The 55032-nt window shown below is 63.8% G+C and carries 56 protein-coding genes and 1 tRNA gene; 26 read left to right on the top strand and 31 right to left on the bottom strand.

The features are described from left to right. The 4 genes from VKR55_RS26370 to VKR55_RS26355 form a co-directional block, all read right to left on the bottom strand. A complete protein-coding gene (locus VKR55_RS26370; RefSeq protein WP_324407991.1) occupies window positions 1-759 on the bottom strand; it encodes a proteasome-type protease in 759 nt (252 codons plus the stop codon). A gap of 300 nt (window positions 760-1059) precedes the next feature. Beyond that, window positions 1060-1902 (bottom strand): transglutaminase family protein, encoded by an 843-nt coding sequence (locus VKR55_RS26365; RefSeq protein WP_324407989.1) that lies wholly within the window; start codon window positions 1900-1902, stop codon window positions 1060-1062. A gap of 124 nt (window positions 1903-2026) precedes the next feature. Beyond that, window positions 2027-2971, bottom strand: a complete 945-nt coding sequence (locus tag VKR55_RS26360) for an alpha-E domain-containing protein (protein WP_324407988.1) — start codon at window positions 2969-2971, stop codon at window positions 2027-2029. A gap of 7 nt (window positions 2972-2978) precedes the next feature. Beyond that, entirely contained in the window at window positions 2979-4397 is a 1419-nt protein-coding gene (locus VKR55_RS26355; protein WP_324407985.1) for a circularly permuted type 2 ATP-grasp protein, read from the bottom strand. A 239-nt stretch (window positions 4398-4636) separates the two neighbouring features. On the opposite strand from VKR55_RS26355, the gene VKR55_RS26350 reads away from it, so the two are divergent. The 3 genes from VKR55_RS26350 to VKR55_RS26340 all read left to right on the top strand — a co-directional run bounded on the left by VKR55_RS26350 (window position 4637) and on the right by VKR55_RS26340 (window position 6692). Next, window positions 4637-5374: a competence/damage-inducible protein A gene (locus VKR55_RS26350; RefSeq protein WP_324407983.1), complete on the top strand. Its 738-nt coding sequence runs from the start codon at window positions 4637-4639 to the stop codon at window positions 5372-5374. A gap of 30 nt (window positions 5375-5404) precedes the next feature. After that, complete coding sequence (gpt, locus tag VKR55_RS26345) at window positions 5405-5920, top strand: xanthine phosphoribosyltransferase (protein ID WP_324407981.1); 516 nt, start codon at window positions 5405-5407, stop codon at window positions 5918-5920. Window positions 5921-6077: 157 nt separating this feature from the next. Further along, window positions 6078-6692, top strand: a complete 615-nt coding sequence (locus VKR55_RS26340; protein WP_324407979.1) for a hypothetical protein — start codon at window positions 6078-6080, stop codon at window positions 6690-6692. Between the two features lie 89 nt (window positions 6693-6781). Here VKR55_RS26340 and VKR55_RS26335 read toward each other — a convergent pair whose 3' ends face one another. Both VKR55_RS26335 and VKR55_RS26330 read right to left on the bottom strand, forming a co-directional pair. Then, window positions 6782-7036: a hypothetical protein gene (locus tag VKR55_RS26335; protein WP_324407978.1), complete on the bottom strand. Its 255-nt coding sequence runs from the start codon at window positions 7034-7036 to the stop codon at window positions 6782-6784. Continuing rightward, on the bottom strand, window positions 7033-8055 hold the full coding sequence (locus VKR55_RS26330) for a methionine synthase (RefSeq protein ID WP_324407976.1): 1023 nt from the start codon (window positions 8053-8055) through the stop codon (window positions 7033-7035). Before VKR55_RS26330 ends, VKR55_RS26335 begins: the two co-directional genes overlap by 4 nt. Before the next feature lie 310 nt (window positions 8056-8365). Here VKR55_RS26330 and VKR55_RS26325 point away from each other — a divergent pair, with 310 nt between their 5' ends. Together VKR55_RS26325 and VKR55_RS26320 are read left to right on the top strand one after the other, a co-directional pair. Further along, on the top strand, window positions 8366-8974 hold the full coding sequence (locus tag VKR55_RS26325) for a 2-hydroxychromene-2-carboxylate isomerase (RefSeq protein ID WP_324407974.1): 609 nt from the start codon (window positions 8366-8368) through the stop codon (window positions 8972-8974). Further along, complete coding sequence (locus VKR55_RS26320) at window positions 8974-9948, top strand: NADPH:quinone oxidoreductase family protein (protein ID WP_324407973.1); 975 nt, start codon at window positions 8974-8976, stop codon at window positions 9946-9948. Before VKR55_RS26325 ends, VKR55_RS26320 begins: the two co-directional genes overlap by 1 nt. Window positions 9949-10042: 94 nt before the next feature. Here the strand turns inward: VKR55_RS26320 and VKR55_RS26315 are convergent, their stop codons facing one another. The 9 genes from VKR55_RS26315 to VKR55_RS26275 all read right to left on the bottom strand — a co-directional run bounded on the left by VKR55_RS26315 (window position 10043) and on the right by VKR55_RS26275 (window position 20907). After that, the gene (locus tag VKR55_RS26315) at window positions 10043-10933 is read right to left on the bottom strand and encodes a crotonase/enoyl-CoA hydratase family protein (protein ID WP_324407972.1); all 891 of its coding nucleotides are present in this window, start codon (window positions 10931-10933) and stop codon (window positions 10043-10045) included. A 119-nt stretch (window positions 10934-11052) separates the two neighbouring features. Continuing rightward, window positions 11053-12480 carry an amidase gene (locus VKR55_RS26310; protein ID WP_324407970.1) on the bottom strand — a complete coding sequence of 476 codons (1428 nt, stop codon included), beginning with the start codon at window positions 12478-12480 and terminating at the stop codon, window positions 11053-11055. Further along, complete coding sequence (locus VKR55_RS26305) at window positions 12473-13645, bottom strand: M20 aminoacylase family protein (RefSeq protein ID WP_324407968.1); 1173 nt, start codon at window positions 13643-13645, stop codon at window positions 12473-12475. Before VKR55_RS26305 ends, VKR55_RS26310 begins: the two co-directional genes overlap by 8 nt. 6 nt (window positions 13646-13651) lie before the next feature. Beyond that, the gene (locus VKR55_RS26300; protein ID WP_324407966.1) at window positions 13652-15175 is read right to left on the bottom strand and encodes a M81 family metallopeptidase; all 1524 of its coding nucleotides are present in this window, start codon (window positions 15173-15175) and stop codon (window positions 13652-13654) included. A 178-nt stretch (window positions 15176-15353) separates the two neighbouring features. Continuing rightward, window positions 15354-16991, bottom strand: coding sequence for an ABC transporter ATP-binding protein (locus VKR55_RS26295; RefSeq protein ID WP_324407964.1), 1638 nt, complete (start codon window positions 16989-16991; stop codon window positions 15354-15356). A gap of 108 nt (window positions 16992-17099) precedes the next feature. Next, complete coding sequence (locus VKR55_RS26290; RefSeq protein WP_324407963.1) at window positions 17100-17990, bottom strand: ABC transporter permease; 891 nt, start codon at window positions 17988-17990, stop codon at window positions 17100-17102. After that, a complete protein-coding gene (locus VKR55_RS26285; protein ID WP_324407961.1) occupies window positions 17990-18931 on the bottom strand; it encodes an ABC transporter permease in 942 nt (313 codons plus the stop codon). Before VKR55_RS26285 ends, VKR55_RS26290 begins: the two co-directional genes overlap by 1 nt. Window positions 18932-19066: 135 nt before the next feature. Beyond that, window positions 19067-19771 carry a DNA-3-methyladenine glycosylase I gene (locus tag VKR55_RS26280; RefSeq protein ID WP_324407959.1) on the bottom strand — a complete coding sequence of 235 codons (705 nt, stop codon included), beginning with the start codon at window positions 19769-19771 and terminating at the stop codon, window positions 19067-19069. A 5-nt stretch (window positions 19772-19776) separates the two neighbouring features. Further along, window positions 19777-20907 carry a M20/M25/M40 family metallo-hydrolase gene (locus VKR55_RS26275; protein ID WP_324407958.1) on the bottom strand — a complete coding sequence of 377 codons (1131 nt, stop codon included), beginning with the start codon at window positions 20905-20907 and terminating at the stop codon, window positions 19777-19779. A gap of 237 nt (window positions 20908-21144) precedes the next feature. Here VKR55_RS26275 and VKR55_RS26270 point away from each other — a divergent pair, with 237 nt between their 5' ends. From VKR55_RS26270 to VKR55_RS26245, 6 genes are all read left to right on the top strand, one after another. Next, window positions 21145-22755: an ABC transporter substrate-binding protein gene (locus VKR55_RS26270; RefSeq protein ID WP_414642458.1), complete on the top strand. Its 1611-nt coding sequence runs from the start codon at window positions 21145-21147 to the stop codon at window positions 22753-22755. A 140-nt stretch (window positions 22756-22895) separates the two neighbouring features. After that, window positions 22896-24035 carry an amidohydrolase/deacetylase family metallohydrolase gene (locus VKR55_RS26265; protein ID WP_324407956.1) on the top strand — a complete coding sequence of 380 codons (1140 nt, stop codon included), beginning with the start codon at window positions 22896-22898 and terminating at the stop codon, window positions 24033-24035. An 81-nt stretch (window positions 24036-24116) separates the two neighbouring features. Further along, a complete protein-coding gene (locus VKR55_RS26260) occupies window positions 24117-25730 on the top strand; it encodes an ABC transporter substrate-binding protein (RefSeq protein WP_414642457.1) in 1614 nt (537 codons plus the stop codon). 237 nt (window positions 25731-25967) lie between these two features. Next, window positions 25968-26291, top strand: coding sequence for an ArsR/SmtB family transcription factor (locus VKR55_RS26255; protein ID WP_324407954.1), 324 nt, complete (start codon window positions 25968-25970; stop codon window positions 26289-26291). Further along, window positions 26288-26761, top strand: a complete 474-nt coding sequence (locus tag VKR55_RS26250; protein WP_324407953.1) for an SRPBCC family protein — start codon at window positions 26288-26290, stop codon at window positions 26759-26761. The genes VKR55_RS26255 and VKR55_RS26250 overlap by 4 nt, the downstream gene beginning before the upstream one ends. A 35-nt stretch (window positions 26762-26796) precedes the next feature. Beyond that, window positions 26797-27453, top strand: coding sequence for a glutathione S-transferase family protein (locus VKR55_RS26245; RefSeq protein WP_324407951.1), 657 nt, complete (start codon window positions 26797-26799; stop codon window positions 27451-27453). 63 nt (window positions 27454-27516) lie between these two features. On the opposite strand, the gene VKR55_RS26240 is transcribed toward VKR55_RS26245, so the two are convergent. The 4 genes from VKR55_RS26240 to VKR55_RS26225 form a co-directional block, all read right to left on the bottom strand. Continuing rightward, window positions 27517-28377 carry an alpha/beta fold hydrolase gene (locus VKR55_RS26240; protein ID WP_324407949.1) on the bottom strand — a complete coding sequence of 287 codons (861 nt, stop codon included), beginning with the start codon at window positions 28375-28377 and terminating at the stop codon, window positions 27517-27519. 64 nt (window positions 28378-28441) lie between these two features. Next, window positions 28442-29260 (bottom strand): hypothetical protein, encoded by an 819-nt coding sequence (locus VKR55_RS26235; RefSeq protein WP_324407948.1) that lies wholly within the window; start codon window positions 29258-29260, stop codon window positions 28442-28444. 202 nt (window positions 29261-29462) lie between these two features. Further along, entirely contained in the window at window positions 29463-29726 is a 264-nt protein-coding gene (locus VKR55_RS26230) for a hypothetical protein (RefSeq protein ID WP_324407947.1), read from the bottom strand. A gap of 291 nt (window positions 29727-30017) precedes the next feature. After that, window positions 30018-30104, bottom strand: a tRNA-Leu gene (locus VKR55_RS26225). A gap of 172 nt (window positions 30105-30276) precedes the next feature. On the opposite strand from VKR55_RS26225, the gene VKR55_RS26220 reads away from it, so the two are divergent. Beyond that, entirely contained in the window at window positions 30277-30711 is a 435-nt protein-coding gene (locus VKR55_RS26220; protein ID WP_324407946.1) for a twin-arginine translocation pathway signal, read from the top strand. Between the two features lie 92 nt (window positions 30712-30803). Here the strand turns inward: VKR55_RS26220 and VKR55_RS26215 are convergent, their stop codons facing one another. Both VKR55_RS26215 and VKR55_RS26210 read right to left on the bottom strand, forming a co-directional pair. Next, window positions 30804-32006, bottom strand: a complete 1203-nt coding sequence (locus VKR55_RS26215; protein ID WP_324407945.1) for an FAD-dependent monooxygenase — start codon at window positions 32004-32006, stop codon at window positions 30804-30806. Window positions 32007-32097: 91 nt separating this feature from the next. Next, entirely contained in the window at window positions 32098-32340 is a 243-nt protein-coding gene (locus VKR55_RS26210; protein ID WP_324407943.1) for a zinc-finger domain-containing protein, read from the bottom strand. 233 nt (window positions 32341-32573) lie between these two features. Here VKR55_RS26210 and VKR55_RS26205 point away from each other — a divergent pair, with 233 nt between their 5' ends. Then, a complete protein-coding gene (locus VKR55_RS26205) occupies window positions 32574-33677 on the top strand; it encodes a hypothetical protein (RefSeq protein WP_324407942.1) in 1104 nt (367 codons plus the stop codon). A gap of 48 nt (window positions 33678-33725) precedes the next feature. Next, window positions 33726-34478: an alpha/beta fold hydrolase gene (locus VKR55_RS26200; protein ID WP_324407940.1), complete on the top strand. Its 753-nt coding sequence runs from the start codon at window positions 33726-33728 to the stop codon at window positions 34476-34478. On the opposite strand, the gene VKR55_RS26195 is transcribed toward VKR55_RS26200, so the two are convergent. Then, the gene (locus VKR55_RS26195) at window positions 34464-35903 is read right to left on the bottom strand and encodes a hypothetical protein (RefSeq protein WP_414642456.1); all 1440 of its coding nucleotides are present in this window, start codon (window positions 35901-35903) and stop codon (window positions 34464-34466) included. The genes VKR55_RS26200 and VKR55_RS26195 overlap by 15 nt on opposite strands. A gap of 264 nt (window positions 35904-36167) precedes the next feature. Between VKR55_RS26195 and cysE the strand changes: the two genes are divergently transcribed. Together cysE and VKR55_RS26185 are read left to right on the top strand one after the other, a co-directional pair. Next, the gene (gene cysE / locus VKR55_RS26190) at window positions 36168-36992 is read left to right on the top strand and encodes a serine O-acetyltransferase (protein ID WP_324407938.1); all 825 of its coding nucleotides are present in this window, start codon (window positions 36168-36170) and stop codon (window positions 36990-36992) included. Between the two features lie 240 nt (window positions 36993-37232). Continuing rightward, window positions 37233-37451, top strand: coding sequence for a DUF3126 family protein (locus VKR55_RS26185; protein ID WP_324407936.1), 219 nt, complete (start codon window positions 37233-37235; stop codon window positions 37449-37451). A gap of 51 nt (window positions 37452-37502) precedes the next feature. Here VKR55_RS26185 and VKR55_RS26180 read toward each other — a convergent pair whose 3' ends face one another. After that, complete coding sequence (locus tag VKR55_RS26180; RefSeq protein ID WP_324407934.1) at window positions 37503-38201, bottom strand: hypothetical protein; 699 nt, start codon at window positions 38199-38201, stop codon at window positions 37503-37505. Window positions 38202-38422: 221 nt separating this feature from the next. Between VKR55_RS26180 and VKR55_RS26175 the strand changes: the two genes are divergently transcribed. From VKR55_RS26175 to VKR55_RS26155, 5 genes are all read left to right on the top strand, one after another. Next, on the top strand, window positions 38423-38752 hold the full coding sequence (locus VKR55_RS26175; RefSeq protein WP_324407932.1) for a DUF6949 family protein: 330 nt from the start codon (window positions 38423-38425) through the stop codon (window positions 38750-38752). Between the two features lie 42 nt (window positions 38753-38794). Further along, window positions 38795-39319, top strand: coding sequence for a gamma carbonic anhydrase family protein (locus VKR55_RS26170; RefSeq protein WP_324407931.1), 525 nt, complete (start codon window positions 38795-38797; stop codon window positions 39317-39319). Between the two features lie 257 nt (window positions 39320-39576). Further along, the gene (locus tag VKR55_RS26165) at window positions 39577-39894 is read left to right on the top strand and encodes a hypothetical protein (RefSeq protein ID WP_324407930.1); all 318 of its coding nucleotides are present in this window, start codon (window positions 39577-39579) and stop codon (window positions 39892-39894) included. Window positions 39895-39984: 90 nt separating this feature from the next. Continuing rightward, complete coding sequence (locus VKR55_RS26160) at window positions 39985-40941, top strand: MvdC/MvdD family ATP grasp protein (protein WP_324407929.1); 957 nt, start codon at window positions 39985-39987, stop codon at window positions 40939-40941. A 94-nt stretch (window positions 40942-41035) separates the two neighbouring features. After that, window positions 41036-41203 (top strand): hypothetical protein, encoded by a 168-nt coding sequence (locus VKR55_RS26155; RefSeq protein ID WP_324407927.1) that lies wholly within the window; start codon window positions 41036-41038, stop codon window positions 41201-41203. 154 nt (window positions 41204-41357) lie between these two features. Here the strand turns inward: VKR55_RS26155 and VKR55_RS26150 are convergent, their stop codons facing one another. The 8 genes from VKR55_RS26150 to VKR55_RS26115 all read right to left on the bottom strand — a co-directional run bounded on the left by VKR55_RS26150 (window position 41358) and on the right by VKR55_RS26115 (window position 49534). Next, window positions 41358-42602, bottom strand: a complete 1245-nt coding sequence (locus VKR55_RS26150; RefSeq protein ID WP_324407925.1) for a CaiB/BaiF CoA transferase family protein — start codon at window positions 42600-42602, stop codon at window positions 41358-41360. A gap of 61 nt (window positions 42603-42663) precedes the next feature. After that, entirely contained in the window at window positions 42664-44322 is a 1659-nt protein-coding gene (locus VKR55_RS26145) for a thiamine pyrophosphate-binding protein (RefSeq protein WP_324407923.1), read from the bottom strand. Window positions 44323-44630: 308 nt separating this feature from the next. Beyond that, window positions 44631-44855, bottom strand: a complete 225-nt coding sequence (locus VKR55_RS26140; protein ID WP_324407921.1) for a hypothetical protein — start codon at window positions 44853-44855, stop codon at window positions 44631-44633. A 248-nt stretch (window positions 44856-45103) separates the two neighbouring features. Further along, window positions 45104-45616: a hypothetical protein gene (locus tag VKR55_RS26135; protein ID WP_324408010.1), complete on the bottom strand. Its 513-nt coding sequence runs from the start codon at window positions 45614-45616 to the stop codon at window positions 45104-45106. Between the two features lie 388 nt (window positions 45617-46004). Continuing rightward, window positions 46005-46619 carry a transglutaminase-like cysteine peptidase gene (locus VKR55_RS26130; protein ID WP_324407919.1) on the bottom strand — a complete coding sequence of 205 codons (615 nt, stop codon included), beginning with the start codon at window positions 46617-46619 and terminating at the stop codon, window positions 46005-46007. A gap of 486 nt (window positions 46620-47105) precedes the next feature. After that, window positions 47106-47720 (bottom strand): PilZ domain-containing protein, encoded by a 615-nt coding sequence (locus VKR55_RS26125; protein WP_324407917.1) that lies wholly within the window; start codon window positions 47718-47720, stop codon window positions 47106-47108. Between the two features lie 107 nt (window positions 47721-47827). Then, window positions 47828-48310: a hypothetical protein gene (locus tag VKR55_RS26120; protein ID WP_324407915.1), complete on the bottom strand. Its 483-nt coding sequence runs from the start codon at window positions 48308-48310 to the stop codon at window positions 47828-47830. Window positions 48311-48361: 51 nt separating this feature from the next. Continuing rightward, window positions 48362-49534, bottom strand: a complete 1173-nt coding sequence (locus tag VKR55_RS26115; RefSeq protein WP_324407914.1) for an MFS transporter — start codon at window positions 49532-49534, stop codon at window positions 48362-48364. A 149-nt stretch (window positions 49535-49683) separates the two neighbouring features. Between VKR55_RS26115 and VKR55_RS26110 the strand changes: the two genes are divergently transcribed. From VKR55_RS26110 to VKR55_RS26090, 5 genes are all read left to right on the top strand, one after another. Continuing rightward, window positions 49684-50835: a zinc-binding dehydrogenase gene (locus tag VKR55_RS26110; protein ID WP_324407913.1), complete on the top strand. Its 1152-nt coding sequence runs from the start codon at window positions 49684-49686 to the stop codon at window positions 50833-50835. Then, window positions 50835-51986, top strand: coding sequence for an aminotransferase class V-fold PLP-dependent enzyme (locus VKR55_RS26105; protein WP_324408009.1), 1152 nt, complete (start codon window positions 50835-50837; stop codon window positions 51984-51986). Before VKR55_RS26110 ends, VKR55_RS26105 begins: the two co-directional genes overlap by 1 nt. Before the next feature lie 236 nt (window positions 51987-52222). Beyond that, window positions 52223-53083: an FAD binding domain-containing protein gene (locus tag VKR55_RS26100; protein WP_324408008.1), complete on the top strand. Its 861-nt coding sequence runs from the start codon at window positions 52223-52225 to the stop codon at window positions 53081-53083. Window positions 53084-53087: 4 nt separating this feature from the next. Further along, complete coding sequence (locus VKR55_RS26095; protein WP_324407912.1) at window positions 53088-53570, top strand: (2Fe-2S)-binding protein; 483 nt, start codon at window positions 53088-53090, stop codon at window positions 53568-53570. Then, window positions 53567-55032, top strand: a 1466-nt coding sequence (locus VKR55_RS26090; RefSeq protein ID WP_324407910.1) for a xanthine dehydrogenase family protein molybdopterin-binding subunit, incomplete at its 3' end; no start/stop codon positions are given. The genes VKR55_RS26095 and VKR55_RS26090, both read left to right, overlap by 4 nt.

Below are 55032 nucleotides of genomic sequence, written 5' to 3'. Positions count from 1 at the left end.
TTACTTTTTTGCTTCCGCTTCGGATTTGTAGGGCGGACGGGGAATGTTCTGATGCGCCGCGCGCAGCGCCGCCGACCAGCGCGAGCGGAGATCGTGGAAATAGGGCTCGCCGGCCTCGATGCGGTGATTGAGATCGGCCTCGCAGGTGTCTGCGCGCACCACCAGCACGTCGATCGGAAGTCCAACGCCGAGATTGGAACGCATGGTCGAGTCCATCGAGATCAGGCCGGTCTTCAGCGCGTCGTAAAGCTCGACGTCGTAATGCATGGCGCGGTCGAGCACCGGCTTGCCATATTTGTGCTCGCCGATCTGCAAATAGGGCGTGTCGGTGGTGCATTCGATGAAGTTGCCGGCGGTATAGACCATGAAGAGCCGCATTCGCGCGCCCTTGATCTGACCACCGAACAGAAAGGAGACGTCGAAGCTCACATCTTCGGATTTCAGCGCCGGTCCCTCGGTCGCATGCACGGCGCGGATGGCGCGGCCGATGCGCTGCGCGGCCTGGAACATTGTCGGCGCGTTCATCAGCGTCTCGACATCGCCGGTGTCGGGATCTTCCATGCCTTCGGTCAGGATCGACAGCACCGATTGGCTGATCGCGAGATTGCCGGCGCTCGCGATCGCCATGATGCGATCCCCGGGCTTACTGAAGATATGGAGCTTGCGGAAGGTCGAGATGTTGTCGAGGCCGGCATTGGTGCGGGTGTCGGCGATCATGACGAGCCCGTCCCGTACCAGAATCCCGCAACAATAGGTCATTTCAGCGATCCCCAACGCAACGCCGTGCGCGGGATTTCTAGCCAATTTCAGCGCACGGTCCAACCCCAATTCCCGTATGGCGGCGGCGCTGCGAAGCGCGTACCCACCACTGCCATCACGCACGATCACGGTGGGCACGGCGCGAAGAGCGCTTGGACAAATACCTTCCGTCGTCATTCCGGGGCGCGACGAAGTCGCGAGCCCGGAATCCATAACCCCAGTCCGTGGTTATGGATTCCGGGGTCTGCGTGCTTCGCACGCATTCCGGAATGACGATGCCGATAGAGTCTTACGACCAGGCTACGACTGGCTCTGCCACTGCGACTGCCCGGGCCGCCCGGCCTGATCGACCCTGACCGACACCGTCAGCGTCTCCGCGCCACCGCCATAGCGCGTGCCGCGCACGGGGGCGGCGCCGAGATAGTCGAGGCCGATAGCGACGCGGGCGTGGGCCTCCGTGGTGCAGATGCAGTTCGCCGGATCGAAGCCGACCCAGCCGAGATCGGGCACACAGGCTTCCGCCCAGGCATGTCCCGCGGCCTGGTTGATAGTGCCGTCGGAGCGCAGGAAGTGACCGGAGACGAAGCGCGCCGGCACGCCGCCGGAGCGGGCGCAGGCGATGAAGATGTGGGCGTAGTCCTGGCACACGCCGCGCTTGAGGCCGAAGGCTTCGACCGCCGACGTGCCGCTGTTGGTCGGGTCCTCGTCGAAGGTCATGTGCTCGTTGACCTGCGTCATCAGCGTATGCAGGAAGCCCAGCGTGTCTTCCTCGGATTCGGCGCGGAGCTGGCGCGCAAACGCCGCCATCGCCGGATTGACCGTGGTCAGCGGCGTCGGTCGCAGAAACAGGCTCGGCGGGAAGCGCTCGTCGGTGCCGCGCAGCACGCCGCCAGTGTCGTGCGTCTCGATCAGCCCGCCGACCGTGATGGTGAGGTCCTCGATCGCTCCGTGCGTCATCACGTGCGTGACGTTGCCAAAGGCGTCCTCATGCATGGCCAGACGCGAGTCGGCCGAGACGTCGATCTGCCATTCGGCGACATATTGGCCGTCGTGACTGCCCGGCGTCATCCGCAGGATCTGGATGACACCAGTCGCCGCCGGCTCGTAGCAGTAGGTGGTGGAGTGAGAAATTCGCAGGCGCATGGCGTGTCAACTCGTCGTCATTCCGGGGCGATGCGAAGCATCGAACCCGGAATCTCGAGATTCCGGGTCTGGCGCTCACGCGCCATCCCGGAATGACGGCATTTAATGGTCCGGCACCTCTCCATCAAATCAAATACTGCCTCGTGATGATTTCGCCGAGCCGCGAATTATCCGCGATGAACTCCTGGATGAACTCGTGCACGCCGTGCTGGAAGATGTCGTTCATGTTCGAATGCTCGAGCCGGTTGCGGATGCCGCGGGCGTGGCGCTGCGCCGGGCCCTGGCGGCCATAGGCGACGCCGATCTGGTCGAGGTTGCGCACGAGATTACCGTAGCAGCTTGCAAGCGAGCGCGGCAGCGAATCGTTGAGGATGAGCAGATCCGCGATCAGCCAGGGTTTCAGCGTTTCGCGGTAGACCCAGTGATAGGCCGTCTGCGCCGAGACCGAGCGCAGGATCGAGCTCCACTGGTAGAAATCGAGCGGGCCGCCGACGTGCTCCTCTTCGGGCAGCAGCACGTGATATTTGACGTCAAGGATGCGCGCGGTGTTGTCCGCGCGCTCCAGATGCACGCCCAGCCGCGAGAACCAGTAGGCATCGTTGCGCAGCATGGTCCGGTAGGCCGAGCCGTCGAAGCGGAGCGAAGCCTCCTGCACGAAGCGCAGGAAATTTGCCAGCTCCTCGCGGGTCGACGCCCCCTTGCTCCAGACCTCCTGCAGCTCCAGCCAGGCGCCGTTGATGGTGTCCCACATCTCGCTGGTCAGTGCGGTGCGCACCGAGCGGGAGTTGAGCCGCGCGGCCTCGATGCAGTTGCGGATCGAGGAGGAGTTTTCGTGCGAGAACGACAGATATTCGACGACGTTCTGCTCGTTGGCTTCTTTGTAGGCCGCAAAGAAGCTGTCGCTGACGCCTGCGGTGAGCAACGCCGATTCCCACTCGTTGGTCTTGCCGATATAGGCGGCGGGTAGCGCCGTGACGCGCAAGGTCGCATCGATCGTGCGCGCGATATATTCGGCCCGCTCGACATAGCGGGCGAGCCAATAGAGGTTTTCGGCGGTGCGCGACAGCATGCGGGGCTTACTCGTCCAAAATCCAGGTGTCCTTGGTGCCGCCGCCTTGGCTCGAATTGACCACGAGCGAGCCTTCCTTCAGCGCCACGCGCGTCAGCCCGCCCGGCACGATGGTGGTGAGTTTGCTCCCCGTCAGCACGAAGGGGCGCAGATCGACGTGCCGCGGGGCGAGGCCCGACGCGGTGCAGGTCGGACAGGTCGAGAGCGCGAGCGTCGGCTGCGCAATGAAACCCTCGGGCTCGCGCTTCAGCTTGTCGCGGAACGCCTCGATCGTCGCCTTCGTCGCCGCAGGGCCGATCAGCATGCCGTAGCCGCCCGAGCCGTGCACCTCCTTGACCACGAGGTCCGAGAGATTGTCGAGCACATAGGAGAGATCTTTCGGTTCCCGGCAACGCCAGGTCGGCACGTTCTTCAGGATCGGCTCCTCGCCGAGATAGAATTTCACGACGTCCGGCATGTAGGAATAGATCGCCTTGTCGTCGGCAATGCCGGTGCCGACGGCGTTTGCAAGCGTGATGTTACCGGCCGCATAGGCCGACATCAGGCCGGGGACGCCCAGCACGGAATCCGGGCGGAAGGTGAGGGGATCGAGGAAGTCGTCGTCTACGCGGCGGTAGATGACGTCGACCCGCTTCAGCCCCTCGGTGGTGCGCATGAACACCTCTTCGTTCTTGACGATGAGGTCTCTCCCTTCGACGAGCTCGATGCCGAGCTTGTCGGCGAGGAAGGAATGCTCGTAATAGGCGGAGTTGTACACGCCGGGGGTGAGGAGGGCCACCGTCGGCTCGGCCGAGGCGCCGCCAGGTGCCACCGATCGAAGGGCCGCGAGCAATTCATCCGGATAACGCTCGACCGGCGCGACGCGGTGGCGGGCGAACAGGTCCGGAAACAGCCGCATCATGATCTCGCGGTTTTCCAGCATGTAGGATACGCCGGACGGCGTTCGCGCATTGTCCTCCAGCACGATGAAGTCGTTGGCGTCGACCCGGACGATGTCGATCCCGGCGATGTGGACATAGACGTCGTGCGGCACGCTCTGGCCGTTCATCTCCGGCCGGAACACCGGGTTCTGGAAGATCAGATCTTCCGGCACTATTCCGGCGCGGAGAATGTCGCGGCCATGGTAGATGTCGCGCAGGAACATGTTGAGCGCTCTCACGCGCTGGCGCAGGCCCTTTTCCAGGATGCCCCATTCCCTGCCGGAGAGGATGCGGGGGATGACATCGAACGGGATCAGCCGTTCCTGGGCCTCGGCGTCGCCATAGACGGCGAAGGTGATGCCGATCCGGCGGAACAAGAGCTCGGCTTCCTGGCGGCGATAGTCGAGGGCCTCCGGAGGCGTCTCCTTGAGCCAGCGGGAGAGCTCGGAATAGGCCGCGCGGAGGTCGCCCCCGGGACCGTTCATCTCATCGAACGCAACTGCCATAGAACCCGATGCTTGTTGGGGTCACGCGCAACACTGCATGACCTGACGGGGTGGTAGCAAGGCCCGGGCCAGCACGATATGCAACGTCAAGCGGCATTTGGTCTTGATGGCGGCGGGCTTGCCTGAAAAAATGGCTGCAAGGTGCTTATTTCGGCAGCAAACCCCCGTGACTTCAAGAGGTTGCCCCGGCAAGTTCGAGAACGTCGGCAGGGGAAAACGGGAAGGCTTAGGGAGTGGTCATGAGCGAGATCGTCACCGCGGGGATATTGGTGATCGGCGACGAGATCCTGTCCGGGCGGACCAAGGACAAGAATATCGGCTTCATCGCGGAATACCTCACCAATATCGGGATCGACCTGAAGGAGGTCAGGATCGTCGCCGATGAGGAAGCGGACATCATCGCCGCGCTGGACGCGCTGCGCAGCCGCTACACCTACGTCTTCACCACCGGCGGCATCGGCCCAACCCATGACGACATCACGGCCGACAGCGTGGCCAAGGCGTTTGGGGTTGGCATCGACCACCATCCGGAAGTCGTGGCGCGATTCAGGGAGCGCTGGAGCGGGCAGGATCTGAATGAGGCGCGGCTGCGCATGGCGCGCATCCCCGACGGAGCCGAGCTGATCCAGAGCGCGACCATTCTGGCGCCCGGCTTCAAGATCGGCAATGTGATCGTGATGGCGGGCGTGCCGGCGATCATGCAGGCGATGATGGACATCGTGGCGCCGAAGCTGAAATCGGGCGTCAAGATGCTGTCGGAATCGGTCCGGGCCAATGCCAGGGAAGGCGACATCGGCGGACCCTTGCGGACCATCGCCAACTCCCATCCCGACACCATCATCGGCAGCTATCCCTTTCTCGACGAGAACCAGAAGCCGAACACCAATCTCGTGGTGCGCTCGCGCGACCCGGACAAGCTCACCGCCGCCATGAACGCGGTGAAGGAGATGCTGGCGGGATTGAATGTAGCGCGCTAGCGATTGGCTTGGCGAACAAACGGAAGCGACATGGACAAGAATGCAGACCTGATCGCGCAGGAGCGGGCCGGAAAGGCATTTCCGGTCTCCTGGGATCAGTTTCATCGGGATTGCCGGGCGCTGACCTGGCGGCTCAACGAGGTCGGCCCGTTCCGGGCGGTCATTGCCATTACCCGCGGCGGGCTGGTGCCGGCGGCGATCGTGGCGCGCGAGCTCGGTATCCGCACCATCGATACCGTCTGCATCGCGAGCTACGACCACACCAAGCAGGGCGAGTTGAGTGTGCTGAAGGGTGTTTCGGAGGAGGTGGCAAAGCTCGGCGGCGGCACCGGCAAGGGATTGCTGATTGTCGATGACCTCGTCGACACCGGCAAGACCGGGCGGCTGGTGCGGAAACTGCTGCCGGACGCCCATTTCGCCACCGTCTACGCCAAGCCGAAGGGCCGGCCGCTGGTCGATACCTTCATCACCGAAGTGTCGCAGGACACCTGGATCCATTTCCCCTGGGACACCGCGCTGTCCTTTGCGCCGCCGCTGCGGGAGTGATCGTTCTTCACCTCGCCCCGCTTGCGGGGAGAGGTCGACTTGCGAAGCAAGTCGGGTGAGGGGACTCTCCACGAGTCCGTCTCTCACCGAGTTTGCCGAAGCAGCCCCTCACCCCAACCCTCTCCGCGCAAGGGCGGGGAGAGGGGGAAGGAAAGCGATGCCCCTGCAAAACCGCGTCACGCCGACGGGAAACATCATCGCCACGCCGCATCGCGGCCTGTTCACTGGCAACCGCGGCATCATCCATGACCCCGCCACCAGGACGCTCCTGAAAAAGCGCTGGTCGACGCCGGCTTGGCTCACCTGCGTGCTGGAATTTCGCGGGCAGCGGCGCAAGGTGATGGGCGGGCGGAGCTGGACCGAGCTGTTCTTTCTCGATGAAGCGACAGCCTTCGCCGCCGGCCATCGCCCCTGCTTCTTCTGCCGCCGTGACGACGCCAACCGCTTTCGCGCGGCATGGGAAGCCGGCAACTGCCGCGGAGACGTGCTCGCGTCCGAGATAGATGCAGTGCTGCATCATGAGCGGCTCGCCAGCGGCAAGACGCTGCATCCGCTGCCGATGACAATCGAGAAGCTGCCCGACGGCGCCATGGTGCAGGACGGCGAGGACAGCTTCCTGATCACGCAGGGCAGAGCATTGAAATGGTCGCCGGCCGGCTATACCGCGGCTGAGCGCGCGCTCGATCACGCGATGCTGCTGACGCCGCCGTCCACGGTGCGCGCGTTTGCAGCCGGCTATCGGCCGGTGCTGCATCCAAGTGTTGGTCTGTAAGCTCGCCCACTGATGCCTCGTAGCCCGCGTGAGCGACAGCGATACGCGGGATAGTCCCGCATGGCGCTTCGCTTATGCGGGCTACGAGGTCACTTCATCGCGTGGCCGTTCTCATCCACGCTCATGCGGGAGTCACGCAGCGTCCATTCCTTGATGATCTGCCGGCATTTTTGCAGTTGGGCGTCGTCCGGCGCGGTTGAGCCCTTGCCTTGCGGCTGGGCGGTGCGATCCACCATGGCCTTGCAGGCATTGAGTTGGTCGCGCTCGCCCGGGCGCGCGACTGCCGCCGTCGTAGCTAGAACAAGCGCGATCGGCAGAACGCGCAACGCGTCAAATGACCTCATGCGAGCTTCTGCCGCGCGAGCTTGGCGCCTTCGCCGAGCGCCAGCAGTTTCGCTTCGGCGATCTCGCGCCGCATTGGCGCCATGCCGCAATTGGTGGTCGCGACGATATTGGCCTTCGGCACGAATTTCGCGACGTCCTCGATCACCTTGACGACGTCCTCCGCGGTCTCGACGGTGTCGCTTGCAACATCGATGACGCCGGCCTGCACCACCTTGTTCGGCAGAAGCCCGAGCAATTCCAGCGGTACCTTGGAATTGCGGCATTCGATCGCGACCTGCTGGATCGCGCTCTTGTCGATCGAGGGGAATGTCTCTTCATATTGCCGCCATTCGCCGCCCAGCGTCTTTTTCCAGTCCGTATTGGCCTTGATGCCGTAGCCGTAGCAGATGTGCACGGCGGTGGCGCAGAACAGCCCTTCGGCTGCGCGCTCGAGCGCCTTGATGCCCCAGTCGCGGACCTGATCCATGTAGACGTTGAAGGCGGGCTCGTCGAACTGGATCACGTCGACGCCGTCGGCCTGCAGCGCCTTGGCCTCTTCGTTGAGAAGCTCGGCGAAGGCGAACGCCATCTTGATGCGGTCGCCATAATACTTGTCGGCGATGGTATCGATGATGGTCATCGGGCCGGGCAGGGTGAACTTCACCTTCTTCGTCGTGTGGGTGCGGGCGACGCGAGCTTCATCGGCATGGACGCGGCCCTTGAGTTGCAACGGCGCCACCACCTGCGGCACCATCGCCTTGTAGCGGTCGGCGCGGATTCCCATCTCGACCTTGTGGGCGAAATCTATGCCCTCGATCTTCTCGAGGAAACCATGCACGAAATGCTGCCGCGCCTGCTCGCCTTCCGTGACGATGTCGATACCGGAATCCTCCTGCAGCTTGACCGCAAGCAGCGTCGCATCGCGCTTGGCGCGTGCCAGCTCCGCGCCGGAGGATTTCCACGGCGCCCACAGCGTATTGGGTTCGGCCAGCCATTCCGGCTTCGGCAGCGAGCCCGCGATGGTGGTTGGAAACAGCATGAGGGCCTCCCGGCTAGTTCTGATTGAGCGCCTGTCTGCCATGTCCTATGCTTGAGGTACAGAACAACAAAAGTCTTTGTGATGGGGAATAAGGGGCCGATGATTGGCCTTGTACCGGCGCGAACGGGCTGGGCCGGAGGGCCGGTCTCCGTCATTGCGAGCCAACGGGTCCGCGCGCAGCGCGGCCCGATGACAGGCTCCGCGAAGCAATCCAGGATGTTCCCGCGGAGATAGTCTGGATTGCTTCGTCGCTTCGCTCCTCGCAATGACGTAAAGCCACAAGCTAGAACACTGGAAACAAGGAAACGCCATGATCGAGTTTTTCTTCGACTGCTCCAGCCCCTGGACCTATCTCGCCTTTCATAACATCCAGCCGCTGGCGAAAGAGTTCGGCGAGGAGATCATCTGGCGGCCGATCCTGGTCGGCGGCATCTTCAACACCATCAACCCGAGCGTCTACGCCACGCGGGATAATCCGGTGCCCGCGAAACTCGCCTACCAGAAAAAGGACATGGCGGACTGGGCTCGCTCGGCCGGCCTTGCCATCAAGATGAGGCCCACCGTGTTTCCGGTGAACAGCGTGAAAGCGATGCGCGGCTGCATCTTGCTCGGCAAGGACATGGTTCCGTTCGCGCGCAGCGTGTTCGAGATCTACTGGGGCGAGGATCAGGACATCTCGCAGGACGCGGTGCTGACAGACGTCTGCAAGCGTGTCGGCGTCGATCCGCAAAAGTTCCTTGCCGGCATCACGCAGCAGTCGATCAAGGACCAGCTCAAGGCCAACACCGATGAGGTGATGGCGCGCGGCGGCTTCGGCTCGCCGACGATCTTCATCGACAAGACCGACATGTATTTTGGCAATGATCGCCTGCCGCTGGCGCGCGAAGCGTTGGCGCGGCGGAAGGAGGCTGCTGCCTGATGCCGCGCAAGGTCGTCTGCCGCGAACTCGGCCCGCCTGGCCGGTTGCGGCTGGAAGCGTTCGAACCGGCCGTGCTCGGGCCGGGGCAGGTGCGCGTTGCGATCCGCGCCGCCGGGATCAATTTCCCAGACGTGCTGATGGCGGCGGGCGAATATCAATTGAAGCCGGAGCTGCCGTTTACGCCGGGCATGGAAGCCGCCGGAGATGTCATCGAGGTGAACGTCGCACAAGGGATTGCGGTGGGCGACCGGGTGATCGTCAAGTTCAGGCATGGCGGTTACGCGGACGAGGTCGTGGTCGTGCCGTCGCAACTCGCGCCGCTGCCCTCGACCTTCGACTATGCGGAAGGCGCGACCTTCCTCGCGGCGCACGGCACCGCCTATCACGGGCTGATCGACCGCGGTCACCTGCAACCGGGCGAGGTGCTGCTCGTGCATGGCGCCGGCGGCGGCGTGGGGCTGGCAGCCGTCGAGATCGGCAAGCTCCTCGGCGCCATCGTGATCGCAGCCGCCTCGTCGGAGGAGAAGCTTGCGATCGCCAAGGCGCGGGGCGCCGACCATCTCGTGCTCTATAGCCGCGAGCCGTTTCGCGACGCGGTCAAGCGCATCACCGACGGTCGCGGTGTCGATGTGGTCTATGATCCCGTCGGCGGACAAGTCTTCGAGGAGAGCTTGCGCTGCATCGCCTGGGGGGCGCGGCTCCTGGTGATCGGCTTCACCGGCGGCATCGGGCTCGCGCGCACCAATCTGCTGCTGATCAAGGGCGCGAGCGTGCTCGGCGTTCGCGCCGGTGAAGCGGTGCGGAAGAACCCGGCGCTGGGCGAAGCGCGCATCAGGAAACTCATGGAATGGGCGGAGCAGGGCAGGATCCGCCCCAACGTCTCGCACCGACTGCCGCTGGAGGATTACGCAGCGGCGATGCAGCTTCTGATCGACCGCAAGGCGATCGGGCGCGTGGCGCTGGTGATGGGGTAACCCGTCATTGCGAGCGAAGCGAAGCAATCCATACCGCCTTCTCGGAAACTGTCTGGATCGCTTCGTCGCTTTGCTCCTCGCAATGACGGCGTCATCATTTATATTCCCGCTCCTGCCACCACGGAAAATAATCCGGCATGTCGCTCGAGACCCTGTTCTTGAATTGCGCGGGCCGCTTTTCCAGGAACGACACCACGCCTTCTTTCACGTCATCCGAGCGCCCGCGGGCATAGATGCCACGGCTGTCGATCTTGTGGGCTTCCATCGGATCGTCGGCGCCCATCATGCGCCACATCATCTGCCGGATCAGCGCAACCGACACCGGCGCGGTCTTGTCAGCGATCTCCTTCGCCAGCGCGCGAGCGGTCGGCAGGAGCTGGTCCGGCGGCATCACCTTGCTGACGAGGCGGCCGGCGAGGGCTTCCTGCGCGGGAAAGACGCGACCGGTGTAACACCACTCCAGCGCCTGCGAGATGCCGACGATGCGCGGCAAAAACCAGCTCGAGGCCGCCTCCGGCACGATACCGCGCTGGGAGAACACGAAGCCGAAGCGCGCGGCTTCGCTCGCGATGCGGATATCCATCGCAAGCTGCATGGTGACGCCGATGCCGACCGCAGGCCCGTTCACCGCCGCGATCACGGGCTTCAGGCATTTGAAGATGCGCAGCGTCACCTGCCCACCGCCATCGCGCACCTGCGGGTCGCCGTAATCGACCTTGCCGTTGGCGAGCCGCTTCACCGGCCCACGCCGTGCGTCGCGGTCGAAGGTGTCGGCACCCGAAGAGAGGTCTGCGCCGGCGCAGAAGCCGCGGCCGGCGCCGGTGACGATGATGGCGCGGATGTCGTCGTCCTTGTCGGCCGCATCGAATGCCGCGATCATCTCCCGCTGCATGGTCGCGGTGAAAGCGTTGAGCTTGTCGGGCCGGTTCAGCGTGATGGTGAGGATCTGGTCCTCGACCTCATATTTGATGGTCTCGTAGGCCATGGGCGTTTCCGGGTGATGCTTTTATTTGCTTGTCATTGCCGGGCTTGACCCGGCAATCCATCTTTTTGAGAAGATGGATGCGCGGGTCGAGTCCGCGCATGACGATCGAGGATGTTGCGCTAGTGTTGCTTCTTCGGCGGCGTCGGCCAGGGATGCTGCGCACCGCGCAGGCCTTCGAACGCCTTGGCCAACGCGAGCACGCCGTGATCGTCGAAGCGGCGGCCGATGATCTGTACGCCGATCGGGAAGCCTGCGCTGTCATAGCCGCCATTGATCGACACCGCCGGATTTTCCGACATGTTCCAGGGCACGGTGTAGCCGATGTGCTCGAACGGCTTGTCGGGGTCGTGGATGGGCGAGGCAAGCTCGGCGTTGAACTTCACCACCGGCGACACCGGCGAGATGACGTAGTCGAGGTCGCAGAACAGCTTTGCGGCGGCGGCGCGGATCGCCATGGTGACGTTGAAGCCGCGGATCACCTCGACGCCCGTGAGCTTTGCGCCTTTCTCCCCCCATTGGTGGATATAGGGCAGGACCTTGCCGCGATCGGCCGGCGAGAGTTTCGAAAGATCGTCCCACATCCGCGCGCGCCAGAAATTGTCGAGCCCGTCCAGCATCTCGCGGGTCAGAATGCTGTCGACTTCCGTGACGACGGCGCCCGCAGATTCGAAGGCTTTCGCGGCCTTGACCGTGGTCTCGCGCACCGGTTGCTCCGGCGCTTGTCCCGCGCCGATGTCGAGCATGAGGCCGATGCGGAGCTTGCGCGGCGACTTCTCCAGCGCCTTCCAGTGAATGTCGCTCGGCGGCAGGCTCATGCCGTCGCGACGATCGGGTTTGGAGAGCACGCTCATCATCAGCGCCGCGTCATCGACGGTGCGCGTCATCGGACCGGCGACGCGGCCGACATAGGGCGGATCGATCGGGATGCGCCCGAGGCTCGGCTTCAGCCCAACCAGGCCGCACCAGCATGAAGGCAACCGCACCGAGCCGCCGATATCGGTGCCGAGATGCAACGGACCATAGCCGGCCGCACCCGCTGCTCCTGCGCCGGCGCTGGAGCCGCCGGGATTCTTGGTGAGGTCCCAGGGATTGCGGGTGAGGGGATGGAAGGAGGACAGTCCCGACGACAGCATGCCGTAATCCGGCATCGTGGTCTTGGAGAAGATCACCGCGCCCGACTCGCGCAGCCGCGCCGCCGGCGGCGCATCCTTCTGAGCCGGCACCAGCGGCACGCTGGCCGCGCCGAGCGGCACGGGCTGGTCTTTGGTGGCGATGTTGTCCTTGATCGTCACCGGGACGCCGTCGAGCGCGCCTAACGGCTCGCCGTTCTGCCAGCGGTCGGTCGACGCTTTCGCGGCCTTCCGTGAGCCGACAGGATCGTAAAGGTACAACGCCTTGATGTGTGGCTCCCAGGCAGCGACGTGGGTGATCACATCCTCCAACACCTCCGACGGCGAGAATTGCTTGGCCTTGTAACCGGCGATCAGGTCCGTGGCGGAAAGGTCATGGAGCGAGGTGAGGGCCTCTTTTGTCGCTGTTTTATGCATGGGAACCTACCGGCATGCGGGTTTCGATGATACGGGCGAACATGCTGGCGCCGATCGGCAGGATCTTGTCGTCGAGCACGTAGCCCGGATTGTGCACGGGTACCGAGCCGTCATGGCCGACCCAGAAATAGGCGCCGGGAATGGACTGCATCATGTCGGCAAAGTCCTCGCTGCCCATCTTCGGCTGAGCGCGCGTCATGACCTTGGCCGGATCGACCACGGTCCGCGCGACCTGCTCGACAACGCGCGATTGCTCTTCCTGGTTCACCAGCACGCTGAAAGTATCGCGGATGTCGCATTCGATCTCGCAAGCATAGGCAGCAGCCATGCCGGCGCAGATCGCACGCATGCGCCCGCGGATCAGAGCGCGCACCTCGTCGGAGAAGGCGCGTACCGTGCCGCACAACCAGGCTTCGCCCGGGATCACGTTATAGGCCGAGCCCGAATGGATCTGGGTGATGGAGACGACCGCGGCCTGCAGGGGATCGACGTTGCGGCTGACAATGCTCTGCAGCGCCTGTCCCAACGTCATGGCGATGACGACGGCGTCCTTGGAGCGCTCCGGCATTGCACCATGCGCGCCGTAGCCGTGGATCCTGATGTCGAAGAAATCGGCGCCCGCCATGGCCGGTCCCGGCAGGATCGCGATCTCGCCATGATTGAGGTCCGGCGCGTTGTGCAGCCCGTAGACCTCGTCGCACGGGAATTTCTCGAACAGCCCGTCCTTGATCATGGCGCGCGCGCCGCCGAGGCCCTCTTCCGCGGGCTGGAAGATGAAATGCACCGTGCCGTCGAAGTCGCGGGTTTCCGCAAGGTAGCGCGCAGTGCCGAGCAGCATGGTGGTATGGCCGTCATGACCGCAGCCATGGAAGCGGCCGGGAATGGTCGAGCGCCATCTCAGGTTGGTGTTTTCTTCCATCGGCAGCGCATCCATGTCGGCGCGCAAGCCGATGCGCTTGGGCGAGGAGCCCTTGCCCTTGAGCACGCCGACCACGCCGGTGCCCCCGAGGCCACGATGCACCTCGATGCCCCATTGCGTCAGCTTGTCGGCGACGATGCCGGAGGTGCGGACTTCCTCAAAGCCGATCTCCGGATGCGCATGCAGGTCGCGCCGGATTGCGGTGAGTTCATCGGCAAAGGCCTCGATGCGGTCGATGCTGGGCATGTTTCCTTATCCGGTTGAGCGTGACTTGGTTTGGGGAATGAAGGCGGGGCCGTTCGGCTTGATGCGAATGCCCCGCTTCAGCCGCGTCCAGGGCAGTGAAGCAGTATCGGCTGGCATCGCGCCAGGCGCGGCGCAGATCAGAAGCTTTTCGGCCATCGGCTCGAAATCGGCGCGGAAATGCACCGAGCTCTTGTTGACGAGGATCGCCTGCTCGATCGGCTCGATGCCGACAAAGCGGTACATCGCCTGGTCCGCAAGCTGGGCCTTGTGGGAGGCGACGACCACGCGGACGTCGCCGATACGCAGGCAGGCGGACGGTCCCATTTGCATCGTCCGGCCGCCATAGTAGGGGCCAGGCGCGAGGAAATTTCCGTCGGACAGCCTTTCGACGACGAACGTCGCTTCATAAGGTGCGTCGCCGATGATGCCGGACTTGCCGCCGAGCTTGAGCCGCACGCTTGCGCCTTCGCCGGCTTCATGCGCGGCTTTCGCCGAGGCCGGATCATAGATCGCGCCGGTTGCGGCGCGCTTCGCGCCGTTGCGCACCAGCGCGCGCAGCATGCCTGTCGTGTCGGAATCGCCGCCGGCGCCGGGATTATCCTGGGTGTCGGCGATGACGACCGGCTTCTTCGCCGATTTAGCAAGCTCCATCGCCAAGCGTACGCCCTCATCGGGCGAATAGATCTTGCCGTCGAAATCGTCCTCGTGGCCTTCGATGATGGCCGTAATTGTGTCCGCCGCGGCGTCCGCGTCGGCCTGTGTCCGGCCATAGGCGAACACGCTCGGCGCGCAATGCTCGAAATCGGCCGCCGGAAAACCCGGCGCAAAGGACAAGGTCGGCAGGGCGTCGCCCTGCAGCGCGGCGAGCTTTTCGTAGATGCCCTTGCAAGGCTGGTCGAAAGTCGCTTGCCAACTGATCGGGATCAGGAACGGCAACTGCCGGAACGCTTTTGCGAGACGCTGCTTCGTCCTCAGGATCAGCGCGAGGTGTCTCGCGCAGGCGCGTCCCGTGTCGGCCATGTCGACATGCGGATAGGTGCGATAGGCGATCAGCGCATCGGCGTGCGCGACCATCTCTGGTGTGACATTGGCGTGCAGGTCGAGGCTCGCGACCAACGGCAAGTCCTTGCCGATCACTTTGCGAACGCGGGCAAGCAACTCGCCTTCGCCATCGTCGAAATGCTCCGTCACCATGGCGCCGTGCAAATCGAGATAGACACCGTCGATCGGCCCGGCTGCGGCGATGCCATCGACCAGCACCTTTGCGATGCGCTCATAGGCGTCTTCGGTGACATGCGCCGATGGCGTAGCGGCCGCGAAGATCGTCGGGATCAGCTCCCAGCCTTCCGGCTCGGCCGCGTCGATAAAGCCGGCGAGCCCGACATTGACGTTGCGTACGACTTTAAGGATATCGCCGCCCAGCACCATCCTCGGCCAACCGCCGCCATGCGTGAAGGCGTCATACGTCGCCTTGGTCGGCGCAAAAGTGTTGGTCTCGTGCAGGAAGCCGCCGACGGCTATGCGGGTCATTGATCCCATCTCGGCAAATCGCATGGAGGTGAAACGTTAGCCCTGCGTCTGCGCAAAGTGCAAGCTGAAGAGCAATGCCGCTTTGCATGGGCTGTCATTGCGAAAACATCGCGGCTATTCACTTCCGTCATTCCGGGCTCGCGCCCAAGGGGCGCGCCCCGGAATGACGAACGATTGGTTAGGCGCTCGCGGCTACGGGACGAAAATTCGCAAAGTCCCAGCCGCGGCCGGGCGCGGCATCGAGCAATGCTTTGGTATAAGCCTGCTTCGGATGCGTCAGCACTTCTGCCGCCGGACCTTGTTCGACCACGCGGCCATGCTGCATCACGGCAACGTCGTCGCAGATTTGCGCCGCGACGCGCAAGTCATGGGTGATGAAGAGGAGCGCAATGCCAAGCCGCTTCTGGATTTCGTCGAACAGTTCCAGCACCTGAGCTTGCACGGAAACATCGAGGGCGGAGACGGCTTCGTCCGCCACCAGCACGTCCGGATCGAGCGCGAGCGCACGCGCAATTGCGATGCGCTGGCGCTGGCCGCCGGAAAATTGATGCGGGTAGCGCGAGATTGCGTCCACGGGCAGGTCGACCAGCTCCAGGAGCTCGCGTGCCTTTGCCAGCGCATCGGCGCGCCGCGTGCCGTAATTGATCGGCCCCTCCGCGATGCTCTCGCCGACGGTGACGCGCGGGTTGAGCGAGCGATAGGGGTCCTGGAACACGATCTGGATGCGCTTGCGGTGCGGTTGCAAGAGCCGGCGCGAGAGGTCGGAGATTTCGCGGCCAGCGAGGCGGACGCCACCGGAGGTCGGGTCGATCAGCCGCACGATGCAGCGCGCCACCGTCGATTTGCCGGAGCCGCTCTCGCCGACGATGCCGAGTGTGCGGCCCTTCTGCAAAGTGAGGGTGACGTCCTTGGCGGCCGCGACCTCGCGCGCTTTGCCGAATAGCGAGCGCTCGCGATAGACCTTGCCGAGCTCAATCGCCTCCAGCACGACGGGCTCGGTTGTTTCCGGGCGCGGCGCGCGCGGTACGAGGCTCGGCACGGAGGCGAGCAGGTTGCGGGTATAGTCCATCGCCGGCGTGCGCAGGATGCTGTCGAGCGAGCCGGTTTCGACCAGGCGGCCGTTGCGCATGACAGCGACGCGGTCGGCGAGCTCGGCAACCACACCCATATCGTGGGTGATGAACAGCACCGCGGTGCCGTGGTCGCGTTGCAGGTCGCGGATCAGGGTCAGGATCTGCTTCTGGGTGGTGACGTCGAGCGCGGTGGTCGGCTCGTCCGCGATCAGGAGCTTGGGCTCCAGCACCAGCGCCATCGCGATCATGATGCGCTGGCGCTGGCCGCCGGAAAGGCGGTGAGGGTAGGAGGCGAAGATGCGCTCGATCTCGGGCAGCCGCACCTGGTGCATCATGTCGAGGATGCGCTTCTTCCGCGCACGCGCATCAAGGGACGTATGCGCGCGCAACACCTCGTCGATCTGGCGGCCGACCGGCACCACCGGATTGAGTGCGGTCATCGGCTCCTGAAAGATCATCGCCATGCGCGTGGCGCGCAATTGCCGCAGCCGCCGTTCGCTCGCGGTCAAGAGCTCCTCGCCGACCAGTTTGGCGCTGCCCGCCGTAGGCTTGAGCGCGTTTTTCTCCAACAAGCCCATGACGGTGAGCGAGGTCACCGACTTGCCCGAACCGCTTTCACCGACCAGGCACAGCGTCTCACGCTCGTGCACCTGCAGCGACACGCCATCGATGATGCGCGATCCGGTGCCGTTCTTGCCGAGACTGACGACGAGATCGTTGATATCGAGAACGGGCGTGGTCATGACGTCACTCCGCCGTCATTGCGAGGAGCGTAGCGACGAAGCAATCCAGACTATTTCCGGGGAGACAGTCTGGATTGCTTCGCTTCGCTCGCAATGACGGAACTCTCATCACTTTCCCTCTCGCTGCTTCATGCGGGGATCGAGCGCGTCGCGGGCGGCGTCGCCGATCAGGTTGACGCTGAGGATCGCGATCGACAGCAACAGGCCCGGCCAGAAGATCAGCGAAGGCTTGACCAGAAAATACTGCCGGCCCTCGGCCATGATGTTGCCCCAGGTCGGCGTCTCCGGCGAAATGCCGGCGCCGAGGAAGGAGAGGATCGCTTCGGTCAGGATTGCGGCCGCGCAGAAATTGGTGCCCTCCACGATCAGGGGTGCGATGGTGTTCGGCAACAGATGCCGCCACATGATCTTGGGCAGTCCCGAGCCGACCGAGATCGCGGCTTCGACATAGGGCTCTTCGCGCGCCGACAGCACGACCGAGCGCACCAGCCGCGCCACGCGTGGAATTTCCGGGATCGTGATCGCGATCAGCACGGTGAAGATGCTGGCGCCCGACAGCGACACCACCGCAATCGCGAGCAGGATCGCCGGGATCGCCATGACGCCGTCCATGACGCGCATCAGCACCGCGTCAACCATGCGGAAGAAGCCGGAGAACAGACCGATCAGGAGCCCGCAGCCGATCGACATCACGGTCGCGCCAAAACCGATCAGGAGCGAGATGCGTCCGCCATAGATGATGCGCGACAGCACGTCGCGGCCAAAGGCATCGGTGCCGAGCAGGAACTGCTCGCTCGCGGGTCTCAGGCGCTGCGCCGGCAGGAGCTGCATCGGATCGTGCGGCGCGATCCAGGGCGCGAGGATCGACATCACAGTGATCAGCAGAAGCAGGATGCTCGCGGTCGCGATGATCGGCGTGGCCAGCAGGAAGCCGAACCGCGGTCGCGCCGTGGTGATCGGCATCGCAATTGAGGGTTCTGGAAGGGTCTCGATCGCCATCAGTAGCGAATCCTCGGATCAAGCAACGTGTAGGCGACGTCGATCAAGAGATTGATGGTGACATAGACCAGCGAGGTCAGCAGGATCATCGCCTGGATCACCGGATAGTCGCGCGCCAGCACGGCGTCGACCGTCAGCCGGCCGATGCCGGGGATGTTGAACACGCTTTCTGTGACGACGACGCCGGAGATCAAAAGTGCAAAGCCGGTGCCGATCACGGTGATGACCGGCACGGCGGCGTTGCGCAGCGCATGCCGGAACAGAACCGCGATCTCGCCGATGCCCTTGGCGCGGGCGGTGCGGACATAGTCCTCGCCCAGCACGTCCAGCATCGAGGCTCGCGTCATGCGCGCGATCAGCGCGACATAGATGAAGGAAAGCGCGAGCGTCGGCAGCACCAGGCGCTCCAGAAACGGCCCGAACCCGCTGCCGATGCTCTTGAACCCCTGCACCGGCAGCCAGCGTAGATCGAGCGCGAACACCTGGATCAGCACATAGCCGATCACGAACACCGGCACTGAAAAGCCGAGCACCGACAGGCCCATGACGAAGCGGTCGATCCAGGTGCCTTGCTTCCACGCTGCGATCACGCCGAGCGGGACGGCGACCACGACCGAGAGGACGATCGTCGAAAGCGCAATCGAGACCGTTGGCTCGATGCGCTGGCCGATCATCGTCAGCACCGGCACGTTCGAGATCAGCGATACGCCGAGATCGCCGTGGAGCAGCTTGTCGATCCAGGTGAAGAACTGGATATAGAGCGGCTCGTTGAGGCCGAGCGAGGTGCGGATGCGCTCGAGCTGAGCAGTTGTGGCGTTGTCGCCGGCCAGGATCGCCGCGGGATCGCCGGGCGTCAGCCGTAGCAAGAGGAACACGACCAGCGCCACCACGCCCATCACGGGAATGGCGGCGAGCACGCGGCGAACGAGATATCCGAGCATAAGCCTCTACACCGCTCTCAACACTCAACACGCGACTGTGGATGCGTTTGCAGGTCCATTGCAATCCGACATTTTGCGGAAACCCGCGAGATTTACGACCGCGGCCGCGTTGCAATCCTCATGCCATTTCCGCCTTTAGTGCGGCGTATAGTTTTCGCCGATCGACATCGCGCAGATCCGCGATAGATGCACATAAGGCAGTCCGGTTTCCTCCGCCCATGCGTTGAATTGCGCCTGCACCTTGGCCAGGTCGCCCTTGGATTTGACCTCGGGGGCGATATCGAGCCCGGCATCGCGCAGGCACGTCACCACGTCCTGCGAGGTGACGAAACCGTCCCAGCCGATGAAGCGCAAAAACATCATGCCGGAGTTGCCGCCGAGCCGGCTGCCGCGCTTGGTGAGCAGGTTGAGGAGCCCGATCTCGTCGGAAGAAGGCCATTTCGCGAGGAACTTGCCAAAACTGCCATGCTCTTTCGCAATCTCCTGGACGAAGGCCGCATTCTCGCGCACCGAATTGATCTTGGCGCCGTTGCGCACGATGCCGGTATCGGACAACAGCTCGTGCCAGAAATCGTCGGGCTGGAACGTGAGCTTGGCCGGCTGGAAGCCGAGGAAGGCTTTCTCGAAGCCCGGCCATTTCGATTCAATGACGCTCCAGGCGAAACCCGCCGAGAACACACGCCTGGTCATTTCGGCGAGCACGCGATCATCGCCAAGTTTCTCGAGCGTCTTCACGCTGGGCTTGGCCGGCAGCAATTTCTTCAAGCCGCCAGGCCCGCCCTTGCGCTTCTCGGCGCGGGCAAGGATCGCCTTGAACGGAATGGTCTTTGCCTTGGCCATGGCGCTCATTCCAGGGTCGCGAGCAGACCTGCCATCAGGCGGCCGCGCTCGGCGAGGCTTTCGATGATGATGTGCTCGTTGAGCGTGTGCGGATCGGCGCCGCGAACGCCAAGTCCATCGAGCGTCGGAATGCCCATCGCGCCGGTGAAATTGGCATCCGATCCGCCGCCGGCCGAGGCGTGCGGCAGCTCCATGCCGAGTTGCTTGGCCAGATCCCTGGCCTTTTCATAGAGCGCCATGGTGCCTGCATTCGGCTCCCATACCGGTCGCGTCACCCCGCGCGTCACCGTGAACGTGACGTCGCTCGTCGTACCTGACAGCGCCAGCATGCGCTCCACGCCGCGGTCAAGATCAGCCTGACGCTTGGCCATGCTCAGCGCCTCGCCGGTGCAGGTGGTGGCGACGCAATTGACCCATTCGCCGCCATGCACGATGCCGACCGAATAGGTGCAATCGTCGGTCGTCATGCCGTCGATCTCGATGATGCGCCGCGCCATCTCGCGGATCGCCGAGCGGCCCGCGGACAAGTTGGCGCCGGCATGGCTTGGCTTGCCGGTGGCTTCCAAATTGAAGCGCGCAATCGCATAACGGCCGGTGACAACGCCGTTGTTGGCGCGGCCGGGTTCCGGCACCAGCACATATTTGTTGCGTGCGGCTTCCGCTTCGATGAGGTCCCGCACCGACGGCGTGCCGACCTCCTCGTCGGGCGTGAACAGCACGGTGATCGGCAGCGGCGTGGTGAAGGACGCGCGCGCGAGCTGGCGGATCGCTTCCAGGCTCAAATAGCTGCCGCCCTTCATGTCATAGATGCCGGGGCCGTAGCATTTGTCGCCGTCACGGCGGAACGGCAGCCTGGCCAATGTGCCGACAGGATGCACGGTATCGAAATGCCCCGCGATCAGGATGCCGGGCTCGCCTTGCTTGGGATGCGGAAATTTGGCGCGAACGCAGCCGGCAAATCCCTGTCGTCCCGCGATGCGCTCGATGCTGGCGCCCATGATCGCCATCTCGCGTGCGGCGATGTCGAGCATGCGCTCGACCGCGGCGGCATCCCAAGTCGGGCTCTCGCATTCGACCCAGGTGCGCAAGCCGGCGAGCATCGCCTCGGAATCGAAGGGAAGGTTGGCGGGGTTCATGGACTTTTCTCGGGCTTTCAAGCGGGATTGCTTACGAGAATGGTCCGCGAAGCATTTGTAAAGAGCAAGGTTAGGCAAAGCGAGGCATGCGCCAAATCACGATTGACGCGAGAGAGGCTTGGTGCAAGTCTCAAATGACAAGGATTTACAGCGTGTTAGTCCGCCTAAAGAACGGACGATCTGCACAATCGATGACCGCTCTTTGACTGCTTTCACGCCACGCCAGGAGAAAAACCAATGCTAAAGATCTCGCGCCGGAAACTTCTCAAAGCACTGGGCGTCGCTCCGCCCGCACTTGCACTCTCCGCCGCCTGGATCAAGCCTGCATCGGCCGCCGCCAAGAAGACGATCACCGCGGTGATGCATTCGGACCTTCGCATCCTCGATCCGCTTTTCACCACGGCCTACATCGCGCGCGATCATGGCTACATGGTCTTTGATACGCTGCTCGCGACCGATTCCAACTTCAAGGTCCAGCCGCAGATGGCGGACTGGAAAGTGTCCGACGACAAGCTGACCTACACCTTCACGCTCCGCGACGGTCTGAAGTGGCATGACGGCCCGCCGGTGACGGCGGAGGACTGCGTCGCCTCGCTCAAGCGCTGGGGCAAAGCCGACAATATGGGCCAGAAGCTGATGGACTTCACCGCCTCGATCGAGGCCGCCGATCCCAAGACTATCGTGCTGAAACTGAAGGAGCCCTATGGCCTGGTGCTGGAATCGATTGGAAAGCCCTCGTCCTATGTTCCCTTCATGATGCCGAAGCGGCTTGCCGAGACGCCGGCGGGCAAGCAGATGGCGGAGCAGATCGGCTCCGGCCCGTTCAGGTTCGTCAAGGCCGAATTCCAGCCGGGCGTGAAGTCGGTCTACGAGAAGAACACCGACTATGTGCCGCGCAAGGAGCCGGCGAGCTGGACCACGGGCGGCAAGGTGGTGAAAGTCGACCGCGTCGAGTGGATCACGATGCCGGACGCGCAGACCGCGGTGAATGCGCTGCAGTCCGGCGACATCGACTTCATGGAAGTTCCGCCATACGAAATGCTTCCGATCCTGGAGGCCAATCCGGACATCAAGGTCGAGACGCTCAACAAGCTGGGCAACCAGACGATGGGGCGCATGAACTTCCTGATTCCGCCCTTCGACAATATCAAGGTTCGCAAGGCGGCGCTCCTGGCCATGAACCAGAAGGACGTGCTCGACGCCCTCATCGGCGTTCCCAAATATCAGCAGGCCTGCGGGGCGCTTTTCATTTGCGGCACGCCGCTCGAGTCGGAGGTCGGCGCGGGCGACCTCATCAAGGGTGGTAACGTGGAAGCGGCGAAGAAGGCGCTGGCCGAATCCGGCTATGACGGCACGCCGATCGTCATCATGGCGCCCGGTGATGTCGTGACCTTGAAGGCGCAGCCCGTCGTCGCCGCGCAACTGCTGCGCCAGGCCGGCTTCAAGGTGGATTTGCAGGCCACCGACTGGCAGACCGTGGTGAGCCGTCGCGCCAGCCAGAAGCCGGTCAGCGAAGGCGGCTGGAACATGTTCTTCACCAACTGGGTCGCCGCCGACCTGATGAATCCCATCGGCAATTTCCCGGTGGGCGGACGCGGCAAGAATGGCGGCTGGTTCGGCTGGGCCGAAGACGCCAAGGTCGAGAAACTGAAGGATCAGTTCGCGCGCTCGTCCTCGCTCGAGGAGCAGAAGAAGATCGCGGCCGAAATCCAGCAGGAGGTCTATGATCAGGTGCTCTATATCCCGCTCGGACAATTTCAGGCGCCGAGCGCCTGGCGCAAATCGCTCTCCGGCGTGCTCGATGGTCCGGCGACGCCGATCTTCTGGAATATCGACAAGAGCGAGTAGGGGAGAACGGCGCCATCTTCCTTACCGTCGTCATTGCGAGGAGCGAAGCGACGAAGCAATCCAGAGTCTTGACGTGGCGCTGGATTGCTTCGCTTCGCTCGCAATGACGAAAATCGCATTCGCCCTTGTCGGGAGTCGCCATGCCTTTTGATCTCATTTTGCGCGGGGGGCGGGTCATCGACCCCTCCCAGAAGCTTGACTCCACAACCGACGTCGCGTTCGCCGGCGGCAAGGTCGCGGCGATCGGCAATGGGCTGAAGGCGGATGCGGGGACGGACGTCCGCGACGTGGCGGGCCATATCGTCACGCCGGGGCTGATCGATCTGCACACCCACGTCTACTGGGGCGGGACCTCGCTCGGCATCGACGCCGAGGAGTTTTGCCGCACCTCCGGCGTCACCACCGCGATCGACACCGGCAGCGCCGGCCCCGGCAATTTCGCAGGCTTCCGCAAGCATGTGATCGAGCCGAGCGAGGTTCGTATCCTCGCCTACCTGCACGTCTCGCATGCCGGCATCTTCGGCTTCTCCAACCGCGTCATGGTCGGCGAGAGCGAGGAATTGCGGCTGATGGATCCGATCAGCGCCGCCGAGGTCGCCGATCAGAACCGCGACCTCATCGTCGGCATCAAGGTTCGCGTTGGCCTGCACGCCTCCGGCAAATCCGGAATCGTGCCGCTCGAGATTGCGCTCGAGGTCGCTGACCAGGTCGGCATGCCCTTGATGGCGCATATCGATCATCCGCCGCCGAGCTACGAGGAGGTGGTAGCTCGGCTCCGTCCGGGCGATGTCCTGACCCACGCGTTCCGGCCGTTTCCCAATTCGGCCGCGACCGCGCAGGGCACGGTCAAGAAGGTGGTGCTTGAGGCGCGCGAGCGCGGCGTGCTGTTCGATATCGGCCACGGCAAGGGCTCGTTCGCTTTCAAGACTGCACGCGCACTGCTCGCCAATGGCTTCTATCCCGACACGATCTCCTCTGATGTGCACGCGCTCTGCATCAACGGCCCGGCCTTCGACCAGGTGACCACGATGTCGAAATTCCTCTGCATGGGCATGGCGCTGCCGGATGTGGTGGCGGCCTCGACGGTCAATGCAGCGATGGCGTTGCGCCGGCCCGAGCTTGGCAGCCTCAAGGCGGGAAGTGTCGGTGATGCCACCATTATCGATATCAAGGAAGGCAGGTTCGACTATGTCGACGTCGTCGGCGAGCATCTGATCGGTGATCGCAAGATCGCTTCCGAAGGCGTCGTGATCGCCGGCCGCTGGTGGCATCCGGGATAATCGCGCGCCGCCGATCGACAGAATGACCGATGGACTATCGATGACGAGGCATTGACACGCTTTAACCTGGGGAGACTGCGAATGATCGACATCTCGCGCCGGAAACTTCTCAAAGCATTGGGCTTCGCGCCGCCCGCCCTCGCACTCTCCGGCGCCTGGATCAGGCCGGCATCGGCCGCCGCCAAGAAAACCATAACGGCGGTGATGGCGTCGGACCTGCGCATCCTCGATCCGCTGTTCACCACCGCCTACATCACGCGCGACCATGGCTACATGGTCTTTGACACGCTGCTCGCGATCGATTCCAACTTCAAGGTCCAGCCGCAGATGGCGGACTGGAAAATTTCCGACGACAAGCTGACCTATACCTTCACGCTCCGCGACGGCCTGAAGTGGCATGACAGCGCGCCGGTGACGGCGGAGGACTGCGTCGCCTCGCTCAAGCGCTGGGGCCGGAACGACGGCATGGCGCAGAAGCTGATGGACTTCGTAGCCTCGATCGAAGCCGCCGATGCCAGGACTATTTTGCTGAAGCTGAAAGAACCGTATGGCCTGGTGCTGGAGTCGATCGCCAAGCCGTCGTCCTATGTCGCGTTCATGATGCCGAAGCGCCTCGCCGAGACGCCGGCCGGCAAGCAGATGGAGGAGCAGATCGGCTCCGGTCCCTTCAAGTTCGTCAAGGCCGAGTTTCAGCCGGGTGTGAAGTCGGTCTACGAGAAGAACACCGACTATGTCCCGCGCAAGGAGCCGGCAAGCTGGACCTCTGGCGGCAAGGTCGTCAAGGTCGACCGCGTCGAGTGGATCACGATGCCGGACGCGCAGACCGCAGTGAACGCGCTGCAGTCGGGCGATATCGATTTCATGGAGGTGCCGCCGTTCGAGCTGCTTTCGGTGCTGGAGTCCAATCCCGACCTGAAGGTCGAGACGCTGAACAAGTTCGGCTTCCAGACCTATGGACGCATGAACTTTCTGATTCCGCCGTTTGATAACGTCAAGGTGCGCCGCGCGGCGCTGCTTGCGATCAACCAGAAGGACGTGCTCGATGCGTTGGTCGGCAACCCCAAATATCAGCAGCAGTGCGGTGCGTTCTTTGTCTGCGGCACGCCGCTGGCGACTGATGCCGGCGCTCCCGCAGGCCTGACCAAGGCAGGGAACATCGAGGCGGCGAAAAAGGCGCTCGCCGAATCCGGCTATGACGGCACGCCGGTCGTAATCATGGCGCCCGGCGACGTCGTGACCCTGAAGGCGCAGCCGATCGTGGTGGCGCAGCAGCTCCGCCAGGCCGGCTTCAAGGTCGACCTGCAGGCGACCGACTGGCAGACCGTGGTGAGCCGCCGCGCCAGCCAAAAGCCCGTCAGCGAAGGCGGCTGGAACATGTTCTTCACCTACTCGGTCGCCGCCGACGCCATGAACCCCATTGTCAATTTCCCGATCGGCGGGCGGGGCAAGAATGGCGGCTGGTTCGGCTGGGCCGAAGACGCGAAGATCGAGAAGCTGAAGGATCAGTTCGTGCGTGCCACCTCGCTGGACGAGCAGAAGAAGATCGCGGCCGAAATCCAAGAGGAGGCCTACGACCAGGTGATCTACGTCCCGCTCGGACAATTTCAGTCGCCGAGCGCCTGGCGCAAGTCGCTCACCGGCGTGCTCGACGGTCCGGCAACGCCGATCTTCTGGAACATCGACAAGACGGAATAGGGCGGCGCAGTCTCGATTGCGGTCGTTATTGCGAGCCAACGGGTCCGCGCGCAGCGCGGCCCGATGACAGGCTCCGCGAAGCAATCCATGCCTCCACAAGCGGAACGATGGATTGCTTCGTCCGCTTCGCTCCTCACAATGACGACGTGCAAGTGACCGTAGGATGGTTGAGCGCTTGCGAAACCCATCGTCGGAATGCACCCTTGACATTACGTAAGCTATGACTTACCATTAGTAATGGCTTACGGAACGGCATTGGCGGTGCTCGCCGACCCGACGCGGCGGCAGGTGTTCGAGCGGCTGCGCGAGGGGCCGCGCCCCGTGAACAGGATTGCGCATGGATTGCCGGTGTCGCGGCCGGCTGTGTCGCAGCATCTGAAGGTGCTGAAGGATGCCGGGCTCGTCGAGGAACGCAGCGAGGGCGTGCGCCGGATCTACTCGCTGCGGCGTGAGGGACTGATGGAATTGCGCGAATGGCTCGACAGTTTCTGGGGCGATGCGCTGGACGCCTTCAAGCTCGAGGCTGAACGTTCCTACAAGGCGAAGAAGAGGGACAAATGAACGAGAGCGTTGCCATCGCGCCCGTGCGCAAGACCGTTCACGTCAAGGTGCCGATCGCGCATGCGTTCGAGGTCTTCACGAGCGGGCTCACGCGCTGGTGGCCGCACAATTTCGGCGTCGGCAAGAAGCCGATCGCAAAAGTGCTGATGGAGCCGAAGCTCGGCGGCCGCTGGCTCGAGATCAGCGAGGACGGCACCGAGACCTCCGTTGCCACGATCATCGCCTGGGAGCCGCCGCATCGCTTTGTCATGCTGTGGCAGATCAATGCGCAATGGAAGCCCGACATGTCGATGAAGTCGGAGGTCGACGTGCGCTTCACCGCCGACGGGAGCGAAGCGACCCATGTCGAGCTCGTGCACCATCGCTTCGAGACCATGGGCGCCGAGGCGGGCGCGTCGTTGCGCAAGGATGTCGACGGCGGCTGGCCGGGCCTGTTGCAGCGCTTTGTCGCGGAAGCCGAGCGCGGCTGAGCTTCGTGAGTATCAACTGAAGGAGGGAGATCGTTATGTCATTCGTCGTTCATTCCGTTCCCGGCAGCCCGTTCGGCCGCGCGGTGCTCGCCACGCTGGAAGAGAAGGGCGTGCCTTACCGCCTGCAGGCGCTTCAGCCCGCAGAGCGGCACTCGCCCACCTATCTCGCGCTGCATCCGTTCGGACGGATTCCGGCTTTCGAGCATGACGGTTTTCGTCTCTACGAGACCCAGGCAATCCTGCGCTATCTCGATCGCGTGCTCCCGGAGCCGGCGCTGACGCCTTCGGATGTGAAGCGCGCCGCGCGCATGGACCAGGTGATGAATGTCAATGACTGGTATCTGTTTCAGGGCGTCGGCAGTGTCATCATCTTCCATCGCGTGGTCGCACCCCGCTTGATGGGACAGGCTCCCGACGAAGAGGCGATCAAGGCTGCGATGCCCAAAGCGCATACGGTCTTCAACGAACTGGCGCGGCTGCTCGGCGAACAGCCGTACTTCACGGGCGACACGCTGTCGCTCGCCGATCTCATCGTCGCGCCACACGTTGAATATTTCACGATCACCCCGGAATGGAATGTGCTGGGCGCCCAGCACGCCAATCTCGGCGCGTGGGTGAAGCGCATGCAGGAGCGGCCGAGCATGAAGGCGACCACCTGGGAGCGCGTCGCCGAGCTCGCCAAGGCTGCATAAAGAGACGGAGTAGCAAGTCAGCGTCGAGAATGCGCGTCGCCACCAGCCGGCCCGCACTTTATTTCAGGCCGGATGCGTCCGGATGTGCTCCAGCATCAGCTCGCTGACGCGCTCGCTCGCCTGGTCGGCGGCGAAGTGGCCGACGCCCGGCAGCACTTCGAAGCGATAGGGCGCGGCGACGAACTCGACGGTGCCCGCGGCGGCGATGCGGCCCACGGTGTCGTCGGCGTCGCCCCAGATATAGAGTGTCGGCACGCGGATAGGGCCGAGCGGGGAGCGGATCGCGCCGCGCGCGCGGTACCAGGCGAGCGCCGCTTCCATCGCGTCCCTGTTGCCGAGCACCGAGAGGTGCGCGCTCACCGCGGATGCCGGCATGCCGTTGGCCGCCCAGCGCTCGCGCAGCCATTTGCAATCATCGGTGAGCACGACGTCCGCCGCGTCCGGCTCGAGGAAGGCTTTGTGGTGCCGCGAGCGATGCGCCTGCTCGCCGTCGGCCATCGCAAGCGCGCGGTTGAACGCGTTCGGATGCGGCCGCGACAGCACGGTCAGCGAAGCGACCCGCTCCGGATAACGGTCCGCCAGCGCCCAGGCGATGCTGCCGCCCCAATCGTGGCCGGCGAGATGAAAGCGCTTGTCGCGACTGACCGACGTCGCGACGATCGCCATCGCATCATCCATCAGCCGATCGATGTGATAGCTCGGAAAATCGTGCGGATCGGGCCGCGCACCGGGCGAATAGCCGCGCTGGCTCGGCGCGATCGCGCGATAGCCCATGTCGGCGAGGTGAGCTATCTGCGCGCGCCAGCAATGCATCGATTCGGCAAAGCCGTGCAGCAATAGCACCGGCGGCGCGGCCTCATCGCCCGCGACCAGCGCGTCGAAGGTGAGGTGAGGGGCGGTGGTGATCCGGGTGAGCGAGGGCATGCGGCTTTCATCGGGGATCATTCCGACAAAAGCAAGGAGGCGAACTCCCTCAAAACCGACACTATTAGCGAAAGACCGTAACGGCCTTGCCAAATTTCAAACTCAAACCGATCAGGAGCAAGTAGGGCCAAAGGGAGTATCTTATGCTTGCCCAAAACGGATCATCGGCAAGCTGAGAATCCGCTCGCAATTCCTCCCTCAGTTTCTTAAGCCTCTCGCGGGCAATCTCGCGGTCTGCCTTTACAACTGCGGGATATCTTTCGCAGGAGTCCGCTACTTGGTAAAGTTGGGGCGGATAGGACAAGAACAGTCCGTTGATTTGATCGATTGCTGCTATGCGCTTCGTCCCTTCAATCTCCTTTTTGATTTCAATAATTTCACCACATCGCTTCTGTCCGTTATCGACGATCGCTGGTGAGGGTTGATCACCACTCGTTTTGATACCGAGTATCCGATCAAGACTGTATTGAAGACCATCGCGAAGCGCGCACGCAGTTGGGCGATTGCGAAACGGGCTCGGAAATGCCTCAAAGGACATATGATCGTCGCATGCCGATTTCGGAATCATTCTGATGACGCCGCTGAGGACCTCGCTGGTTTGCTTGTCTAAGTCCACAACCTCCGCGGCCGAAAGGCTCCGTTCCCCCTGCGCCTGCTCAAACGCTGCCTGCGCTTCACTGACTTCGCTGTTGATGCTCGCAAGCAGGGCATCTCGCTGCGTGGAAGCAGCCAACAAAATGACCCCAGCCCCACCGAGCAGATAGTAACCTATATCGACGAACTTCCATGCTCGTGCTTTTGGTCTCGTCCATCCGGCAAGGCCCAAAACCAACAAGAGGGCAACGAATGCGAAGCCAAGAGTCAGCGGTGCAGAACCGTACATTTTTCACCGATCTATGTAGCCGCTGCTCCAAGGATTTTATCCATTCCCTCTGCTGTGTGAAGTAGCCATGAGAGCGGACGTCCACGGCGGCCGCGCCCCGCGTGACATCCTTACAAAACCGCTTCCAATCGCAGAGCTCCCCATGATCCACAGAAGGGCGGGGACGAGGCGACAACCGGTTGATCGCCGCTCGGCAAAGATGTCAGTCCGCATCCGCGTTGGCGTCGCAGGTCGATGCGAAGGGGACGTTGGCCCAGCGCCACTCGAAAGTGCCTTCCTTCAGATCGACGCAGGTATGCCGCGATCCTTCAGAAATCTTCGACGCTTCTGCGACCTTCAGCCCTTCGGCGAGCCTGGCGCGGGCAATCATGGCAGGCGACCTTGCGGCCTGAACGGCGACACCCAGGCCGCCGCCGACCAATAGAGCAACCACTGCAATTCCCATCAACTTCTGAGAGCGTGTCATTGCTGTGCCTCCTCCGGCTGGTTTTCGCCGGTTGGGTTGGTCTTAACGGCTGATGATCGCGGGGGCCGTGATCAAGCTCACGTCCGGCAAACACATTCTCGGGAGGTGATCCGTCGAAGCATGGGTGGCTTGCCGAGCCCTTGCTCGCGGACGCACGGCTGGCCTTCGGCCTTCGGGCCCCGGCGCTCGGTTCGGTCCGTCTTCGCTCTCGCCAAGGCTCAAGCTACGCCGGACACGCTTCGCCTGAAGCCCCCGGCGCGGCTACGCCACGCGTAGCCTTCAGGCGAAGCGTGGTGCGGGCGGTGGGACTCGAACCCACACGACGTTGCCATCGAGGGATTTTAAGTCCCTTGCGTCTACCAGTTCCGCCACGTCCGCTTTGATAAAAACATCAAATAGTTAGTGTCTTTTCCGCCCGTATGGAATGAGGTTAGCATAGGCTGGAAAGCGCTTCCTTTCCTTAAAGCTCGCCACGGCCAAAGCAAAGCCTCAATCCGGACAAGAGCGCCTGCTTTAGCCAATCTCAATCTTGTGGGTTTAGCAACGCGTTATGACCGTCAGCGCATCCGTCGTGCCAGCATTGCCGCGTGCCGCGAGCGCGCTCGCCTGTCTTGTGCTGGGGCTGGCGCTGTCTGGCTGCGCGGACATGAGCGACAGCATGACTACGGCCTTTGCCGACCCCGCCCAATATGACCTCTACGATTGCAAGCAGCTCGAGGCGGCGCGCAAGACGCTCGACACGCGCGCCGCCCAACTACAGGGGCTGATGGCCAAGGCCGAGACCGGCACCGGCGGCGTCGTGGTGGCCGAACTTGCCTATCGCAACGACTATCTCGCGGTGCGCGGCCAGTCCCACTTTGCCGAGCAAGCCTGGCGCAAGAACCACTGCCATGAAACACCGCCTGGCGCGGCTACGGCGGGCCCGCCCACGCCGCCGGTCATCAAGCCGGCGCCGCCTTCCAGATCCGGCAGTGCCGTCTACTAGATGTTTGCGCATGATCTTGCGGGAAACCGCTTCACACCCCGCATCAAGTGCGGGCAGGCTTTTTCCGGATCAGGCGCCAGCGTTGAAAACCTTCACGACCGCCAATCGTAGATCCAGCTCTGCCGCGCCAGCATCCGTCGCGGCCCCAGCGCTCTGATCGTGACGTCGCGCGCAAGCGCCATGATCCCCGTCAGATGGTAGATGCGGCCCGAGCCGTCGGCGGTTCGCTGCACGCGCGTCACGCGTCGGCGGCGCAGACGCGCATAGCGCTTGAACGCCGCCGTGACCTGAGCCGCTGTTTCCATCGTGCCTTCGGCCATTACCTTGGCGAGCACCGCGGCATCCTCGATTGCCATGCCGGCGCCCTGCGCTGCGAACGGTAGCATCGCATGCGCGGCGTCGCCGAGAAGAGCGATGGTGCCGCTGGTCCATTCGCCGCCTTCCGGCACCGTGAACAATGCCCACCGGCGCCAGTCGTCGACCGCGCCGATCATCATCCGTGCCGGCGCCGGCCAGCGCGAGGCGTCGAATAGCCGCTTCAGTTCCAGCCCGTCGCCCGGCGCGCTCCAGCCCGGCCGGTTCCAGGTGCCCGGCACAATCGCCACGACATTGAGCTGACGCGCGCCCGAGATCGGATAGGCGACAAGATGCGCGCCCGGTCCCATCCAGAGCTGCACGCGCCGCGCGGTCAACTCACGCGGCAACTGCGTGGAGTCGAGCGTGCCGCGCCAGGCGATCAGGCCGGAGAATTGCGGCTGCACCTCGGGAAACAGATGATGGCGGACGCTCGACCAGATGCCGTCGGCGCCGATCAGCGCGAGCGCCAGATCCTGGTTCCGCGTGTTGCCGGAGCGGTGCACAACCGTCATGCCCTTGGCATGCGAGGTCACGTCCTCGAACTGGCAGCCGAGCCTGAGATCGATGTCGGGATGGTCGTTGACGGCAGAAGCCAGCGCCGCCTGCAGGTCGGCGCGATGCACCACCCAATAGGGCGCACCGGCGGAGCGCGCGGCGGCTTCGCCGAGCGGCAGGCGCGCAACCTCGCCGCCGGCGCGTGCGCTCATCAGACACACCGCTTCTGGAACTACCGCGCGCGATCCAAGCCGTTCCTTGATGCCGACGCCCGTCAGCACGTGGCTCGCATTGGGGGAAAGCTGCAGCCCGGCGCCGGTTTCCTCCAGCTTCTCGGCCTTCTCAAGCACCACCACGCGAAAGCCGCGCGCGGCAAGTGTCAGCGCTGCCGTCAACCCTCCGATCCCGGCGCCAGCGATGAAGATGGTGCGTGACGCCGCCACTAGCGCATGATCCGGAAAAAGCCTGCTCCGCACTTGATGCGGGGTGTGCAGCGGTTTCCCGAAAAGATCAAGCGCAAACAACTAGGTCAGGTCAGGCGACGTCCTTCAGCACGCATTCGGGAGGACGGGCCTCGCCGGCTGCAAGGTCGGGGGCAAAACGAAACAGCGTCGAGCAATAGGGGCAGATGATTTCGTTGTCGTTGCCGAGATCGAGAAAGACATGGGGATGATCGAACGGCGGATTGGCGCCCACGCACATGAACTCCTGCGAGCCGATCTCGATGACGGGCACACCGGCATCGTTGTGGAAGTGCGGAACGACATTATCGGCCATCGTCTTCACCTTGGAATGGCAACAAAAGCGAATTTAAATCAACGCGACAGCGTACGAAACGCCGCGCACCATATCGGCGGTTTCGGTTGATTCCTATAGCCCCGGATTGCTTTTTGCCTATGCAAATTCGACACAATCTTGTCGTCGGAGAGAAGCCCTTCTTTCGTCGGGGACGTTGCGTCTTAAATGCGGCACCCCATTTGAGGTCAGGCGACACTCCCGGAACCGGTGGGATGAGGCGGCGGCGGATCAGTACGGCCCTGATGGGGATTGCGGTGAGTTGCGCAGTGGCAGCAGCGCTGTGGCCGCACGCGCGCGAGGCCGTGGTGCTGCTTTCCTCGCAAGACAATCCGCCTCGACTTGCCGACGCCGAAATCAATTCTGTCTTGCGAAATAATCAAAAGATCATCTCGCAAGGCATCGAACAGGCGCTTGCCAGTGACGATGCCGATCTCGCCAACAGCTTTGTCGAGCTGGCGCGCGCGAAGAACGTCGCCTTGCCAGACGACATGACGCGGCGCGTCGCGGAGGCAGTCGCGGAAGAAAATTCGACGTCGCATTTCGCCAGACGTTTTGCCACCGGATTCGTCACCGGCAGTGCCGATGATGTCGGCAGCCTGTCCGGCACCGTCGCCGGCGATCTCTTTGTATGGGGCGACGTCCGCGACGTCGTGCGTGAGAGCAAGCATCTTGCGATGGGAGAACAGACCGATCGCCTGGTGCTTGGGCTTGCGGCGGCAGGGCTGGCGGTGACGGCCGCGACTTACGTCTCGCTTGGCGGCGCAACGCCGGTGCGCGCCGGGCTCACGATGGTCAAGGATGCGCGCAAGGTCGGCCGGCTCGGCGAGGGTCTCGCCGAATGGGCCGGTCGCTCGGCGCGCGATGTCGTCGATGCGCCGGCGCTGGAAGAGGCGGTGGCGTCGAGCTCTGTGCTGCGGCCCTCCGACAGCGTCAGGGCGATCAGGGCGGCGTTCCGCGCGGAAAAGGCGGGTGGACTGGTTCGACTGGCCAAGGATGTCGGCCGCGTCACCGAAAAGGCCGGCACGCGTGGCGCGCTCGACACGCTGAAGATCGCCGAGGGCCCGAAGGACGTTGCGCGCGCGGCCCGGCTCGCGGAGGCCAGGGGCGGACAGACCCGCGCGATCCTGAAAATTCTCGGCCGGGGTGCGCTGCTGCTTGCGACCGGCATCTTCGATCTGACGCTGTGGGTGCTCGGCGCGCTGTTTACGCTGTTCAGCGTGCTGTGCTGGATCAAGTCCACCACCGAGCGGGCCACACAGGCCTGGCTCGATCACAAGAGGGCGCGCCGGTTGCGCCGGCAGGCGGCCGCCGCTTGACGCCGGCTTGCCGCCTTCCAACATCTCTCCCAATACGGAAAACCGCTGATGCCCAGCTTTAATCACGGCGATGTCGAAATCGCCTATCTCGAAGAGGGCGAGGGCGACCCGATCGTGCTGGTGCACGGCTTCGCATCGAGCAAGAACGTCAACTGGGTCTATCCGACCTGGGTCTCCGAGTTGAGGAAAGGCGGCCGCCGCGTCATCGCGCTCGACAATCGCGGTCACGGCGAGTCCTCCAAACTGTACGATTCCGCGCAATATTCCATTCCGATCATGTCAGGCGACATCATCGCGTTGATGGATCATCTGAATATCGATCGCGCCGACGTGATGGGATATTCGCTCGGTGGCCGCATGGCGGCGTGGCTCGCGCGGAATGCGCCGGATCGCCTGCGCTCGGCGATTCTGGGAGGCATCGGTATCGCCATGATCGAAGGCGGCGGTCCCGGCGAGAACGTCGCGCAGGCACTGGAGGCGCCGTCGCTCGAGGACGTCACCGACCCGGTCGGCCGGACGTTCCGCGCCTTCGCCGATCAGACGCGTTCCGATCGCCTCGCGCTCGCCGCGTGCCTGCGCGGCTCGCGCGAGTTGATGACGAGGGAGGATGTGGCGCGGATCGCCGTTCCCGTGCTGATCGCGGTTGGCACCACCGATGAGGTCGCCGGCTCCGCGCATGCGCTAGGCCGGATCATACGGGGGTCGGAAGTGCTCGACATCCCGAACCGCGACCACATGCGCGCGGTCGGCGACAAGGTCTACAAGACCGGCGTTGCGGAGTTTCTGTCAGCGCGGAAGTGACGCGTCGTCCGCCTCCACCTCGTCCTCGTCGCCGAAATAGCGAGCCGCCGCGAGCAGCACCGTCAGCGTTGCGATCCAGACGAGCCGTGCGCCGTAGCGGTCATGCGGGCCCGAGATGATGCCGCAGATCATGGCGTTGCCGAGCAGCGCGAACGATACGGTCGCGGCCAACAACGCGAGATCGTCGAACTTGCGCCGCCATAGCGCGAGCGCGAATATCGCCAGCGCGAGCAGCATCGAGGCGAGCGCGACCGGAACGTGCAGCCGGTTCACGGCGGCGAAATTGATCTCCCCATGCTGCTGATGCGCCGCCCGCATCGGCGCCACCTGCAAGGGGATGTAGTGCTCGATGATGCCGTAGGTATGCGGCAGCCAGCTAATGGTGCCTTCGCCAGTCGCGACCATGACGAGTTGCTGCGCGGTTGCCTTGAGCGCCGCCTCGGCCTGCCAGGCCGGGTAGTCGGCGAGTGACCGCACGACGATATGCCCCATCTCGTCGCCGAGCCCCTTGAAGCGGCCAAGCTTGTCGAACATGCTGTCGCCCCACAGGAACTCGTCGGCGGTGGCGGGCAACTCGTTGCGGTAGGGGCAGAGCTTCAGCTTTTCCTCGCCGCAATGCTCGTTCAGATATTTCGCGACAATGCCGTCCTGGAGCATGCGGCCGAACGCGACGCCGATGCCGCCGGGAGTCCACGCAAGCTGACCCGACAGCGCATAATTGGCCGACAACAGCATCGCGCTGCCCAGAACCAGAGACAGGCTCGCTTGGGTAAGGCCCGCGAGCGCGATCTTCTCGCGCAGGAACGGGCGCGCCAGGAAGCCAAGCACGCAGAGGCCGAACAGCACGCCCAGCGTTGCGCTGTGGGTCGCGGCCGCAAACGCCGTGAACAGGGCCAACGAGAGCTTCTCCAGCGGAGTGATCTTGTCGCCATGGGCGATCAGGATGAAGAGCGACAGCACCGATAGCCCGGCGAAGATGTCGGTGAGCAGGAGGCTGGAAAGCCAGGGCAGGGCAGTGGTGAGAATGAGCAACAGGCTGATCGCGAGCAGCCGGAACGGCTGGGAGAGGTTGAGAACGCGCAACGTGAGCTGCAGGATCCAGAGCGTGCAGAGCGCCTGTGCCCCGAGATTGACCCAGAAATCCGAAGCCTCGCCGAAGTGCAGATAGAGACCGAACACCGTGGACCGGCTCGGCACCAGGTAGCCCTCATACCAGCGCGCCAGATAGCCGCCGGTGTCCCATTGCAGCAGCGGATAGCCGTTCCACAAGGCCGGCGCGATCAGGAAGAGGGGGATGAGGATGGCTGTAATCCAGACCGACACCTTGTCGGCCGGGCGCGCGCGCAGAACCTTGGTCTTGACGTCGTTGTGATCCATGGGATGGCCCACCATGCGCAGATGCCCGGTTCCCTCGATATGCTCCATTAGTCGGACGCCCTGATACTTGATTTCCGCTCACCGGCGGATAATCGCGCCGAGCGGTTTGTCTTCGCGCCGGCCATTGGAGAATGATTTTCTTTCATCCATGCCATGAGGCGCGCTCATGAATCTCTCGGAAGCGCTTGATTTCCCGCGATGACTGACCACCTGTTGGTTCCCGGCGGCGTTCACCGTGTTGAGCCTCCCGTCAGGACACTGTCGTTCCGCCGTGTTATAAAAGCGGCCACTGAAAGGTTTCGGGAGCGATCCATGGCGATGCATCAGATCAATCCGCAGGGAAAACTCGCGGCGCTCGACCCGATCTGGGATCGCATCCGCACCGAGGCGGAAGACATTGTCCATCGCGAGCCGGAGCTTGCGACCTTTATCTATTCGACTGTGCTCCATCACAGCCGCCTCGAGGATTCGGTCGTGCATCGCCTTGCCGACCGGCTCGATCATTCGGCGATGTCGGGCGACCTGATCCGCCAGACCTATGACGAGGCGCTGCGCGAGGAGCCGGACATCGGCAACATCTTCCGCGCCGACCTCGTCGCAGTCTACGACCGCGATCCCGCGACTTCGCGCTTCATCGATCCCTTGCTCTACTTCAAGGGCTTCCACGCCCTGCAGACCCATCGTCTCGCGCACTGGCTCTATCAGAAGGGCCGCAAGGACTTTGCCTATTATCTGCAGAGCCGGTCGTCGGCGGTGTTTCAGACCGACATCAATCCGGCGGCTCGCATCGGCCGCGGCATCTTCCTCGACCATGCCACCGGCTTCGTCTGCGGCGAGACCGCCGTGATCGAGGACGACGTTTCGATTCTGCACGGCGTCACCCTTGGTGGCACCGGCAAGGAGAACGAGGATCGTCATCCCAAGATTCGTCACGGCGTCATGATCGGGGCGGGCGCAAAAATCCTCGGCAATATCGAGATCGGGCATTGCGCGCGCATTGCCGCCGGTTCCGTCGTGGTGAAGCCGGTGCCGCACAATGTGACGGTCGCGGGGGTCCCGGCCAAGGTCGTCGGTGAAGCCGGTTGCGCAGAGCCGTCGCGCACGATGGACCAGATGATCTCGGCGATCGGGCTCTGATCGCGCATCTCTCATCGCGAAAGTTGCGCAGATTCGACGCGATTTGGCCGCGGCCCGCGATAATGGTCGCTGCAAATCGAAAATTGCCCTGAAATCAGGTATTTGTTCGCGCTTTCGCCACCCGCTCACGGCGCTGCGGATACGCCGCCATCCGCTGCAAAGTGTGGAATGGGCCACTAGCCGTGCGCCCCGTCTCGTCCTAAAACCTCCCGCAAATCTTAAGACCGATTGGAGACCGCCGTGGACGTTCAGGAAGTCAGGAAGCTCGACGCCTATCTCAAGCGCGTGTTCGGCAATCCCAAGATCCGCGTGGTGCCGCGGCCGAAGAAGGACGATTCCGCCGAGGTCTATATCGGTGAGGAGTTCATCGGCGTCTTGTTCGTCGATGACGAGGATGACGACCGCTCGTTCCAATTCCAGATGGCGATCCTCGAGGACGACCTGGCCGATCAGGGCTGATTGTTTCTGCGTAGCCCGGACAAGCCGCTCATGTGGGCTACAGTCCGCCTGCTATTTCCCGCCGTGCACCTCTGCCGTCAGCCGATCCATCGCGCCGGCTACGTCGCGCCATTGCGGTAACCAGCTTCGCGGGAAGCGGAAGGTGAGATCGGCGCCCTCGACGCGGCGCTCGCTCATGCACATGCCAGGTGTGGCGGCCTCGCGCGTGCAGCGCGCGATCAGGGCTGGCACGTCGGCGCTGAAGAGGTCCTCGCCGCTATAGGGCGTGCCGTCGCGGAAGGCGCGCATGGTGAGCCCGTCCGGCGCCGGCGTCGGCGCATCCTCGAGATAGCGCGGATAGATCGAGCGTACCCGCTCGTCGGGCGCGAGCGAATCGTGATGCGCTGCGATCGATAGGAAGATGCGGTCGATCGGCTGCTTCATCGCTTGCTCGACGGTGGCGGCGCTGACATGTTTCGGTCCGTCCGGCGGCTCGAGCGACGGATAGCTGAAATCGAGATCAACGCGCTCCTGCGGCCCGGAGTGACGCTGGATCTTCATGCGGATCGCCGCAGTCGGCACGTTGAACAGCGTGCCGCCGATAGACACCGGCATCCGTTCCGGCCCGCGCGAGCCGTCGGCGCCCCAGGTCGGCCACAGGAGATAGGCGACCAGCGCGATAGAGGCGGCCGCGACCGCGGAGGCGAGTGCGATCGGCACGAGGTGGCCAAAGCGGTGCCAATCGAGGCGGGGGAGCGAAAACACCGTCATGAGCGGAGTGCGGCAGGGCAGGGGCGAATCATCGCCCGCACTATGCCACGCCGCGGCGGGTTCCCTTCAACGTTTCCCGAGAGGAGCGCGGCCCGGGCAAGCCATGCCAGCACCCTCGTTTCAAATCTTGCCGATTAACCTTTCCTTAAGGATGATGTGGCGGACGGCCTTCGATTTTGCGATGAAAGGGCGGGTTTGGTTGCGTTGAGGGAAGAGTGCCGATGTCGCCGGATGCGTTGAATTCGCTGTTCTCCCTGTGCATCGGCTTTGCGTTCGCCGGCGCGCTTTCGAGCGGCTACCAGGCCTTCGCCGAGCGCCCCGCCGGCTTTGGCCTGCTGCAGGAGGGCGTGACGCCCCGGCGCTTCGCCGCCGTGCCGTTCCTGGTATTCGCCGCGCCCTTCATCATAATGCGCAACACGCTGCGCGGCGTGCAGGTCGAGCGCCGCCGTTTCGAATTCGTGATGATGGCGACCGTGATCTCGGGCTTCTGGAGCCTGATGTCAGGCACCTTCTTCGTGATGACGCTGCGCGCGGCAGGCCTACTGGCCTAATCATTTTTGCTGTGCCAAGGTTTTCCCGAAGAGGAGACCTTGATGGCAATCTACGAACTGGACGGGCAGGGCCCCGATCTTCCCGCCAACGGCAATTACTTCATCGCCGACACTGCGACCGTCATCGGCAAGGTGCGCCTCAAGGCCAATGCGAGCGTCTGGTTCGGCGCGGTGCTGCGCGGCGACAATGAATGGATCGAGATCGGCGAGGGCTCGAACGTGCAGGACAACTCGATCTGTCACACCGATGCCGGCTTTCCGCTCACGATCGGAAACAACTGCACCATCGGCCACAACGCAATCCTGCATGGTTGCACGGTCGAGGACGGCGCGCTGATCGGCATGGGCGCGATCGTGTTGAACGGTGCGAGGATCGGCCGAGGCAGCGTCGTCGGCGCCGGCTCCGTGGTCACGTCAGGCAAGCAGTTTCCGGAGAACTCCCTGATCATCGGTTCGCCGGCGAAGGTGATCCGTACGCTCGCGCCCGATCAGATTCAGACCGTCGACGCGGAATCCTATCAGCGCAACGGCCCACGCTTCAGAAAGGGTCTGAAACGCATCGGCTAACGCGGCAGTACTTGGACGTCATGCAGTTAGCCGGCGGTAGGCCTGACAGAGCAACGTCCCGCGGTGTTCAAGGCGTATAGGAGACCTGACGACCGCCGAGGCTCCCGCAACCAAGCATAACGTGGTCTGCTGCGTCGCGATCAAGGCGGCGGTGGCGGAGCCAGCGGAAATACTTTGACAACAGGGGGCCCCCTTCCTAACCTTTCAGGGCGCAGTCGGCGAGGACCGGCTGCGTGATTCAATGGGGGAGAAGGCACATGAAGACCACACTGGGAATGGGTCGCGTGATCGTCCGGCGTATCCTGAGCGTCGCCGGAGCGGCTGCCGCCGCTACCGGATTAGTGTCGCTCGCGAGTGGCCAAGTCTTTGCGCATCAGTTTCTCCAGGAGATGACGCCTGGACCAAATATTGGAATGGTGTACAGCCCGGAGCTGCAACTCATGGTCAAGCCCGGCACCACCGAGCCGGTCTATAGCAATGCGCGCGATGTGCCAGGTTCATTCAAGGTAGCGACGTCTGCCGTGACGCAGGGGTCGGGACCCAACGGCGCGGGTCCGCATCACGACTCGGATTAATTTCATCGTCAGTATCAATTGCGGCCGCGCCGGTTTGGTGAACCGGCGCGCGTCGCGACAAGATAGTCGCGATGTCACGGTACGCCGCACATGAAGACCGTTCTTCTCATCACCGAGCAATTCGATCCGACCGCAGATCAGTTGATTCAGGTTCTGCGCGGGCGCAGCTGCCCGGTGCTGCGATGGAATCTCGACCGGTATCCGCAGGACTCGACGCTGACTTACAGGGCTTCCGGGGATGGGCTCAACGGCTCAATTGCGACCGACGGCCGGATCGTGCCGTTCGACGCGATCGGCAGCGCCTGGTATCGCGCCTCGCGTTGCAGCGGCTTTCCGGCTGGCCTCAAGCCCGAGGAGCGCGAGTTCGCCGCGCGCGAGGCCGAAAGCACGCTTGGTTCCCTGCCGCTGGTCGCCGACTGGCACTGGATCAATGAGCCGCGACGCCATCGCGACGCAGCGTGGAAGCCGGCACAGCTTGCGGCTGCACGCCGGCTGGGACTGGCCGTCCCGCGCACGGTGATTACCAACGACCCGGGTGTGGTCACGGCTTTCCGCAAAGAATGTGGCGGCACGATCATCTTCAAGGCGCTGTCGCATACTCTCGGCCTCGCGCCGGGCAAGGCGGCCTTCACCGGCATCGTGACGGACGAAATGTTGGCGTCACTTGGCCTTATCCGGCATACGCCCGGAATATTCCAAGAGCTCGTCCTGAAGGATTATGAGGTCCGGCTGACCGTTGTGGCCGACAAGATGTTCGCCGCAAGAATACTGTCGCAGCAGCATGAACGCACAAGGCTCGACTGGAGGACCGCACCCCACGACATAAGCTACGAACCAATCGAGCTACCGGCCGATATTCGCGACAAGGTCGGCGCCTTTATGGCTGAAGCCGGGTTGGTTTATAGCTGCATTGATTTCATCGTCACGCCCGAGGGCAGTCACGTCTTCCTGGAAAGCAACCCACGCGGTCAGTATCAGTGGATTGAACATTACACCGGCATGCCGATCACCGAGGCGATTGCGGATTCACTCATGGCGCCATCGTAAGGCGAGCCGATCTTGCTCTGGCCGATTGCAACGGCTCCGTGAAGTCTCGTTCCGCGATCAATAAATTTGCGACGGCCCGGATTGGAGATTTCAAATGAAGTGCGAAACGTGCGGCAAGCAGATGCGGTTGGACGACAAGGACACATCGTCAGGTCGGGACATGCGCACTTATTACTGTGAACAATGCGAGAAATCCTGCATCGTCGACAACGGGATCGCATTGTGGCAGGCGCTGTCGGATGCGCGCAAATTCGACGAGTGACGAACACTGAGAGGCCCCGGCCATTATTGGGTCGAGAACCGTACCGACAACGGCAAGGCAAAAAGCAGTTCGAGAAGGAAAGCTCGACTCGATGCGCGGGCAGGCGTGCGAAACCCGGCGGCGCTTCGACGCGGGCCGCAGGATCAGATCACCTTCAGATCACCTTTTCCTGCCGCATGGTCCTGACCTCGTCGGGCGAGCAGCCGAGCCACTCGCCGTAGATCGCCTCGCAATCCGCACCGAGGATCGGAGCGCATTTCAGCGGGACCTTGCTATCCGACATCCGCAGCGGCCAGCCCGCGACGATGACCGGCCCGCGCACAGGGTGCTCGATCGTCTGCATGATCCCGCGCTTGTGCAGATCCGGGTCGTGCATGAGCTCGAGCGTGGTCATGAGGGCGCCGCAGGGAACACCGGCGCCGGCGATGATCCGGGTGACCTCTTGCTTGGTGTGTTTCGACGTCCATTCGGTGATGGCCGCGTCCACGACCTCCCGATTCTGGAAACGGGTGGTGCCGTCGACCATGCGTGGATCGTTGAGCAGGTCTTCGCGGCCGATCGCCTTCACCAGACGGCGCCAATGCTCCTCGTTGCCGCGCGAGGCGAAGATGTAGCACAAGTCGTCGAGTCCCCCCGGCGCGCACTTGTAAAGGCCGCCGGGCGCGGTGCCGTATACGCCGTTGCCGCCGCGCGGCAACTGGTCCTTGCGGGCGGCCTGGCGGCTCATCGGCGTGCGGCAATAGTTCAGCATCGCATCGCGCATGGCGATCTGGATGTGCTGGCCGCGGCCGGTCGTCATGCGCTGGTAGAGCGCGGCGAGGATGCCCATGGCGCAAAGCATGCCGGTGCCGGTATCGCCGATGGTCGGGCCCGGCCGGACCGGCGGCTCATCGGGATAGCCGTTCACCCCCATGGTGCCGCCCATCGCCTGGGCGATCATGTCGAAGGCGAGATAGTTCGCGTGCTCGCTCTCCGGCGCGAAGCCCTTGACCTGGGCGAAGATCAATCGCGGATTAAGCGCGCTCAGCTTCGGATAGTCGAAGCCCAGGCGTGCGAAGGTGCCTGGCGCCATGTTCTCGATCAGGACGTCGGCCTTGCCGATCATCCGCCTCAGCAGCGCCTTGCCCGCCTCGCTCTTGAGATTGCAGGTGACGCTGCGCTTGTTGAGGTTGTAGTAGATGAAATAGGTCGAATCGGCGTCGGGACGATCGCTCATTCCCCAGCGCCCCGGCTCGCCGCGATGGGGCTCCTCCACCTTGACCACGTCAGCGCCAAACCAGGCCAGCGCCTCGGTGCAGGATGGTCCCGCCTCGAACTGGGTGAGGTCGAGCACCTTGATCCCCTTGAGCGCCGGCTGGATCCCGGTCGCGATCTGTGGCTGCACTACCTGTTCCTGCATGGCGACCCTCCCAATATGGAGCCCGCCGGCAATCGCCGCGGCCCCTTGATGCGTCTCTCGATCAGCTATGCCAGGCGAACTCCTGCGCCTTGCGGGCGGAGCCCTGCGAGATCACGACGTTGACCAGCGCAGGACCACGGAATTTCATCGCCTCATCGAGGGCGGCGCGCAGGTTCTTCGGGTCCTCCACCAGGATGCCCTTGCCGCCGAAAGCCTCCATCACCCGGTCATAACGTGCACCATAGATCAGCGCGTTGGGCCTCAGGTTGAACATCGGGTTGTCCGGGATCTCCGGCATGCCAGGGCCGATGCCGCCATTGTTCAGGACGACGATCTTGGCCGGAAGGTTGTAGCGGACCAGCGTCTCCATCTCCATGCCGGAAAAGCCGATCGCCGAGTCGCCCGACAGATGGATGACCGGCCGGCCGGGTTGCGCGACGCAGGCGGCGATGGCCTGGCCGAGGCCGACGCCCATCGTGCCGTAGGTGCCGGCATTGAGGCAGGAACGGGCGTTGAAGCTCGGCAGTTGCGTGAGGCCGATATCCATCGTGCCGGCACCCTCGGCGCTCAGGATCGCGTCCCGCGGCATCCAGGCGGCGACGTCGCGCAAGGCCCGGTAGTAGCCGGCCGGCGCCTGATCGTCGTCGATCTGCGGCCGGATCTGCGCGACATTGTCGGCGGTCTTCTTGGCAATCGCCAGCCGCCACGGCGAGTCCTTGGCGTGGAACCACTGGCGATTGTCGAGCGCCTTGTTGAGCTGGCTGACGATGGCCTTGCCGTCGCCGACCAGCGCCACTTCCGTCGCCTTGTTGTGGCCGATCTCCTCGGGCGCGATGTCGAGCTGGATGACCTTGACGTCCTTCGCGTAGCGCGGCGCCTGGCCGAAGTGAAAGATCCAGTTCAGCCGCGCGCCCATCAGGAAGATGACGTCGGCCTGCTGCAGCGCCAGCGTGCGCGCCGCCCCGGCCGACAGCGGATGGTCGTCCGGCATCACGCCCTTACCCATCGGCGAGCGCACGAACGGCAGTTGCGCGCGCTCGATGAAGGCGCGGACCTCGTCCTCGGCGCGCGCCCACGCCATGCCCTTGCCGAGGAGAACGAGCGGCCGTTCGGCCCGTTCGAGCAGGTTCAGCGCCGCCTCGACGTTCTCCATCGGCGCCACCATGCGCGGCGGTTCGGGTGCGCGGTCGACCTCAACGGCTTTATCGAGGTCGCATTTGCCTCTGATGATGTCGTCGGGCACGTCCAGATAGGTGGCGCCGGGACGACCATAGATCGCGTGCCGGGTCGCCATCTCGACATAGTAGGGGATGCGGTGCACGCTCTCGATGCCGTGCGCGAACTTGCAGAACGGCGAGGCAATCAGCACCTGCCGCTCTTCCTGAAACGCGCCCATGCCGCCGCGATAGGTCTCCGAGGCGCCGCCGATCAGGATCATGGGCCAGCAATTCTGCTGGGCATTGGCAAGACCCGCCAGACCGTGCACCACGCCCGGGCCGGTGACGGTGAGGCAGGCGCCGGGGCGGCCGGTGAGATAGCCGTAAGCCCCTGCCGCGTAGGCTGCGCTCTGCTCGTTGCGCATGCCGAGATAGGCGACGCCTTCCTTCTGCGCCGCCGCGGCGATCGCGGTGACCGGAAACCCGACGACCCCGAACAGATGATTGATGCCCTGCCGCTTCAGGCTTCTCGCGATCAGGGTAGCGCCATCGACCTCGCTCACGGTTTCCCCCTTGTGATTTTTTGATCTTTGGCCGCGAGTGTATGCATAGATGGCAGGGTCGCGAAAGTGCGCTACGTTCAGCCGAGCCATGCGTTCGCGCTATTGGCCCGGAGCCGAGCAATGCGATGCCGCGTACAAAACGGCGACTATTTCGCCACCGACACCGCGACCGTCATCGGCAAGCTACGCCCGAAGGGCCGCGCGCCAGAAGGACATGAAGGCGATCGGCCAAATACTGACCTGATTTGAGCGTGATCCTTTTTCGGATAGCCCACACTCTCCGATCATAATCTCAGCGCGGCTTCATCTCAGCGCGGCTTCGTTCTCTTCTTGAGCGGAATGATCTTGGCTGCCGCGCCGTCGTGACGCGCGCTCTTGCGCAGCGCGTCCTTCAGGTCAAGGGGAACGCCATGCTTCTTCAGGAGGTCGGCAAACGCTTCGTCCGCCAGTTCCTGGAAGGTTGCCATGCGGTCGCGCGCCAATTGCTTGAGCTTGGCCGCGGTATCGTCGTCGAAGTCGATCAATTTGCGCATGGGGTCCTCGTCGGCCGACGCTCGCCCCCGTATTTTTTTGGCGTAGATGAATAAAGAGGGTTACAAAAGAAACAAGGCCGCTGACGTAGTATACCGCCAACGACCTTGCCAGCCCCCGGAAATTAAAATCGGCTCGCGCCTTCCGGTGAACTGCAGGATGCCCCGGATTCGCTCAGGCAAATGTGAGCCAGTTCACAAACTGCGCGGGAAAAAAATCCGCGTGGAGCTCCGCGCGGAATTCGGGCGGGTCAGCTATGCGGTTTCGGCCGCTTCTGGGCGGTGTGGACCACGTGGGCGCGAAGGCGCAGCGCGCGGTTGCGGGTGGAGGCGGGCGAGGGGTCCGAGGGTTGGGCGCTCGCAAACGATTGCCGCAGGCTGTCAACGGCCTCGCTCAGGCTGGAAACCTGTTCGGACAGCCGTTTGCTGTCGGCCTGCTGAGCGGCGAGCAGGCGGCGCAATGTCTGCACCTGGTCCTGCAGCGTCTGGAGCTGGTCGATGGATTCCTCCTGGGTCTCTTCCAACCCCTTGGTCTTCTCGACAAGCTGCTCGGAAACCTGCGCTGCGTGCGCCTGCAACGCCCGAGCAGCCACCGCGCGATCGGTTTCGGGCGAGATGCCGGTATAGGCGCGCCAGGCCGCAATCGAGGCGACACCGGCGAGGATGAGGAGCAGGGCCGCGGCCGTCAGCGCAATCGGCTGGGCGCCGATGCGGGCAAGAGGCGAGGCAGAACGGGCACGGGCATGGCCTGGGTGAATGATCATCAGCTTCGCAAGGTCCAAACGAAAGTGGGATTTCAGATCGCCGCCGGCGCTGGCAGCTCGTCGCACGAAAAACGCGAACAAACCGGTCTCAGGCTTCGGCCTCTTTGCAAAACGCCTTCCTGAGCCTTTCGGGGCGCTCGGCTTACTGTGAGCCGCGAACCGGTAACAGTCTGGCAATGAATCCGACAAAAACGAGGCTGGCAAGTCCGAAAAGCGACGGTTGTCCCGCGGTTTGTCGGCTTGTCGGCAGCCCGGGGCAGCAAATCCGGGCATTTTCGTCCCCAAAAATGGGTGCGGCCAGCTCTTGGGGGAGAGCTGGCCGCGCGCGAACCGGTCTGGGACGGGGAGGGGTGGGGATGTGACCGGGTCGCGGGTTCGATAATCCTTTCTAGTGTGAGCTCGCGGTCAAAGCCGCGGGCCGGCTGTCGCCGAGCGAAACCCAGACATTGGGATCGCTCTGCGATTGACGCTTGACGAAGCGGTAGCCGGTCTCGGTCCAGGGCAGGACGCTTTCGGTCTGGTTGTCGAGTATGAACTCGCCCTTGTCGGACTTCACCGTCAGCACCGCGTGGCCTTCGTCTTTCTTGTCGCGCACGACGGTGATCAAGAGCGCCTCACGCGGCCAGCCCGCATCGATCAGCATCTTGCGCTTCATCAGCACATAATCTTCGCAGTCACCGTAACCGTCGGTCGGCAGCGACCATTTCTCGATCACGCCCCAATGATCCATGTCGGTCATCGGCTTCACGGTCTCGTTGACCCAGTGGTTGACCTTGTTGAGGTCGCGCCATGCGGCCTGCGACATCACGATGTCGCGCGGCTGCGTGGGGCCGCCCCGGCATTCCTCCGGGTTGTCGGCACAGAACCCGATCCAGCCGATCGGCGCACGCGTGACCTCGCCGAGGCTTGCGTACATCGGTCGCTCGTCGCCGGCGTTCGCCTGCGCACACATCCCCAGCAAGATGGCAATCGCTGCCAGCTCGCGTCCCCTGCGTTTGAACATTGTGGCCCCCGTTTTTCTTGTTGGGACCACGTTTCGCACAAAGGTTTTGCGCCGCCGCTAAATCAAGCAAGTACATTTGAGAGGAATGAAAGTAAAACTCGCGGCTATGTCGATTTATACTTGAATCGAATTTGAATAAAATTCGAGACATCTGCAATCGATTCAAATTTTATCGATTAAGGACTGAAGCCGCGTGGTTCTGCGACTTGTCTGCGAGATGGCCGGCGGCGTTAACCTGTTCGAGCGACGCCCGCCGAGTCCAGAAGGGGCTCTTGCGGGCGGAGACTGGATCTCGAACCGCCGGAACAGCCGGTCGAGCAGGGGTTTTCGCTTTACCGCGCGCTAACGCTGTCTCTTGGTCCGACGCCAAAAGCGTTTCGGGGCAGACGCAGATAGCGCGCGGGAGCGTGCATCAAGCGCGGGCCGCATCGGATGATGATCGGTCGAGGTCGGCAGGGGGATCGCGGCCCTCGGGGCGCGCCAGTCCTAACGAGCGGTTACCGCTTCCTCGAGCGTCTCGGCGAGCTGCTCGTGAATGAACTCGATGGCAAAGCCTTCCTCGAGATTGCGCACCACGCGCGACGGCACCCTGCCGAGCATGACCTGCGACTTCAGCGGCGGACGGTGCTCGGCCGCGATTGCGGCACCCGACGCCGACAGGTCGATGATGCGGCAGGTCATCTTGGTGCCGTCTTCCAGCGTGAGCATCGCGATCGGGTTGCGCGGTACGATACGGTCGTGGCGGCGGTCTTCCGGCAGGTTGAGGATGTCGCGGTTGGCGAGCCAGGTCAGCTGGGCGGCGAGCTTGTCGCGCTTGCGTGCGGTCGCGCCGATGGTCATGGCAAAGCCGTTGTCGATGATGCGGGTGATCTTGCCCTCGACGCGGCCGATGTGGTCGAGATAGGCGATCACGCGGTCGCCGACATTGCCGATGCCGGGCGCGAGCAGGGCAAGCCCGCCCGGCGACATATTGATGATCTGGCACGGAAACTCGCGGCGGTCGGGCAGCATGTAGCGGCCGAGCAGATGCACCTTGACGCGCTGGAAGCGCCGGCGCTCCTGGGCCGCCGGCAGAATCGATTTTTTTTGCGCGAAGCTCATCCCGCCACCCGACATCGGCCATTCGGCCTCGCCAGAGGCTACGTCCGGCAGGGTTAACGGGGGGTTAGCGGATGTGCGGGCGGAACTCTGCAATCACACGGAGACGGCTACTTAGGAACCTTGGTCAGCGCCTCCAGCGCGCCGTAGTGCCAGGCCGCAAGATAGGCGGCGACGAGGCCGAGATAGACCGGCCAGATCGCCCAGGAGAGGAAGGCGCGGACGAAACAACTGACGAAATAACGAATGCCGAACCAGGCGTTCGCCTCATACACGTCGGCGAGCGTGTAGCGGCTCTCGCGCAGCTTTGTGACGATGCCTTTGTAGAGCTCGCGATACGCCGTCTCAAACGCGAGATACATCGTGTCGATGAAGCCGAACACGGCGACCGGCACCAGCGCGATCGTCACAAGGTCGCCGTCGTGCACGGCGCCCGCAAGGCTGAGCAGGGCGGCGACGATCGACAGGCACCACGTCTTGCAGGAGGCGCTGTTGTTGGCGAGGCGGCTGATGATGCCCTGCAGCAGGTTGATGTGGGCGATAACAGCCTGATTGTCCGGCGGGATGGGTTGCGGTTGCGCTGTGTTGTTCATCGCGGGACTCCGGAAATTTGCCGATCAGCTGCCGCGGGTCTGAGCGCGCCGCTACGCCGCCACCTCCACCGCCTTTAACCGCGTCGCCGCGATCGCATTGAATACCAAGAGCAGCACCGGACACACCAGCACCACGATCGCGCCGAAATCGAACGCCGCTACGGCGCTGCCGGTCCATTTGGCAGCCGCGCCGCCGATGATCGGGCCGATCATCATCGTCCCGTAATAAAGCGTGTAGAATAGTCCCATGCCGACCGTGCGCGTCGCGGGCAACAGCACGCGTGCGGGCAGGCTCATCATGGGACCTGCCGGTTGTCCGCCGACGAGCCCCATCGCGATCACGGACAAGATCACGGCGCCGGTATGCGCGAAGCAGAGCAACAGGACCGCGAGCGCCAGCGCGCCCAGGACCAGCACGGCCTGCGGCCGCTTCGAGCGGTCGGCGATAAAGCCGCCAAGCGGGATGCTGAACACGGAGAGCCCCAGCCCAATGCTGATGGCAGAGCCGGCCTGCGCGATGCTCCAGCCGCGTTCCACCAGCAGCGTCGGACCGAAGCTGACGATCGTGGCGAAGCCGACATTGTACAAGCCCCAGATCACGCCTGCGACCAGCACGGCCATGATCGTCCTGGGATCGAGGCGCGCAGAGGAGGCGGCTGTCGCGATTTCATTCGGCGGTGACCGATAAAACAGGATCAGCACGATGCCGATCGCAGCCAGCGCCACAACGAAGAGATCGACGACCTGTACGCCGTAGCTCGTCCCGATCGACGGCAGCGTCAAGAGCGAGAGCGCGATTCCCGCCGGCCAGGAATTGACGAAGATCGCCATCGCGGTCGCGATCTCCTTGCCGGCGAACCAGTCGGTGACCATCTTGGAGAGCTGCACGTTGAGCAGCACGCCGCCGGCGCCGCCGACCAGCCGTCCCGCAATCTGCCAGCCCCAGTTTTCGCCGAACGCCATCGCGAGACTGCCGGCTAGCATCAGTACCAGAGCCAGAATCGTGGTGCGCTTGTCGCCGAGCCATTTGCCGATCGCGCCGCCTGGTAACGCCAGCACGACACCCGGCGTGAAATAGAGCCCGATCAAAAAGCCGATCTCGGCGATGCCGACGCCGAATTGCGTCTTCAGGAGCGGCGCCACCGCGGCCACCGTCTGGAACTGGAACGCCATGGTGAGCCGCACCGTGAACAGGACGGCCAGAATCCTCCAACGATTGTGCAAGTTTTCCTCCCCCGATTTTCGCGGCACAACCTGCGGTTCGTGCGTAGGCCTGTCAATGGGAGGATGAGCGCCTGCCTTGGCATTACCTATTCCATCACCTAAGTTCGCCGCGCCCTGGTGAACAAAAATGGATGTCCTGGAGACAGTTGATGCAGCAAATCCGCGTCTGCACCTATGACGGCCCGGGCGCGCAGCCGGTGATCCGAACCGTGCCCTGGCCGAAGGTCGGCAAGAAGGCTGCGCTGATCAAGATCGGCGCCTGCGGCGTCTGCGGCACCGATCTGCACATCCTTAAAGGCCACTGGCCAAAGCCGTTGCCCTGGCCATTCACGCTCGGCCATGAGCTCGGCGGCGTCATCGTCGAATGCGGCAGCGAGTTCAACGAAGACTTCATGTCCAAGCCGCTCAAGGTCGGCTCCAGGGTGATGATCCCGCCGCTCATGCCATGCGGCCATTGCTATTACTGCATCCACTATCCGTTAGCTGCGAACAAGTGCCTGACGCCGGTCTATTACGGCCGCTATCTCGGCTTCGACAAGGCGCCGCATCTGTGGGGCGGCTGGGCCGAATATGTCTATGTCGATCTGGAGATGCTGCCGGGCACCAAGATCTACAAATTGCCCGACGACATGTCGCTGCGGCTTGGCGCGCTCTCGGAGCCGCTCACCTCCTGCATCCGCGCCTTCAACCGCGCCGTGCGCGCGGGCGGGTTTTCGTGGAATGACACGGTGGTGATCCAGGGCACGGGCCCGATCGGGATTCTCGCGGTCGCCGCGGCGCAGGAGATGGGAGCAGGGCGGGTGATCGCTGTCGGCGCGCCGGAAGAGCCGCGGCTGAAGCTTGCAGGCAAATTTGGCGCCGAGGCGACCGTGAACATCGAGGAGTTCAGGACGCCGGATGAACGCATTCGAAAAGTGCGCGACATCGTCGGCGGTTTCGGTGCCGACCTCGTGATGGACTGCTCGGGTCATCCGACCGCAGGTCCCGAGGGCATCGAGATGCTGCGCGACGGCGGCACCTATGTCGAGATGGGCCAGTTCACCGACGCCGGCTCGATCGACACCTCGTGGCACCGCATCTGCACCAAGGATCTCAACGTGCTCGGCTCCTGGGGCTTTACCGCCAACGACCTGCCGCTCGGCGTCGAGATGCTCTACCGCACGCGCGGCAAATATCCCTGGCTCGATACGCAGACAATCTACCCCTTCACCGAGGAGGGCGTCGGCCGCGCGGTGGCGGACGCGATGGCGATGAAGACCGTGAAGTCGACGATCGTGCCCTGGCCGGAGCTGTTGCAGTGATGCTTCCTTCCCAGCGCGAGCACTTCGAGGTGCCGCACGACGTCTGCTACCTCAACGCCGCATCCTGGAGCCCGCTGCCGCGGAAGACGCTGGAGGCCGGCCGCGCCGCGGTCGAGCGCAAGGGGCAGCCATGGAAGCTGCCGTACGATTTCGCCCAGGGTCAGCACGAGCGTGCCCGTGCCGCTGCCGCGCGGCTGATCAATGGGGCAACCGACGACGTCGCGCTGATCCCGTCCGTCAGCTATGGCGTTGCGACCGCGGCGAAGTTGCTCAGCGTCCCCCGTGGTTCGCGCGTGATCGTGCTGGAGAACGACCATTCCTCGCCGGTCCTGGAATGGCGCTCGCGCGCCACAGCGCAGGGTTTTATCGTCGAGACGGTGAGCCAGCCGGACGATGGCGACTGGACGTCTGCAGTGCTTGCGATCATCGAACGCCGCGGCGCGCCGCCGGTTGCGCTTGCCTCGATCTCCTCGGTGCACTGGTCCGATGGCGGGGTGATCGACATCGAGGCGGTGGGGGCGGCGCTCAAGCGGCAGAAGGCGGCGTTTCTGGTCGATGCCACGCAAAGCGCAGGCGTGCTCGCGATGGACGTGAAGCGGCTCGATCCGGATTTTGTGGTCTTTCCGACTTACAAGTGGCTGGTCGGCCCCTATGGCCGCGCCTTTCTTTATGTCGCCAAGCGTCACCAGGGCGGCATTCCCCTGGAGCAGACCGCAGGCGGTCGCCGCGACGTGCGCGCGGAGAACAATGTCTATTTCGCCGATCTCCGCTACGTCTCCGACGCGCGGCGCTTCGACATGGGCGAGCGCGATCATTTCATCTCGCTGGAGATGGCTGCGATCGGCGTGGAGATGCTGGTGGAGTGGGGCGCAGCCGCTGTCAGCGAGCGGCTGAAGATGCTGACCGATCGCATCGCCGATGGCTTGCGGGCGCCCGGCCTGCGCATGGTCGATCCGCGCTTCCGCGCGCCGCACATTCTGAGTCTGGCGTTCCGGCATGGCCTGCCTGAGGGCCTGATCGCAGGCTTGGCCGGCGAGGGCATCTACGTCGCCCAGCGCCTCGGGCGCATGCGCATCTCGCCGCACGTCTATAATGACGAGGCCGATGTTGACCGCTTTGTGACGGCGCTGACGGGGCGGTTGAAGGCCTGAAGCGGGGTGAGTCTCCCGCCTCTCACATTGTGAAAGACCCGCACGGCGGCGGCGGCGCGATCCGCCTTCGCAGCCGCGCAAGCCCCGCTCTTTGCATAGGAGACGGCCAAATTGACAAGACGGCGGAGGCTGTTCCAATCGCCCCTGTCCGTGTAGGCTGTGGGCCTGCCAGCCAGAATCCAAAAATCAATCAATAGGGAACGAGTAGGGGAGATACGGGAACTCACATGACCGAAATCCGTTACGTGGCACCGCGCACGCTTGATGAAGCGATCGGCGCATTTGCTGCCGCCGGAAGTGCCGCACGCATTATGGCGGGAGGCACGGACCTATTGGTGCAGATGCGATCCGGCCTGGTGCGGCCGGGCTTGATCGTCGACATCAAGAAAATCGACGAGATGAATAACATCGAGGAAACCGCGGACGGTGGCTTCCGCGTCGGCGCCGCCGTCTCCGGCATGGCGCTGGCCGAGCATCCCAGGTTCGGCAAGGCCTGGCCGGGCGTGCTGGAAGCCGTGAACCTGATCGGCTCCAAGCAGGTGCAGGGCAGGGCGTCCGCCGGCGGCAACCTCTGCAATGGCTCGCCGGCCGCTGACAGCGTGCCCGCAATGATCGCAGCCGGCGCCGTCGTCACCATCCAGGGACCAGGCGGCCGCCGCGAATTGCCGGTGGAGCAGGTGCCTTCCGGTCCCGGCCGCACCAACCTAAAGCCGGGCGAAATGCTCGTCAGCTTCACGCTGCCGCCGCGGCCGCCGGGTTCGAGCGATGCTTATTTGCGCATGATCCCGCGCACCGAGATGGACATCGCCGTGGTCGGCCTAGGCGTCAGCCTCACATTGAAGGACGGCGTCTGCACGGCGGCCCGCGTCGGCTTGGGTGCTGTGGCGCCGACCGCGCTCCTGGTCGAGGGCGCAGGTCAAGCGCTCGTCGGCTCGAAGCTCGACGATGCGGCGCTGGAGAAGGCCGCGGAAGCCTGCCGCGCCGCGTGCCGGCCGATCAACGACAAGCGCGGCACCATTGCCTATCGCGTGAAAACCGCCGGCGTGCTCTTCAAGCGCACGGCTGCGATCGCCGCCAAACGGGCGGGAGGGAAGTAAGATTATGGCCAAGGTACACGTTTCCACCACCGTCAACGGCGAGCCGATGGAATTCCTCTGCGAGCCCTATGAGACCATGCTCGACGCGCTGCGCGGGCAGCTTGGTCTCACCGGCTCCAAGGAAGGCTGCTCGTCCGGCGATTGCGGCGCCTGCTCGATCACCGTCGACGGAAGGCTCATCTGCTCGTGCCTGATGCTCGCAGCCGAAGCCGAGGGCCACCAGATCCGCACCATCGAAGGCATGGCCCACGGCGAGATGCTGCATCCGCTGCAGCAGAAGTTCCTTGAGCATGCCGCGCTTCAATGCGGCATCTGCACCTCTGGCATGCTGGTCGCCTCCGAAGCGCTTCTGAAGAAGAATCCTGATCCGACCGAAGAGGAAGTCCGCTTCTGGCTCGCCGGCAATCTCTGCCGGTGCACCGGTTACGACAAGATTGTGCGCGCGGTTCTGGATGCCGCGGCTGAAATGCGGGAGACGGCACGATGAATATCGTCACCAACAACAAGTGGATCGGCCAGCGCACCATTCGCCCCGACGGCGTCGACAAGGTCACGGGTCGCGCAGCCTTTGCCGCCGACGCCACCATGCCCGGCATGATCTGGGGCAAGATTCTGCGCAGCCCGCATCCACATGCGCGCATCAAGTCGATCGACACCTCGAAGGCGGAGAAGCTGGCCGGCGTGAAGGCGGTCGTCACCGCGCGCGATGTCGTGGACTTCCCACTGGATAAATCCGTGATGCTCGGCATCCAGGACATGCGCTGGATGTGCCGCAACGTGATGGCGCGCGAGAAGGCGCTGTTCCCCGGTCATCCCGTCGCTGCCGTCGCCGCCACGACGGAAGCGATCGCAGCCGAAGCCTGCAAGCTGATCGAGGTCGACTATGAGGTGTTGCCTTGGGCCATCGAAATCGACGATGCGCTCAAGGAAGGCGCGCCGATCCTGCATGAGTGGAACAAGTTCGACGGCAAGCCGTCGAACATCGTCGGCAAGCTCGAGCACAAGAAGGGCGACATCGCCGAAGGCTTTGCCAAGGCCGACGTTATCATCGAGCGCACCTTCAACACGCGCCCGGTGCATCAGGGCTACATCGAGCCGCACGCCTGCCTGATCTCGGTCGCTTCCGACGGCAAGACCACGATCTGGAGCTCGAGCCAGGGCCAGTTCATGGTCCGCGCCATGACGGCGTATCTGTCCGGCATTCCCCAGAGCAACATCCGCGCGATCCCGGCCGAGATCGGCGGCGGCTTTGGCGGCAAGACCATCGTCTATCTCGAGCCGCTCGCGACGCTGCTTGCGAAGAAATCCGGCCGTCCGGTGAAGATGGTGATGACCCGCGAGGAAGTGATGCGGGCGACGGGGCCGACCTCGGGCTCGAAGAGCACGGTCAAGATCGGCGCAACCAAGGACGGCAGGATCGTTGCCGCGCACGGCGTTTTCTATCTGCAGGCCGGCGCGTTTCCGGGCTCGCCGATCCGCGGCGCCGCGGGGTGCAGCTTTGCGCCCTATGATATCCCGAACGTGCTGTCGCAGGGCTATGACGTCGCCTCCAACCGTTCCAAGGTCGCGGCCTATCGCGCGCCCGGCGCGCCGATCGGCGCTTACGCCGTCGAATGTGTGCTCGACGAGGTCGCGGAAGCCTTGAAGATGGATCCGCTCGACTTCCGCCTGAAGAACGGAGCGAAGCAGGGCACGAAGGCCGCGCACGGACCGACCTATCCCCGCATCGGCTATATCGAGACGGTGGAAACCGCCAAGAACCATCCGCACTACGCGGCGCCGCTCGGCAGCTCGCCGCCGGGCAAGCTGCGCGGCCGCGGTGTCGCCTCCGGCTTCTGGTTCAACGCCGGCGGCGAATCCTCGGCGCAGGTCAACATCACCGAAGACGGCAACGTCGTCGTCACCACCGGCCATCCCGATATCGGCGGCTCGCGCGCCGGCATCGCCAA

Origin of the sequence: Bradyrhizobium sp., from assembly GCF_035309285.1 — a bacterium.
Lineage (GTDB): Bacteria > Pseudomonadota > Alphaproteobacteria > Rhizobiales > Xanthobacteraceae > Bradyrhizobium.
Note: the sequence above shows the minus strand (reverse complement) of the source record. Positions and strands in the feature narration are given on the sequence as shown.

Excerpts from the sequence above, each read along its gene's own strand:
- VKR55_RS26135 (WP_324408010.1), bottom strand. The coding sequence starts at position 45,616 with ATGATCATTCACCCAGGCCATGCCCGTGCCCGTTCTGCCTCGCCTCTT.
- VKR55_RS26270 (WP_414642458.1), top strand. The coding sequence starts at position 21,145 with ATGCTAAAGATCTCGCGCCGGAAACTTCTCAAAGCACTGGGCGTCGCT.
- VKR55_RS26155 (WP_324407927.1), top strand. The coding sequence starts at position 41,036 with ATGAAGTGCGAAACGTGCGGCAAGCAGATGCGGTTGGACGACAAGGAC.
- gpt (WP_324407981.1), top strand. The coding sequence starts at position 5,405 with ATGGACAAGAATGCAGACCTGATCGCGCAGGAGCGGGCCGGAAAGGCA.
- VKR55_RS26250 (WP_324407953.1), top strand. The coding sequence starts at position 26,288 with ATGAACGAGAGCGTTGCCATCGCGCCCGTGCGCAAGACCGTTCACGTC.
- VKR55_RS26180 (WP_324407934.1), bottom strand. The coding sequence starts at position 38,201 with ATGACGGTGTTTTCGCTCCCCCGCCTCGATTGGCACCGCTTTGGCCAC.
- VKR55_RS26340 (WP_324407979.1), top strand. The coding sequence starts at position 6,078 with ATGCCCCTGCAAAACCGCGTCACGCCGACGGGAAACATCATCGCCACG.
- VKR55_RS26275 (WP_324407958.1), bottom strand. The coding sequence starts at position 20,907 with ATGAACCCCGCCAACCTTCCCTTCGATTCCGAGGCGATGCTCGCCGGC.
- VKR55_RS26210 (WP_324407943.1), bottom strand. The coding sequence starts at position 32,340 with ATGGCCGATAATGTCGTTCCGCACTTCCACAACGATGCCGGTGTGCCC.
- VKR55_RS26280 (WP_324407959.1), bottom strand. The coding sequence starts at position 19,771 with ATGGCCAAGGCAAAGACCATTCCGTTCAAGGCGATCCTTGCCCGCGCC.
- VKR55_RS26120 (WP_324407915.1), bottom strand. The coding sequence starts at position 48,310 with ATGAACAACACAGCGCAACCGCAACCCATCCCGCCGGACAATCAGGCT.
- VKR55_RS26355 (WP_324407985.1), bottom strand. The coding sequence starts at position 4,397 with ATGGCAGTTGCGTTCGATGAGATGAACGGTCCCGGGGGCGACCTCCGC.
- VKR55_RS26260 (WP_414642457.1), top strand. The coding sequence starts at position 24,117 with ATGATCGACATCTCGCGCCGGAAACTTCTCAAAGCATTGGGCTTCGCG.
- VKR55_RS26095 (WP_324407912.1), top strand. The coding sequence starts at position 53,088 with ATGGCCAAGGTACACGTTTCCACCACCGTCAACGGCGAGCCGATGGAA.
- VKR55_RS26370 (WP_324407991.1), bottom strand. The coding sequence starts at position 759 with ATGACCTATTGTTGCGGGATTCTGGTACGGGACGGGCTCGTCATGATC.
- VKR55_RS26175 (WP_324407932.1), top strand. The coding sequence starts at position 38,423 with ATGTCGCCGGATGCGTTGAATTCGCTGTTCTCCCTGTGCATCGGCTTT.
- VKR55_RS26195 (WP_414642456.1), bottom strand. The coding sequence starts at position 35,903 with ATGGAGCATATCGAGGGAACCGGGCATCTGCGCATGGTGGGCCATCCC.
- VKR55_RS26140 (WP_324407921.1), bottom strand. The coding sequence starts at position 44,855 with ATGCGCAAATTGATCGACTTCGACGACGATACCGCGGCCAAGCTCAAG.
- VKR55_RS26255 (WP_324407954.1), top strand. The coding sequence starts at position 25,968 with ATGGCTTACGGAACGGCATTGGCGGTGCTCGCCGACCCGACGCGGCGG.
- VKR55_RS26110 (WP_324407913.1), top strand. The coding sequence starts at position 49,684 with ATGCAGCAAATCCGCGTCTGCACCTATGACGGCCCGGGCGCGCAGCCG.
- VKR55_RS26310 (WP_324407970.1), bottom strand. The coding sequence starts at position 12,480 with ATGCATAAAACAGCGACAAAAGAGGCCCTCACCTCGCTCCATGACCTT.
- VKR55_RS26350 (WP_324407983.1), top strand. The coding sequence starts at position 4,637 with ATGAGCGAGATCGTCACCGCGGGGATATTGGTGATCGGCGACGAGATC.
- VKR55_RS26230 (WP_324407947.1), bottom strand. The coding sequence starts at position 29,726 with ATGACACGCTCTCAGAAGTTGATGGGAATTGCAGTGGTTGCTCTATTG.
- VKR55_RS26315 (WP_324407972.1), bottom strand. The coding sequence starts at position 10,933 with ATGGCCTACGAGACCATCAAATATGAGGTCGAGGACCAGATCCTCACC.
- VKR55_RS26125 (WP_324407917.1), bottom strand. The coding sequence starts at position 47,720 with ATGAGCTTCGCGCAAAAAAAATCGATTCTGCCGGCGGCCCAGGAGCGC.
- VKR55_RS26290 (WP_324407963.1), bottom strand. The coding sequence starts at position 17,990 with ATGGCGATCGAGACCCTTCCAGAACCCTCAATTGCGATGCCGATCACC.
- VKR55_RS26295 (WP_324407964.1), bottom strand. The coding sequence starts at position 16,991 with ATGACCACGCCCGTTCTCGATATCAACGATCTCGTCGTCAGTCTCGGC.
- VKR55_RS26235 (WP_324407948.1), bottom strand. The coding sequence starts at position 29,260 with ATGTACGGTTCTGCACCGCTGACTCTTGGCTTCGCATTCGTTGCCCTC.
- VKR55_RS26170 (WP_324407931.1), top strand. The coding sequence starts at position 38,795 with ATGGCAATCTACGAACTGGACGGGCAGGGCCCCGATCTTCCCGCCAAC.
- VKR55_RS26300 (WP_324407966.1), bottom strand. The coding sequence starts at position 15,175 with ATGACCCGCATAGCCGTCGGCGGCTTCCTGCACGAGACCAACACTTTT.
- VKR55_RS26325 (WP_324407974.1), top strand. The coding sequence starts at position 8,366 with ATGATCGAGTTTTTCTTCGACTGCTCCAGCCCCTGGACCTATCTCGCC.
- VKR55_RS26130 (WP_324407919.1), bottom strand. The coding sequence starts at position 46,619 with ATGTTCAAACGCAGGGGACGCGAGCTGGCAGCGATTGCCATCTTGCTG.
- VKR55_RS26150 (WP_324407925.1), bottom strand. The coding sequence starts at position 42,602 with ATGCAGGAACAGGTAGTGCAGCCACAGATCGCGACCGGGATCCAGCCG.
- VKR55_RS26165 (WP_324407930.1), top strand. The coding sequence starts at position 39,577 with ATGAAGACCACACTGGGAATGGGTCGCGTGATCGTCCGGCGTATCCTG.
- VKR55_RS26240 (WP_324407949.1), bottom strand. The coding sequence starts at position 28,377 with ATGCCCTCGCTCACCCGGATCACCACCGCCCCTCACCTCACCTTCGAC.
- VKR55_RS26220 (WP_324407946.1), top strand. The coding sequence starts at position 30,277 with ATGACCGTCAGCGCATCCGTCGTGCCAGCATTGCCGCGTGCCGCGAGC.
- VKR55_RS26200 (WP_324407940.1), top strand. The coding sequence starts at position 33,726 with ATGCCCAGCTTTAATCACGGCGATGTCGAAATCGCCTATCTCGAAGAG.
- VKR55_RS26320 (WP_324407973.1), top strand. The coding sequence starts at position 8,974 with ATGCCGCGCAAGGTCGTCTGCCGCGAACTCGGCCCGCCTGGCCGGTTG.
- VKR55_RS26265 (WP_324407956.1), top strand. The coding sequence starts at position 22,896 with ATGCCTTTTGATCTCATTTTGCGCGGGGGGCGGGTCATCGACCCCTCC.
- VKR55_RS26105 (WP_324408009.1), top strand. The coding sequence starts at position 50,835 with ATGCTTCCTTCCCAGCGCGAGCACTTCGAGGTGCCGCACGACGTCTGC.
- VKR55_RS26245 (WP_324407951.1), top strand. The coding sequence starts at position 26,797 with ATGTCATTCGTCGTTCATTCCGTTCCCGGCAGCCCGTTCGGCCGCGCG.
- VKR55_RS26205 (WP_324407942.1), top strand. The coding sequence starts at position 32,574 with ATGAGGCGGCGGCGGATCAGTACGGCCCTGATGGGGATTGCGGTGAGT.
- VKR55_RS26305 (WP_324407968.1), bottom strand. The coding sequence starts at position 13,645 with ATGCCCAGCATCGACCGCATCGAGGCCTTTGCCGATGAACTCACCGCA.
- VKR55_RS26285 (WP_324407961.1), bottom strand. The coding sequence starts at position 18,931 with ATGCTCGGATATCTCGTTCGCCGCGTGCTCGCCGCCATTCCCGTGATG.
- VKR55_RS26360 (WP_324407988.1), bottom strand. The coding sequence starts at position 2,971 with ATGCTGTCGCGCACCGCCGAAAACCTCTATTGGCTCGCCCGCTATGTC.
- VKR55_RS26160 (WP_324407929.1), top strand. The coding sequence starts at position 39,985 with ATGAAGACCGTTCTTCTCATCACCGAGCAATTCGATCCGACCGCAGAT.
- VKR55_RS26330 (WP_324407976.1), bottom strand. The coding sequence starts at position 8,055 with ATGCTGTTTCCAACCACCATCGCGGGCTCGCTGCCGAAGCCGGAATGG.
- VKR55_RS26365 (WP_324407989.1), bottom strand. The coding sequence starts at position 1,902 with ATGCGCCTGCGAATTTCTCACTCCACCACCTACTGCTACGAGCCGGCG.
- VKR55_RS26335 (WP_324407978.1), bottom strand. The coding sequence starts at position 7,036 with ATGAGGTCATTTGACGCGTTGCGCGTTCTGCCGATCGCGCTTGTTCTA.
- cysE (WP_324407938.1), top strand. The coding sequence starts at position 36,168 with ATGGCGATGCATCAGATCAATCCGCAGGGAAAACTCGCGGCGCTCGAC.